Genomic DNA, 55,517 nt, shown 5'->3' on the forward strand with positions numbered 1-55,517 from the left:
TGCGATCCGACGGCGAATGTGCACGACTGGTACGTGGGCGTGCGCGGCGGCAAGGTGGAGGTCGTCTGGCCTGTGTCGGCGCGCGGCAAGGCGTATTGATCGGGCGGGCGCGCCCAGTCAGGGAGGCGCCGCGCCCGGCTTTCCCGCCGGAGCCTCCGGCGGGGATATTTGAGGACTTTGGAAGGGGTTGGATCGCACTCGTGTCCCACGCGGGCGGTCCGGGCCCTTGACGTGAAGGGAATGGAATATGTGGATTGTACCTGAAGCCGCGATCGGCGACCTGGTCAGCAAGGAGGCGTCCTTCGACGCGGTGGAAGCGGTGTTCGGCGCGATGGCGCGCGGCGATGCCTACAATTTCCCGGTGATCCGTGAGGCGATCGGCCATGCGGATGCGCTTTACGGGTTCAAGTCGGGTTTCGATCGGGCCGCGCTGAACCTCGGGCTGAAGTCCGGCGGGTACTGGCCGGGGAACGAGGCGAAGGGGCTGACCAACCATCAATCCACGGTGTTCCTCTTCGATGCCGACACCGGCAAGGCGGAGGCGGTGATCGGGGGCAACCTGCTGACCGCGCTGCGCACGGCCGCGGCCTCGGCCGTGTCGATCAAGCACCTGGCGCGCGCCGATGCAAAGGTCTTGGGCATGGTCGGGGCGGGGCACCAGTCCGCCTTCCAGATGCGCGCGGCGGTGGCGCAGCGCGACTTCGACAAGGTGATCGGCTGGAACTTCCACCCCGAGATGCTGTCCCGCCTGGCCGATACCGCCGCGGAGCTGGGCTTGCCGTTCGAGGCGGTGGAGCTGGACCGGCTGGGGGCTGAGGCGGACGTGATCATCACCATCACGTCGAGTTTCGATCCGATCCTGATGTCCGGGCAGGTCAAGGACGGCACCCATATCGCCTGCATGGGCACCGACACCGTCGGCAAGCAGGAGGTGGACGCCGCGCTGGTGGCGCGCGCACGCGTCTTCACCGACGAGGTGGCGCAATCCGTGACCTTGGGCGAGGCGCAGCACGCGGTGGCCGCCGGCCTGATCGGCGCGGGCGACATCGCGCAGATCGGCGCGGTGATCAACGGCGATCATCCCGGGCGCGGCAGCGCCGAGGAGGTGACGCTTTTCGATGGCACCGGTGTCGGCCTGCAGGACCTGGCCGTGGCCCGCGCGGTGCTGGAAACCGCCAAGGAGCGTGGTGTCGCGATCGAGGTTGATTTCTGACCCTGAACGCGCAGGATACGCCAACAGAATTCAGCCGCCGGCGGGCATGCTCCCGCCGGCGGTTTTCCAAGAAAGGTCAGAGACATGGAACGCCCCGTGCGTATCGCGATCAACGGGTTCGGGCGGATCGGACGCTCGGTGCTGCGCATCCTTCACGGCGCGCGCGGGGGCACCTTCGAGGTGGTGTGCCTGAACGATATCGAGGCGCTGGAGACCTGCGCCTACCTGTTCCGCTACGACAGCGTCTTCGGCCCCTATCCGGGCACGGTCGAGGTGGCCGAGCAGGCGCTGGTCGTGGATGGGGTGCCGATCCGCTTTCACGGCGTGGCGGACATCTCGCAGCTTGATCTGAGCGACGTGGATGTCGTGCTGGAGTGCACCGGCCTTGGCGCGGATACCATCGTGGCCCGGCGCGGGTTGGAGGCCGGGGCGCGGCGGGTGCTGATCTCAGGCCCCGCGGACGAGGCCGAGGTCACCGTGGTGATCGGGGCGAACGACGCGGAGTTGCGCGACCAGACCATCGTGTCCAACGCCTCCTGCACCACCAACGCGCTGGCGCCGCTGCTCAGGGTGCTCGACGACGCGTTCGGGGTGGAAACCGGGCATATGACCACGGTGCATTGCTATACCGGCAGCCAGCCGACCGTGGACAAGCCACGTGGCGATCCGGCGCGCAGCCGGGCGGCGGCGTTGTCGATGGTGCCGACCTCCACCTCTGCCGCGCGGCTGATCGACCGGGTGCTGCCCGCCCTTGCGGGACGGATCGAGGCGCGCGCGGTCAGGGTGCCGACGGCTAGCGTCTCGCTGGTGGATCTGACGGTGCAGCCGGGCCGGGCGGTGGACGTGGCCGAGGTGAACCGCGCCCTGGCCGCCGCCAGCGCCGCCGCGCCGCGTGTGATCGGCTATACCGAGGAACCGCTGGTGTCGATGGACCTGCGCGGGCGGCCCGAGTCGGTGATCATGACGGGGTTGGAAACCCAGGTCACCGGCGGCGGACTGGTGCGCGTGCTGGGCTGGTATGACAACGAGTGGGGCTTTTCCAACCGCCTGCTGGACGTGGCGGAGCGGATGGCCCGGCGTTAAAGGTCGATCGCGATTTCCCCGCCGGGTTTTGCGGCGCGGGACTGGCACAGGATGATCCGGCTTTCGCGCTGGGCGGCGGACAGCACGAAGTCGCGATGCTCGACCTCGCCCGCCAGCAGGCCGCAGGCGCAGACACCGCAGATCCCGTCCTCGCATTTCACGTCGACGTGGATGCCGTTGGCGAGCAGCACCTCGCTGGCCGTGGCGTCGGCGGCGACGGGCAGGCTGCGCCCGTCCTTCAGGCGGAGGGTGAAGGGGTGGTTTTCGTGATCCGGCACCTCGGGCAGCGAGAAGTATTCCAGGTGCCGCGCCGCGTCGGGGTAGCCCCGCGCCGTGGCCGCCTCGATCACCGCGTTCATGTAGCGATCCGGCCCACAGGTGTAGAGGTGATCGCCGGGCGCATGGGCGGGGATCAGCGCGGAAAGCTCGGCGCGCGTGCCTTCGTCCGAGAGATGCAGGCGCACGGCGTCGGCCCAGGGCACCGACGATAGCAGGTCGAGGAAGCCCGCGGCGGCGCGACTGTGGGCGGAGTAGTGCATCTCGAACGTTGCGCCGAGCCTGTGAAGGCGGTGCGCGAAGGCGATCATCGGGGTGATGCCGATGCCGCCGCCCATCAGGAAGCTGCGCCGCGCGGTTTCCACCAGTTCGAAATGGTTGATCGGGCGGGAGGTGAAGATGCGCCGCCCCTCGGTGAAGATCCGGTGCATCAGGGCCGAGCCGCCGCGCCCGTCGCGCTCGTTCAGCACGCCGATCTGGTAGCTGCGGCGATCGCCCGGGTCGCCGCACATCGAGTACTGGCGCAGGAACTCCGGCGCGACCAGCACGTCCAGATGCGCGCCCGCGGTCCATTCCGGCAGATCGCGCCCCTCGGGGTCGGTCAGCGTGTAGAGGGTGATATCCTCTGTCATCCGCTCGACCCCGGTGACGATCATCGGCAGGACGGGCGCGTCGCCCGGGGGGCGGGGGACGTGCAGGTGCGCGCGCTCGCCCGCCGCGCTGCGGCGGCGGTGTTCCTCCGCCGGGATTAGCGCCTGGTAGGCCTTGATCCCCGCCTCGCGATCCATCGGGAAGGGGTAGGGGTAGGGCGGCGGCGCAAGGGGGGCGGGATACACGGCAAGCGTCTGATCCTCGTAAGCGAGGTCCAGGTCCTTTTGCAGGCCGCGCCGGTTCACGGGCGCGGCGGCGGGAGCGAAACTGCCCGAGCGCAATTCGATGTCCCACCACCATTTCTTGACCGGGTTCAGCCCGCCGCGCCCGGCGGCGTCGTCAAGCCGGGCCAGCAGCATTGCTGCGGCGGGCACATGCATCGCTGCCCAGCGGAAGGGGGCCTCGGCGAAGATCCCTTCCAGGTTCCAGGGGCAGGTCTTCATGCAGCGCCCGCACATCGCGCCGCCTTCGGTGGTGATGCGGTATGTGGCGCATTTCTGGCTGTCGGACTTCCAGATCTCGTAGCCGTTGAACATCAGCTTCGGCCCGGCAGTGATCGCCCCCGAGGGGCATTCGCGCGCGCATTTGTTGCAACTCTCGCAGAAGCGTTGCAGCCCGAAGTCGATCGGCCGGTCATGGGCCAGCGGCATGTCCGTCGTCACCGCGCCGGATTTCAGGCGCGGGCCGAGGAAGGGGTTCAGGATCACCTCTCCGATGCGGGATACCTCGCCAAGGCCGGACAGCAGCAGCAGCGGGGGTTGCAGCACCTCTCCGTCGATCACGGTATGGGCCTTGGCCTTGTAGCCGCAGTTGCGGATCTGCTGCGCGATCACCCCGCCCAGAAGCGAGAAGCGCAGGTAGGCGCGCATCGATTGCGCGACGCTGATCCAGTCGTCGCCCGAGGCGCCCTCCATCGTCTCATACCCCTGGTCCAGAATCATGGAGATCGCCTGGTCATGGGGCGGCTCGATCGCATCGCCGCGCGCGTCGTGCGAGTACCACGCCCAGTCCGGGCAGCGCGACAGGCCGACCGCGTCCACCCCCAGGAAGTAGCTCGCCGCCTTGATGCTGGCGGCGTTTTCCTTGGGCGTCGCGGTGGTGCGCCGGGGGCCGGGCACCCCGTCCTGCAACAGAACCAGCGCGCCGAGCATCTTGCGCTGGGCTGACGACGGGGCGGATTTCAGAACGTAGTGCCCGCCCGTGGTGTGTCTTTGCAGCCGCTTGCCCATGTCGCCGAACTGCGCGCGGGCGAACATGTCGGTGCGTTTGGGAACCCGCGCGACATTGGCCTCGTCGATATAGGTGGTGGGCGTGTCCTGCCGCTTCAGCGTCTCGAACGGGTGGGCGCCGATGGCATAGTCGCGCCGCGCGAAAGGGTCCTGCGTGCGCGCGCTTTTCGCGAAGCCCTTGCCCAGCCACCACGCCGGGCCGAAGGCACGAAAGCGCGGCTGGTCGGCCATCGCCGCCAGCGGGGCGTCATGCTCCAACGCCATGTCCGTGGTGATCGCGGCCAGCCCGAAGCGGGTGCCGAGGTAGGGCGCGACCAGCGCGTCGCCCTCCAGCGTGACCAGCCCGGCGGCAAGGGCAAGCTGGCCAAGGTCGACGTCCGCGCATGTGCCGCTGTGCGCGCGGGCGCTGTGGCCCAGCAGGCGCAGGTAGTTGGCGATCACGGTCGCCGTCTCGGCGCTGCGCAGGCAAGCGCGGTGGGCCTGCGCGTCGGCGATCCAGGCGGCGCCCGGCTCATCCGGGCGGGGATCGCGGTGATACTCGGTCACGAAGACGATGGCATGCGCATGCCCGGGCAGGGGCCCCGGCGGGTGCGCGGCGGCGTCGCGCAGATCCGCCATGATCACGTCGATCCCCGAGGCGAGCGTTTTCGTCTGCCGCGTGCGCAGCGCATCGGACAGCGCCGCGACGCCGGGGTTAACGATTGGTGCCTTCAGTCGAGCGGACTGCGGTACCGGGCCGATGCCGACCATCGATGCGTCGTTGAAATAGCCGAAGGCCTTCAGGTGGCGCGCCCGCGCGCCGGGGTCTTCGGGGATCTCGGAGCGTTTCGGGTTGACCGGCCCGTCGCGGATCACGTCCATCATCGCCTGGAACTCCGCCATGGCGTTGACGATGCTCTCGGGCCGCTCGGGGCGGTGAAAGGACAGGGGCCGCATCGCGGGCACGCCCGAGGTGTCCAGACCGCCCCCGACCCGCGCGAGGCGCTCCAGGGGATAGGGGCCAAGATGCACCGGGCGGCGCCGGTCAGAGAAGATCTTCATGGCGACAGTTCTGACACAGGTTCAACGCCCCCGCCATACGGGGGCGGGGGGCGTCGGATGGCGGTGCGCCGCTTCAGCCGAGAACGGAAAAGCTCGACTCCTCGTTGATCGGGCGTTTGCGGGAATAGAAACCGACATCGATCGTTGTGTCGATATAGGGCAGCGTGAACTGCAGCGGATTGGTGTCATGATCGTTGCCGCCCTCGCAATACTCCACCAGCGCGGCCATCATCTTTCCGGCGATGGGCGCGTTCTTGTACTGGTTCCCCGAGGTGCCGCAGGCCATGTAGAACCCGGGCAGCGACGCGCGGTCATAGATCGGGATCCAGTCGGTCGAGGCATCGTAGAGGTCCACCACCCCGCGCATTTTCGACGGGATGCCAAGGGTCGGCACGCGTTGGCCATAGCGCATCGCCTGCGTGGTCCACTGGTCGGTGAAGTCGCGGTTGTAGTCGGTGTCGTCCTCCACCCAGACGTGGGGATCGCAGGGCGGGTCCTCGCTGCCGACGAGGATGTGGTTGCCATGCTCTGGGCGGCAGTAGAGCGCGATATCGCTGTCCGAGACGATGGTGCCCTGCGCCTCGAAGTCGAACCCGGCGGGCGCGGGGACGTGCACCACCTCCTGGCGCAGGGCGCGGGTGGTGATCGTCATGTCGTCCAGCACCCCGGCCATCGCGTTGATCTTCGACGAGGCGGGCCCGGCGACATTGATCACGACGGGGGCGTGGATCTCCTCTCCGCCGGTCAGGCGCACGCCGCTGACGCGCCCGCCCGATTGCAGGATCTCTGCGACTTCCGCGCCAAGGCGCAGGCGCGCGCCGTGGCGTTTCGCAGCCGCCATCAGGTTCTGCGCCGACAGTGCGGGGTCGGTGACGTAGCCCGCGTGGGGCCAGTAGACGCCGCCCGTCAGCCGCCCGCCGTTGGGCGTGCCGAACGCCGGGTCGTCGATCCGGCGGGCCGGGGCGAAACTGTCGAGCTGGTAGATGGGCAGTTTCGCCGTCACCTGCTCGGCGGACCATTCCTCGAACGGGCAGGACAGCGCGGCGGAATTCTTCATGTGCTGCGCCAGCATGCCGTTCTGCGCCGTCTTCATGACAAGGCAGCCGGATTCGATGAACCGCGCCAGCGCATCGGCGTCTGGCGCTTCGAGGTAGTCCGCCCAGTCGCGCCAGTAGTGATAGCCTTCCCAGGCGAAGGCGGTGCCGTCGAAGGTGGAGTAATGCATCCGGATGATCGCGCAGCTTCCCGCGGTGGAGCCGTGCCCCGCCTGCGCGTTGCGCTCCAGCGTCAGCGTCCGCTTGCCCTGCTTTGCCAGTTCATAGGCCACGGCGGCGCCGATTACGCCGGCCCCGATGATGATCACGTCGGCTGTATCGCTCATGCGGTCTTGTCCTCCTGCTTGGCCCGGATAAGGGTAAAGAAATCGTCCGGCTTGTGCCGGCCCGGGCGCGTTCCGGTGAAGTGTTCGACATAAACGGCCGCAACCGCAAGCCTTCGCGCGACCGGGGTCTGCAACTTCAGCGCGTAGCGGCCGGGCTGTGTGCCTTGGATCATCGCGGGGTCATGGGCGCATCGCCCGGCCCGTGGGGTCATGGGGCGAGGGTGCGATCACCCGCGCGGCGCGTTCCTGCCCGACCACATGCACCGAAAGCGCGCTGCCCTCGGCGGCGCTGTCCCGCGCCACCAGCGCCATGGCCAGCGATTTGCCGAGCGTATGGCCGTAGCCGCCCGAGGTCACGAAGCCCACGCGCGTGCCGTTCGCCCAGACCGGCTCGTACCCGCTGGCGTCCGCGTCGGTCGCGTCGACCTCCAGCGTGACCAGCCGTTGCGCGGGGCCGTTGCCGTCACGCTCGGCCAGCGCCGCCGCGCGGCCGGTGAAGTCTGGCTTCGACCAGTCGATCCAGCGGTCGAGACCGGTCATGGCTGGGGTGTAACCTTGGGTGAACTCGGCGGACCAGATGCCGAAGCTCTTCTCTATCCGCAGCGACAGCAGCGCGTTGAAGCCGAATTCGGCGATGCCCTCGTCCGCGCCCGCCTCCAGCAGCAGGCGGCGCAGGGTGATGTGATCGCCCATGCGGCAGTGGATCTCGTAGCCCAGCTCCCCCGTCACGGACAGCCGCCCGACGTGGCAGCGCAGCAGACCGATATCGAAACGCCCGCAGCCCATGAAGGGCAGGGCGGCGGCCCCTTCGGAGAGTTTCGCGATCACCGCCTTCGACTTCGGCCCCGAGAGCGAGAAACCGGCGGTTTCCTCGCCCAGATCGCGGACGCGCACCCCGTCCTGCATGTGCTCGGCGAACCAGCGCGCGTGCCAGGCGCGCAGGTAGTAGCTGCCCATGATCCACCAGGTGCCGTCGCCCCAGTTGAAGACGGTCAGATCGCCCTTCAGCCTGCCGTCCCCGCCCAGCATCGGGGCAAGGCGGGCGTGGCCCGGCGCGGGCAGCCTGCTGGCCATGATCCGGTCGAGCCAGGCCTCGGCGTTCGGGCCCGTCACCTCGAACCGGGAAAAGCCGGTGATGTCTAGAAGTCCCACGCCCTCGCGCACCATGCGGCATTCCGCGCCGACGATGTCATGGGCGTTGGAGCGTTTGAGCGAGGGCGTTTCCGTGAACCCCTCGGGCGCGAAGTAAAGCGGCACCTCCAGGTCCCAGCTCTGGCCCCAGCGGCAGCCGGCGGCGTCCATGTCCAAGAAGGCAGGGGCGCGTTTGAGCGGGCGGCCCGCGGGCAGTTGCTCGTTCGGGTAGGTCATCACGAAGCGGCGGGAATAGAACTGGCCCGTGGTTTCCTTGATGTACTGCTTGTTCTCGGCCCAGATGCCAAAGCGGGCCACGTCCATGCCGTAGACATCCGCCTCCGGCTCACCATGGATCATCCATTCGGCAAGGGATTTGCCCACGCCTCCGCCTTGCAGGAAGCCCGCCATCACCGCACAGGCGCACCAGTAGCCGCGCTTGCCCTGCACCGGGCCCACCAGCGGGTTGCCGTCCGGCGCGAAGGTGAAGGCGCCGTTGACCCAGGTCTTCACGCCGACCTCCTGCAGGCAGGGGTAGCGCTCGAACCCCATGGTCAGCTCGTCCTCGATCCGGTCGGTCTGTTCCTGGAACAACTCCATGCCGTAATCCCAGGGGGCGCCGTCCATGGCCCAGTGTTCATGCTCGACCTCGTAGATGCCGAGAAGGATCCCCTTCTGGTCCTGGCGCAGGTAGGTGAAGCCTTCCAGGTCCACGGTCATGGGCACCTCGAAATCCAGGTCCACGAGGGCAGGGATCGTGTCCGAGATCAGGTAGTGGTGCTTCAGCGGCGACAGCGGCAGCTCCAGACCCGCCATGCGCCCCACCTGCTTCGCCCAGAGGCCCCCGGCATTGACCACGTGTTCGCAATGAATGGTGCCCTTGTCCGTCACCACCTGCCAGCCCTCGAGCGTCTGGTTCAGCTCAAGCACGCGGATGTGTTCATGGACCTCCGCACCATGTTTCTTCGCCGCGCCCGCGTATGCGTGCACCGTGCCGGTGGTGTCGACATAGCCCTCGCGATCAGCCCACATGCCGCCGAGCAGCCCCTCTCCGGACATGATGGGGTTCAGCGCGACAGCCTCTTCCACGCTGACAAGGCGGCAATCCTCGATCCCGATGGACTGGAACACGCGATACGCCGATTGCAGCCATTCCCAGCGGTCCGGCGTTCCGGCCATTGTCAGCCCGCCGGTCATGTGCAGCCCGATGTCCTGGCCGGATTCCTTCTCGATCTCGCTTAGCAGGTCGATGGTATAGGCTTGCAGCGCGGCGATGTTGGGGTCAGCGTTCAGCGCGTGGATGCCCCCCGCCGCGTGCCAGGACGAGCCCGCCGTCAGGACGGAGCGTTCGACGAGGCACACGTCGCGCCACCCCATCCTGGCCAGGTGATACAGGACCGAGGCGCCGACAACGCCGCCCCCGATGACGACCACGCGGTAGTGTGAGTTCATGGCTTGCCTCCCTTCCTGTGCGTTCTTTCAAAATCCCTGGATCAGAATGCAGTGCCCCGGTCAGATCCCGTGTTTCCCGTTGGCTGCCCCCTCAGTCCGAGACGTTGCGGAGCGAGGTTTCCAGCATGTGCAGGAACGACCCCGCCGAGCTGCTGGCCGACAACAGGCGCATGGCGTCCGGCCCGGTGTTGAGGATGACGACCGACAGATGCTCCATCACCGTGCGCGCGAAACGCCCCGGCGGGAAGCTGTCGGGATGCAGGGCCAGCGGGCAGACCCGCTCCAGCGCGGGCAGGGTCAGCGGCCCGGCCAGGTCCAGCGCGACCCAGGCCCCGGTCTGGGTGGTGACGTAGCCGGTGCCGTCCAGCGCCGCCGCGACGCCGCGCGCCGGGTCCGGGTCAGTGTCCTGCCACATCAGCATCAGTTGGTCCGGGCTCAGGCGGATCAGCCGTCGGCCCTTGGCGCTGGTCGCGGTTCGCGCATCCGGCAGGGGCAGCGCGAAGGCGCGCTCAAGCTGCGAGGTCAGCGCGTCCTCCCCGCCGAGCGGGATGGCGATGGACACGAGGGCGAGGTCCGTCACCTCGGTCAGTCGTGTCTCGCCGAAACGGGCGTCATGACCGCCGAGCGGCGCGGTGGGGGTGATGTCAGCCACGCTGGCGCGTTCCTTCCGGGTCAACCATGTGGGGCGAGGTCACCTCCACCTTCTGTGAGCGCCCGCGCAGGGGATCATGGGCGAGGATCACCTCGCCATGCCGCGCGGCGCCGTTCTTCAGAAAGCCGAGCGCGATCGCGTGGCTCAAAGTCGGGGACCAGGCGACGGAGCTGATCCACCCCTGGTCATGGGCCATGTCCTGCGGATCGCCCGGATTAAGCAGGTGCGCCCCGGCGCTCAGCTTCTCGGAGCGTTCGAGCGGGCGCAGCCCCACAAGGCGCAGGCCGTCGTCGCGCGTCATCTCTTCGCGCTGCGACAGCACGGTGCCGATGGCGTCCTTCTTTTGCGACACCATTCCCCCAAGCCCCAGCATCTGCGCCGTGGTCTGGCCGTTCAGCTCATTCCCTGCCGCGTGGCCCTTTTCGATCCGCATGACGCCAAGCGCCTCGAGCCCGTAGGGCACCACGTCGAGGTCTTTTCCCACCTGCATCAGCGCCCGGATCATAGCGTCTCCATACCGGCTGGGCACCGCGATCTCATACGCCAGTTCGCCCGAGAAGGAGATACGGAACAACCGCGCGGGCGTGCCCCCGAAAACGGTGACCTCGGCGCAGGCCATGAAGGGAAAGGCGTCGTTGGACAGGTCCATGTCGTCCACCACGCGCGACAGCAGCGCGCGGCTGTTCGGCCCGGCCACGGCGAATTGCGCCCAGGCATCGGTGGTGGAGATCAGGTGCACGTCTAGGTCCGGCCACAGGCATTGGCGCGCGAACTCCAGCCGGCGGAACACCGGCACGGCGTTCGCGGTGGTGGTGGTCATCACGTAATGCGTCTCGGACAGGCGCGCGGTGGTGCCGTCGTCATCGGCGAAGCCGTCCTCGCGCAGCATCAGCCCGTAGCGCACCTTGCCCACGGGCAGCTTCAGGAAGGGGTTGGCGTAGATGCGGTTCAGGAACGCCGCCGCGTCGCGCCCCTGGATGTCGATCTTGCCCAGCGTGGTGACGTCGCAGACGCCCACGCCCGCGCGGGTCATGCGCACCTCCCGGTCGACGCTGTCGCGCCAGCCCTGCTCGCCCGGGCGGGCGAACCACTCGGCGCGCATCCAGGGCCCGCTTTCGGTGAAACTCGCACCATTTTCTAGTGCCCAGGCGTGGGACGGGGTCAGGCGGGTGGGGCGGAAATCGCGCCCGCGCGCGCGCCCTGCATATGCGCCGATGGCGACCGGGGTATAGGGCGGGCGGAAGATGGTGGTGCCGGTCTCGGGGATCGTGCGGCCCGACACCTCCGCCAGGATGGCAAGGCCGAGCACGTTCGACGTCTTGCCCTGGTCCGTCGCCATGCCAAGGGTGGTGTAGCGCTTCAGATGCTCGACCGCGCCGAACCCCTCGCGGTGGGATTGGGCGATGTCCTTGGTGGTCACGTCGTTTTGCAGGTCCACGAAGGCGCGGGCCGTGCTGGCGGTGACGTGCCAGAAGGGGGTGATCTGGAACGGTTCATCCTCGGCGCGGGGCAGGGGCGTGCGGTCCGGGGCGTGGCCCAGGTCCTCGGCGATCCGGTTGGCGGTGGCCTGCCCCTCACCCAGCGCGGCGGCCAAGGTCAGCGTGCCGTTCGCGGCCCCCGCGGCGCTGAGGCCCCATGGCAGCTCACCGCCCGTAACGAAACCGGCGGTATCCTCGCGCCAGCGCGGCCGCCCGCGCATGTGGGAGGAAATATGCACGTTCGGCGACCAGCCGCCCGAGACGGCCAGACAATCCGCCTCCACCCGGATGCCGCCGTCCATTGTGATCGACTTCAGGTCCTTGCGCCCCGAGGTGTCCAAGATCTGGCGACCATGATCGACACGCACGCCGTCAAGGTCCCGCGTGCCGCCCTTGCGGGTGTCGATCACCGCCGTGACGCGCACGCCCTTTGCGAGAAGGTCCGTTGCCGTGCGCCAGCCGTCGTCATTGTTGGTGAACACAGCCACCTTGCGCCCCGGCGCGACGCCGAAGCGATTGACGTAGGCGCGCACCGCCCCGGCCAGCATGATGCCGGGCCGGTCGTTGTTGCCAAAGGCGATGGAGCGTTCCGTCGCCCCCGCGCAGAGCAGCGCGCGGCGCGCATAAATCCGCCAGAGCACCTGGCGCGGCTTGCCGCTGCTGTCGGCCAGGTGGTCCGTACACCGCTCCAACGCGCTGTAGATGCCGTGATCGTATGCGCCCTGCACCGTTGTGCGGGTCATCAGGCGCACAAGGGCCATGGCAGACAGTTCCGCGCAGGCGGTAGCGGCCCAGTCCGCGCCGGAGCGATCCCCGATGCTGTAGCTCTCCTCGTTCAGCCGCCCGCCCATGCGGAAATCCTCGTCTGCCAGGATCACCCGCAGCCCCGCGCGCCCCGCCGCCAGGGCTGCGGCCAGCCCCGCTGGCCCCGCGCCGATGATCAGCAGGTCGCAATGCAGGAAGCCGTGATCGTAGCTGTCCGGGTCCTCTTGCCCCGACAGCCGCCCTAGCCCGGCCGCATTGCGGATCAGCGGTTCATAGAGCTTTTCCCAGAACTTCGCGGGCCACATGAAGGTCTTGTAGTAGAACCCGGCGGAAAAGAAGGGCGCCATCAGGTCGTTGACCGCCAGCAGGTCGTGGTTCAGTGAGCCGCGGTGGTTCTGGCTGCTCGCGTGCAGCCCGTCGAACAACTCGGCCACGGTGGCGCGTGTGTTCGGCTCCTGCGCCGCGCCGCGGCGCAGCTGGACGAGGGCGTTCGGCTCCTCCGACCCGGCGGAGAAGATGCCGCGCGGGCGGTGATACTTGAAGGATCGGGCCACCAGCCGCTGCCCGTTCGCCAGCAGGGCAGAGGCCAGCGTATCGCCGGGATGCCCCGACATCTGCCGCCCATTCCAGGTGAACTTCAGCGTCTCGCCCGTATCCACCAACGCGCCGGGCAGGCGGGGGGCGCTCATCGTGATCGCCCCTCGGCGCGGGCCACGTCGCGGGCGAGGGCGACCTCCGTGATCTCATGGGTCAGCGTGTTGCGTGTGACCACGAGCCAGGAGCGGTCGCCCTGTTCGTGGTACCACAGTTCACGGTGCAGACCGGCGGGGTTGTCGCGCAGGTAGACATAGTCGTGGAACGCGGCTTCAGCGCCCTCAGCCATGCCGTCGGGGCGGTGGATCAGCGCCGCATCGCCGAGAACGGTGAACTCTGCGGCGTCGCGTGGCCCAAGAAGCGGGTGGTCGATGATCATTCCGGTGCCCTCAATGCAGGTTCGGCTGGGCGCCAGCGCCCTTTTCGTCGATCGGCGCGCCGCGCCGGAACCGGTCCAGCCGATAGGCGGCCGCCGTGTCATGGGGGCCGCCCGTCGCCAGCAGGTGGGCGTAGCAGAACCCCGAGGCGGGCGTTGCCTTGAAGCCGCCGTAACACCAGCCGCCGTTGAAATAGAGCCCCTCGATCCCGGTGCGGTCGATGAAGGGCGAGCCGTCCATCGACATGTCCATCACGCCGCCCCACATCCTGAGCAGGCGCGCGCGCCCGATCATTGGCATCACGGCCATGCCGCCCTCGCACACATCCTCAACCACGGGCAGGTTGCCGCGCTGGGCGTAGGTGTTGTAGCCGTCGATATCCCCGCCGAAGACCAGCCCGCCCTTGTCCGACTGGCTGATGTAGAAGTGCCCCGCGCCGAAGGTGATGACGCCGGGGATCACCGGTTTCAGCCCCTCGGAGACGAAGGCCTGCAAGACGTGGCTTTCAATCGGCAGGCGCATCCCGGCCAGCCCCATGACCCGGCTGGACGAGCCCGCGACGCAGACTGCGACCTGTTTCGCGCGGATCGCCCCGCGCGAGGTTTCCACGCCGAGGCACGCGCCGCCCTGCATCGTGAAGCCCGTCACCTCGCAGTTCTGAATGATGTCCACGCCCCGGCTGTCCGCCCCGCGCGCAAAGCCCCAGGCGACGGCATCATGGCGCACGGTGCCACCGCGTGGCTGCCACAACCCGCCCTGGATGGGAAAGCGCCCATTCTCGAAATCCAGGAACGGGGCCAGCTTGCGCACGCCTGCGCGATCCAGCAGCACCGCATCCGCGCCCGACAGGATCATCGCGTTGCCGCGCCGCGCATAGGCATCGCGCTGGGCGTCGGAATGGGCAAGGTTCAGCACCCCGCGCTGGCTGACCATGGCGTTGTAGTTGAAGTCCTGCTCCAACCCCTCCCACAGCTTCAGCGAGAGTTCGTAGAACGGCTGGTTACCCTCCAGCAGGTAGTTCGAGCGGATGATCGTCGTGTTGCGCCCGATGTTGCCCGAGCCGAGCCAGCCCTTTTCCAGCACCGCCACGTTGGTGATGCCGAACTCCTTCGCCAGGTAATAGGCGGTCGCCAGCCCGTGGCCGCCACCGCCGACGATGACGACGTCGTACTCCGCCTTCGGCTCGGGCGTGCGCCAAACCGGTTTCCAGCCCCGGTTGCCGGTCAGGCCCTCAGCCAGGATCTTCAGGGCGGAATAGCGCAAGGTGCCCTCCGGTTTTGGCGTTGATCCCCGGACGATCCCACGAGGTTTGGGCGATAGACTTTTCCAAAGTGGACGGTTATTTATCTGGAATGGACAAAGGCCCACAGGCAGCGCCCCCGTTTCGCGTCGGCTTCTACGCGGTGCCGGGCTATGCGCTCTTGTCTTTCGCCTGCTGTGTCGAGCCGCTGCGCGCGGCCAACCTGCTGGCGGGCGAAACCCTTTACGAGATGGTGCACTTAGGCCCGGGCGGGGGCAGCCGCAGCTCACAAGGGGCGCTGATGGAGGCGGACGCGGCGATCGGCGCGCTGCCGCCGCTGGACCTGCTGCTGGTCTGCGCGGGGGGCGAGCCGATGCTGCATGACGACCCGCAGGCCTTTCGCTGGCTGGGCCAGATGGCGCGCCGGGGGGTGCGCCTTGGGGGGATCTCCGGCGGGCCGGTGATCCTGGCGCGCGCGGGGCTGATGGCGGGGCGGCGGATGACCGTCCACTGGGAGCATGCCCCCGCCCTGGCCGAGGCTTACCCCGACCTGCTGTTGGAGCGGCGTCTGTACGTTCTGGACCGGGACCGCGTGACCTGCGGCGGCGGCACCGCGCCGCTGGACCTGATGCACGCGCTGATCCTGTCCCACCACGGCACCGCCTTTGCGCAGCAGGTCAGCGACTGGTTCCTGCACACGGATATCCGCACCGCCTCCGCCCCGCAGCGCGCGGGGCTGGTGGAGCGCCTGGGAACCCATGCGCGGCCCGTCCTCGAAGCGGTGGCGGCGATGGAGGATCACCAGGCCGATCCCCTGACGCTGGGCCAGCTTGCGGACCGCACGGGCATTTCGCGGCGTCAGCTGAACCGGGTGTTCCGCGCCGAAACCGGGCAGAGCACGATGGCCTATTACCGCGGGCTAAGGCTGGGGACGGCGCGGCGGATGCTGCGCGCCACCGCGTTGCCCCTGACGGATATCGCGCTGGCCACGGGCTTTGCCGGCTCGGCGCATTTTTCCGCCGCGTACCGCGCGGCTTTCGGTGAGCCGCCCTCCGCGCAGCGCCGCCCGCTTGGGGTGCGGCGCTGATCCCAACGGGTGGCGGCGCTTGAAATGTTGTGCCGGTATTGTATACAAAACCGAGGTGAACCGTTTGCGCGGCCCCATCCGGGCTGCCCACCTGGCACCCCCTGGCTGACACTCCAGATTGTAAAAAAAGTTCGGGCAAGGTCCGTGATGAACAAGAACGCCGACGACCCACCCGGACAGCGCAAGGCCCCCGCCACCGCCGAGACCATCTCGCAATACCTGTCGCTGGCCATTCACGAGCATCGCCTCGCCCCCGGCACCAAGCTGGGCGAGGACGATATCGGCGAGATCTTCCACGTCTCGCGCACGGTGGTGCGCGCGGCGCTGCAATCGCTGGCCCATGGCAAGCTGGTCGATATCCACCGCAATCGCGGCGCTTTCGTCGCGCAGCCGACCCTACGCGAAGCGCAGGAGGTGTTCGAGGCGCGAGAGTTGCTGGAGCCTCGCACCGCGCGCTCTGCCGCGGCGCGCGCCACGCCTGAGGATATCGACCTGCTCCAGCGTCACATCGCCGAGGAACACGCCGCGCTGGCCGCGGGCGACCAGGGCCGCGCGCTCAGGCTGTCGGGACAGTTCCACATCGACATCTCGCGCATTGCAGATCAGTCCACGATCGCGGGATTCGTCGAGACGCTGATCGCACGCTCCTCGCTGATCATCGCCCTGTACTGGCGGCGGGAAAGTGCTTTGTGCGAGAGTTTTGCCCACCACGCCCTGGTCGATGCGATGGCGCAGCAGGACGGCGAGCAGGCAGAGGGGCTGATGCGCAGCCACATCGTCGACCTGCACTCCGCGCTGGATCTGCGCGAGAAGGCCGCGCCGCCACGCTCGCTCAGGGATGCGCTGCAACCATGGGGCTGACGGGCAGCGTCGCCCCCACCGGGTCCCGTCCGGCAGGCGCAGGCGCGCCGCCGGCACACCATGGGGGGGCCGCTTGACCACGGCACCCCCCGACGGCGCGGGCGCGGCGGAACGCGGGCCCTTCGTGCTGAGGCACGCCTTCGCGCAATTGCTGTTCTGGTCGGGGTTCTACTACCTCTTTCCGGCGTTGATGCCGCGGATTGCGCAATCGACGGACTGGTCCGCGATGGAACTCGCGGGGGGCTGACCTTCGGCTTCCTGCTCTGGGCGGCGCTGTCGCCCTTCGCCGGGGCGATCATCGATCGCGGCCACGGGGCGCGGGCTATGGGGGCGGACCATCCGGCGCCCGGTTCTGGTGACCGCCAGCACCCAAAGCTCGGCGGTCGGGCCGGTTGTGGCCAGCTTTGCCGCCAGTCTCGGCGGGTTCGACGCGGCGCTGGCGTTGATGCTTTGCGCCGTCGCCGCGGGAGCTGATCGTTGCTGTGCTGCGCAGGGCCCAAGCGTATGCCCCAAGGGGCTCGTCCGCCTATCGTTCCACGCGTTCCAATTCGCGAAGGTGGCGTTCCATGCTTGCCTCCAGCCGGGCGAGGGCGGATCGCGCCCCGCGCTCCTCTTCGTCCTGTCGGCGGAAATCTGAGTCGAGCTGGCGGCGAAGATCCTCCAGCCGATCGCCAGCGATCGCGCCGCGCACGGCGACGGTCACGTCGCCCCCGAATTTCATCAACGCGCCGGAGTTCACCGCGACATGGTGGATCGCCTCGCCCCGCGCGCCGTCCGCCGCCGCGTAGCTCAGGATGCCGGGCACGAGTTGGGTCACGAAATCGCCATGCCGGGGCAGCAGCCCGAACTCTCCGTCGGGCGCCTCGGCGCGTAGAACCGCGACCTTCCTGTCAATGCAAGTCCGTGCCGGTGTGATTACCCTGAGTCGCATCCTTCCCCCTGTGCCTGAGTCCCTTTTGGGATGATCGCCGATCACGCCGACAAGCTCTTGACCTGTGTCAACGGACAGGGCTGGAAGGCGATCCGGCCGCCGTGACATCCGCACCTGCGCGTTAGGGGATCCGTAAGCAGTTCCCACGTAATCAGGCGGCGAAACCTCAGCCGGGCTGCTCGGCCCGTCGCGAGCGAAGGTGACACATATTGGCAGTTCTGTGCTTGAAGCTTTGGGCCCTGATCCTGATTTCCCCGGTTGTATATATGCGACGGCCCGCTCCGGCACAGGCGCACGACCCCATGGCGGCGGCCCCGGCTTTCTCGGGCCCGTTTGACAAATGACAATGCGGTTGCGGCATTTTCATCGGATATTTTCCCCCTGTGTGACCAGTGCACGGGGGATCGCGGTCCTGGGCGATGCCGGTGATCGCGCGCCTCGGCGGCCGCTGTTGCGCCCCGTGGCCCGAACATCGGATTCCCCACCCTTCAAGGAGATGTCAGGATGAGCGACAAGAGCACGTACCAGGTGCAACTGGAGGCCAGGCTCGACCGATTGCGGGCCGAGATCAGGGGGCTTGAAGCAAAGGCCCGGTCCGCAGGGGGCGAAACACGGGAGCGATGCGAACAGGACCTGAAGGTCCTGCGCGCCCGGCAGACGGGCGCGCGGGTGAAACTGGCCGACCTCTGCAAGGAGCAGGGCCGCACCTGGCAGGAGCTGCGGGCCAGTATCGCGGCCGCGCCGGGGGGACTTGGATCGGCCCTGTGACACGGACCGGGACCGCGCCGCCGGGGCGCGTTCCGCCCGTGATCCCCGCCGCCCAAATGGCGGAGGGGACGGCGACGTGAACACCGCCCCGCGCCGTTGCCGCGCCTGTTCCCTTGCGGGCAATCCCGTGGCAGGACTGTCGGGCGCAGGCTCGAAACCGGGCCCGCGCGCGGACAACGAACAGGAGTGAACGTGCCGGGCCAGCTTCCTGACAAGGCCTTCGCCATGCCGGTCGCCGAGGTCGCCGAAATCCTGGACAGCCCCCCCGCGACGGGCCTGAGCCCGGAGGAGGTGGGAAAGCGGCTGGCCGAATTCGGCCCCAACCGCCTGCGGCGTCAGGCCCGCAAGAGCGTGCTGGCGATCCTTGCCCACCAGTTCCGCAGCATCATCGTCTGGCTGCTCGGTGGGGCGGCGGCGCTGTCCTTTGCCTTCGGCGACCTGCCCGAGGGGTTCGCGATCATCGTCGTGCTCGCCCTCAACGGGGCGATCGGCTTCTTCACCGAACTGAAGGCGTCCCGCTCGATGGAGGCGTTGATCCGCATCGCCGAGGTACGCACCCGGGTGCGCCGGGCCGGGCAGGTGCACCAGATCGACGCCCATGAACTGGTGCCCGGCGACGTGGTGATCCTGGAGGCGGGCGATGTCGTCACCGCCGATCTTCGCCTGATCGCGGCGTCGAACCTCAACGCCGACGAGTCGGTCCTGACCGGGGAGTCCGCGCCAGTAACGAAAACCGGCGAGGAAACCGCCGGTGACGCCGCCCTCGGGGACCGCTCCAGCATGGTCTTCAAGGGCACCGCGATCACCCTTGGATCGGGCGAGGGGATGGTGGTCGCCACCGGCATGGCGACGGAGCTTGGCCGGATCAGCGACCTCGCCCAAGGAGCCGAGGCGGAGATCGCACCGCTCGAGCGGCGTCTGGACACGCTCGGCCATCGGCTGGTCTGGCTGACACTGGCACTCGCCGCGTTGACCATTGGGGCGGGAATCCTGCGCGGCCACGACATCGCCGCGATGATCCAGACCGGCGTCGCCCTTGCCGTGGCGGCGGTGCCCGAGGGGCTGCCCGTGGTGGCGACGCTCTGCCTGGCCCGCGGCATGTGGCGCATGAGCCGGCGCAACGCCCTGATAACGCAGCTTTCCTCGGTCGAGACGCTGGGCGCGACCACGGTGATCCTGACGGACAAGACCGGAACCCTGACCGAAAACAGGATGACGGTGGTCGGCTACATGCTGCAGGACCTCGATGTCGCGCTGGAACGTCATGGCGGCGATCTGCGGATCGGGTCGGGGCAGGACCTGCCCGACCCCGGGGCGGACGACCGCCTTCTGGCCGCGCTTCGGATCGGGGCCCTGTGCACCAACGCCGAGCTTGCCGCCGTATCGGGGGGCAGCCACACGGGCGACCCGATGGAGGTGGCGCTGCTCAGCGCCGCCCAACAGGCCGGCATGGCGCGATCCGACCTGGCCGAAGCCTATCCCGAGCGGCAGGAACACGCCTTCGATCCCGCGCTGAAGATGATGGCGACGGTGCACGACAGCGGGGACGGCTACCTTTACGCGATCAAGGGCGCCCCCGAGGCGGTGATCGACGCCTGTGACCAGGTGCTGGGCGCGGATGGTCCCGAGCCGATGGACGACCAGGCCCGCGCGGCCTGGCACGAACAGGGCGCACGGGCCGCGCAGGAAGGGTTGCGGGTCCTTGGCCTCGCCATGAAGCAGGCGCGCACGGCGGAAGATGCGCCGTATTGTGACCTGACCCTGATCGGGCTGGTCCGCCTGCGCGACCCGGTGCGCGCCGATGTGCCGGAGGCGATCGCCCAAAGCCGCGCGGCCGGTGTGCGGGTGATCATGCTGACCGGGGACCACGCCCGCACGGCGGAAACCATCGCGCGCGAGGCAGGGCTAGGGGATGGCGCGCTCAGCGTGCTGGAGGAGCGGGACCTCGCCGCGCTCGGCAGCGGGGCCTTGTCGCGTGCGGATCGCGACAGGATTCTGTCCGCCGATGTGTTCGCAAGGGTCGCACCGGAAACGAAGCTGGAGCTGGTGTCGCTGTTCCAGGACGCCGGCCATGTCGTCGCGATGACCGGCGACGGGGTGAACGACGCCCCGGCGCTGAAGAAGGCCGATATCGGCATCGCGATGGGGCAGAGGGGCACGCAGGTCGCGCAGGAGGCCGCCGACATGGTGCTGCGCGACGACGCTTTCGCGACCATCATCGCGGCGATGCGCCAGGGGCGGGTGATCTTCGACAACATCCGCAAGTTCGTCGTCTACCTGATGTCGTGCAACGTCAGCGAGGTGCTTGTCGTCGGGCTGGCGGTCGGCGCGGGGCTGCCCTCGCCACTGCTGCCGTTGCAGATCCTCTTTCTGAACCTGGTCACGGACGTCTTTCCCGCCTTCGCGCTGGGGCTTGGACAGGGGGATGACGGGGTCATGCGCAAGCCGCCGCGCGATCCCGCGCAGGCGATCGTGAACCGCCCACGCTGGGCGCTTATCGGCCTGCTTGGCGGGGCGATCACCTTGGCCACGCTGGGTGCCTTCGCGCTGGCGCTGTTCTGGCTGCGCCTTGAGCCGGAGGCGGCGGTCACGGTGGCGTTCCTGACGCTGGCGCTGGCGCAGTTGTGGAATGTCTTCAACCTGCGCGACCCGGCGGCGGGGCTGTTCGTGAACGAGGTGACGCGCAACCTCTATGTCTGGCTTGCGATCCTGCTATGCCTCGGCCTGCTGGCGCTCGCCCTGTGGCTGCCGCCGCTGTCCGCGTTGCTCGGCCTGCCGAGCCCCAGAGGGGCGGGGCTGGTGCTGGGCATGGCGGCCAGCCTGCTGCCGCTGATCCTGGGGCAGGTGTGGCTTTCCTGGATTGCCGCGGACTGGCTGGACCCGCCGCAAGACGCGGCGATGCCCGCAGGCCGGGGCGATCCGGCGGCGGACCCGCGCGCCTGAGCGGCGCGCGCTGGCGTTTGAGCGCTCAGGCCACCCGTGCGCCGCTGCTCCAGACGCCGCGCAGCACGGGCGTCTCACCGCTGAGCGCCACCCGGATGACATCCCCGCGCAAGCCGGGGTGCAGGCGGCCGCGATCGCTCAGCCCGCTGACCCGCGCCGGGGTCTGCGTCACGCAGGCCACCGCGCGGGGCAGGTCGCCCCACAGCGCCGCCAGCCGGAAGACGGACAACAGCAGCGCCGAGGGCACGTAGTCGGAGGACACGATATCCAGCAGCCCGGCCTCGGCCAGGTCCTGCGCCGCGACATTGCCCGAATGCGACCCGCCTCGGATCAGGTTCGGCGCGCCCATCATGACCGCGACGCCGTGCTCGCGGCAGGCCCGTGCCGCTTCCAGCGTCGTTGGGAACTCGGCGAAACCGACGCCGTTCGCCCGGGACGTGGCCACCTGTTCCGGCGTGGTGTCGTCATGGCTGGCCAGGACCGCGCCGAAGCGGCTCGCCTCGGCCACCGCGCCGGCCTCGTGCCGGGCGCCGTAGATGCGCCGCAGCTCCTTCAGGTTTGCCACGTGGTCGATGAACTCCGCTTCGTTCATGCCGCGCTTCTTCGCGACATAGACCTTCAGGGCCGTCAGGTCGCGGAACTGGCGCTGTCCGGGGGTGTGGTCCATCAGGCTGACGATGCCGACGCGGTCCTCGGGGCCGAACTGGGCCATTTCCTCAAGCAGCGTCTCGGAGCAGATTTCGGCGCGCAGGTGCAGGAAGTGGCTGATCTTGAACAGCCCCGCCGCGCGGGCCTGCAACAGCTCGTCCGCCAGCATGCGCGCATAGGCGTCGTAGCGCGCCTTGCAATCGTGGATCGAGCCGACGCGCAGCGCATCGAACACCGTGGTGATCCCGGTGGAGGCCAGTTCCGCGTCATGGGCGATCAGCGCGGGCAGGTGCGGCCAGTCGACCGAGGGGCGCGGCTCGATATGGCGTTCCAGGTTGTCGGTGTGCAACTCGACGAGGCCGGGCATGACGATATCGCCCTTGCAGTCGATGGCGCCGGGGGGAATTGCGTCGCCCTCTGCGATCTCGGTGATCTTGCCGCCGGCGATGGTGATCCGCCCGGACAGGACGCGATCGGCCAGGACCAGGCGGGCATTGGCAAGCTGAAGGCGATCTGACATGGAACCGTCATGCTTCTCTGCCAAAGGGGTCGGAACGAAGGGGGAGTTCATGTCATACACTCGTTTTGCGATCTACTACCTGCCGCCGGAAGGGCCCCTCGGGGCCTTCGGCGCGGCCTGGCTTGGGTGGGATGTGGCGCGGGGACGCCCCGCGGATCAGCTCGATGTGCCAGACATCGGTGACGTCACGATGACACCGCGCAAATATGGTTTTCACGCCACGCTGAAGCCGCCGTTCAAACTGGCCGCGGGCCAGGACGAAGGCGCGCTGGCGGCGGCGGTCGCGGCCATGGCCGCCGACTGCCCGCCGGTGCGCTGCGACGGTTTGCAGCTGAGCAATATCGGCCGTTTCCTGGCGCTGACCCCGTCGGGGGATTGCGCCGCGCTGACCCGCCTGGCGGAGGCCTGCGTGCGCGAGCTTGACGCTTTCCGCGCCCCGCCCGCCCCGCAGGAGTTGCAGCGTCGACGCGACGCCGGGCTGAACGCGCGGCAGGAAGAGCTGCTGACGCGCTGGGGCTACCCCTACGTGATGGAGGAGTTCCGCTTCCACATGACCCTGACCGGCAGCCTGGAGCAGGGCGACCTGACCCGCTGGCGTGACACGCTGGCCGCCCGCCTGCCGGCTTTGCCCGAGCCCTTCTATCTGGACGCGGTCGCGCTGGTCGGGGAACGTTCGGACGGGATGTTCGAACTTATCCAACGCTACGTCCTTTCGGGCTGAAGCGCGTCCAGCGCGTCGCTGACCGCCGCGTCGAGCGCGCCGTCGTTCGTGATGGTGATGACGTCTAGCCCGGCGGGCAGGGGTTTTGCCGCCTGCGCCAGCCGTCTGGCGATGTCCTCATCGCTTTCGCGGCCCCGGGCCGCCAGGCGCTCGGCCAGCACCCCGGGCGAGGCGGTGATGTTCAGCACCACGAGGCGGGGAAAGGCCTGCGCCGCGCGGGGCAAGGCGCTGCGCGACAGGTTGGCCATGCTGTCCGCCCCGCCCCGGACCTGTTCAAGAACCTCCGCCGGGATGCCGTAGTGAAGGCCATGCGCGCCCCAGTGCAGGCAGAAGGCGCCATTTTCAGCGTTCTGCCGGAACGCCTCTGGCGTGACGGCGCGGTGGTCCTCTCCGCCCGGTTCAGGGGGGCGGGTGATGACCCGGCGTACCCGTGTGATCCAAGGTGCGCGCGCGGCAATCCCGGCCATGACGCTGTCCTTGCCCACGCCGGAGGGGCCGACGACGGCGATCAACCGCCCGCCGCTCATGCCGCGCGCCCCGGGGTAAAATCCCCGACATTGATCATCCGGTCGCAGACCCGTTCGCGGGCGGCCTCGTCATGGAAAATGCCGATGATCGCCGCGCCGCGCGCCTTCGCCTGCTCGATCAGGGTGAGGACGACGTCGCGGTTGGTTGCATCCAGGCTTGCCGTCGGTTCATCGAGCAGCATGGCGGGATAGGCGTGCGCGAAACCGCGCGCGATGTTCACCCGCTGCTGCTCGCCCCCCGAAAAGGTGGTGGGCGAAAGGGACCAGAGCGGTTCCGGGATGTTCAGTTGCGCCAGAAGTTCGCGGGCGCGCGCCTCGGCCTCGTCGCGTGCGACGCCAATGGCGCGCAGCGGTTCGGCCACCACCTCCAACGTGGGCACGCGGGGAACGACGCGCAGGAACTGGCTGACGTAGCCCATTACGTCGCGGCGGATGCGGATCACCTCGCGCGGTTCGGCTTGCACAAGGTCGATGCCACCCACCCGGATCGCGCCGCCCTGCGCCCTGTAGTTGCCGTAGATCATGCGCATCAGCGATGACTTGCCGGACCCCGACGCGCCGGTCAGCGCCACGCACTCGCCTGGGGCGACGCGCAGGGAAACATCGTTCAGCACCTCGATCACCGCGCCGCCCTGGTTGTGCAGCGTGAAGGTCTTGGAGACGTTGTTGAGTTCGATCATGGCCGGACCCTCAGACTTGCAGCACGGAGCTGACGAGAAGTTGCGTATAGGCGTGTTGCGGATCGTCGAGCACCTGGTCGGTCAGCCCCGCTTCCACCACATGCCCCGATTTCATGACCATCAGCCGGTCCGCCAAAAGGCGCACGACCGCAAGGTCATGGGTGACGATGATGGCGCTCAGCCCCATGTCCCGTACCAGCCCGCGCAGCAGGTCCAGCAGGCGCGCCTGCACGCTGACGTCAAGGCCCCCGGTTGGCTCGTCCATGAAGACAAGGCGCGGGCCGGTCACCAGGTTGCGCGCGATTTGCAGGCGCTGCTGCATCCCGCCGGAAAAGGTGGTGGGCCGGTCGTCGACGCGCCCGGCGTCGATTTCGACCCGGTCCAGCCAGTCCAGCGCCTTGTGGCGGATGTCGCCGTAGTGGCGCGCGCCGACGGCCATCAGCCGTTCGCCCACGTTGCCGCCCGCGCTGACACCCATGCGCAGCCCGTCACGGGCGTGCTGGTGGACAAAGGCCCAGTCCGTCCGCCCGAGCATCCGGCGTTCCGGCTCGGACATGGTGAGCGTGTCGCGCGGCCCCTCGGCGCGGGTGTCGAAGATCACCCGCCCCGCGTCCGGGCTCAGGTGCCCGGCCATGCAGTTCAGCAGCGTGGACTTGCCAGAGCCGGACTCGCCCACGATGCCCATCACCTCGCCGGGGTATAGGTCGAAGGAGACATCCGTGCAGCCGATCTGCGCGCCGTAGCGTTTGGCAACGCCCTGTACAGAAAGCAGCGGTGTCATGCGGCATCCTTTCCACGATGGCTCTGGCGCTGCCGGGACTCGCAATAATCGGTGTCGGAGCAGACGAACATCCGCCCCCCGGCGTCATCGACGATAACTTCGTCAAGGTAGCTGTCGCCCGCCCCGCACAGCCCGCAGGGGTGGTCGGCTTTCGTCGCCTCGAAGGGGTGATCCTCGAAGTCGAGACTCGTCACGCGGGTATAGGGCGGCAGGGCATAGATGCGCTGCTCACGCCCCGCGCCGAACAGCTGGATCGCGGGGCAATCGTTCAGCTTGGGGTTGTCGAACTTCGGAATGGGCGAGGGGTCCATGACATAGCGCGCCTCCACCTTCACCGGGTAGGCGTAGGAGGTGGCGATATGCCCGTGGCGCGAGATATCCTCGTAGAGCTTCACATGCATCAGGCCGTATTCCTCCAGGCTATGCATCTTGCGCGTCTCGCTTTCGCGCGGCTCAAGAAAGCGCAACGGCTCGGGGATCGGCACCTGGTAGACCAGGATCTGCCCCTCGCCCAGGGGCGCTTCGGGGATCCGGTGGCGGGTCTGGATGACCGTCGCTTCCTCGGTCGCGGTGGTGGTTTCCACGCCCGCGGTGCGCTGAAAGAAGCTGCGGATCGACACGGCGTTCGTCGTGTCGTCGGCCCCCTGGTCGATCACCTTGAAGCGGTCTTCGGGCGTCAGGACCGCGGCGGAAACCTGCACCCCGCCGGTGCCCCAGCCGTAGGGCATGGGCATTTCGCGGCTGGCAAACGGCACCTGGTAGCCGGGCACCGCCAGCCCCTTCAGGATGGCGCGGCGGATCATCCGCTTGGTCTGCTCGTCGAGATAGGCGAAGTTGTAGCTGTCCCCGGTCATGAGGTGCCTCCGGCATGGCTTTGGTCCGCGCCCGCTTCCCGGCGGAGCTTGCGCACGAGTTCGAGTTCGGACTGGAAATCGACGTAATGGGGCAGCTTGATATGTTCGAGGAAGCCCGTCGCCTGGATATTGTCGCAGTGATAAAGCACGAATTCCGCGTCCTGCGCAGGCGCACCGGCGTCGTCCTCGCCCAGTTCCTTCCAGCGCAGCGCCCGGTCCACCAGTGCCATGGAGATGGCCTTGCGCTCGGTCTGGCCGAACACCAGCCCGTAGCCACGGGTGAACTGTGGCGGCTCGGACTTCGAGCCGGTGAACTGGTTGACGGTTTCGCATTCGGTCAGGCTGATCTCTCCGATCTCGATCGCAAAGCCGAGTTCGGGGATCTCCATCTCGACCGGGACGGTGCCGATGCGAAGCTCGCCCACGAAGGCGTGGTTGCGCCCGTAGCCCCGCTGCGTGGAATAGGCAAGCGACAGGGTGAACCCCTCGTCCGCGCGGGTCAGCGCCTGAAGGCGCAGGGGGCGCTCGGCGGGCATTTCCAGCGGCTCACGGGTCAGATCGGGGGGCGGCGTGTCGTCCTGCGGGGCTTCCTCGATCAGGCCCTCTCGGTTCAGGAAGCCGGTCACATGGGGCACGGGGGCGGTCGTAGCCTCGCGCTCCGGCGCGGGCGGAACCTCGCCATCGGCGGCCAGTTTGAAGTCCAGCAGGCGGTGCGTGTAGTCGAAGGTCGGCCCCAGCACCTGCCCGCCGGGCACATCCTTGAACGTGGCTGAGATGCGCCGGTCACAGGCCATCGCGCCCGTGTCCACTGCTTCGGAACAACCGAAACGGGGCAGGGTGGTGCGATAGGCGCGGATCAGGAAGATCGCCTCGATCAGGTCGCCGCGCGCCTGCTTGATCGCCAGCGCCGCCAGGTCCTGGTCATAGAGCGAGCCTTCGGCCATGACGCGGTTGACGGACAGGCTCAGCTGTTCGCGGATCTGCGCGATGTCCAGTTCGGCGACGCCGGTGTCGCCACGGCGTTCCTCGGCCAGCCAGGCGTGGGCGTTCTCGATGGCGCGTTCGCCACCCTTTACGGCAACATACATCTCAGAGCACCTCGGTGGAGCGGGGCAGCGCGGCGATGCGCGCGCCACTGGTGAAGATGAAATCAAGGCCCAGCGGGAACAGCGCGGCATTGGCCTGGAACGCGGCGGTTTCGGGCAGGGACAGGGCGGCGCTGTCCTTGATGCCGGGGCCCTTCAGGGTGACTCCCTCGGCCGCAAGCTCCGGGGTTTCCACGATCAGGGTCGCGGATCTGTCGGGGTATTCGGACGTGCCGACGGGATAGGCGTCAAGCGGTGCCAGCGCGTCCCAGTTGCCAAGCGCGAACATGCACGACTGCGGCCCTGTCAGCGGCGCGCCGGTGTGAAAGCTGACCCAGGCGCGCACGGCCTCGCAATCCAGCGCACCCGCGAGGTAGAGCGGCGTGTCAGTGTCACAAAGTGTCAGCAGCACAGCCCCGGCGGCGCGGGACAGGGGGGCGGGCGGTTCCGCGCCCGCGATGTCGTGGATCGTGCCGGGGCGCGCCATGGCTTCCATCACGCTGCGAAAGGCGTGGGCGGCCTGTTCTGCTGGGGCGGTGAAGCCCCCTTCAAGCGTTTGCGTCTGCATCAGTCCTCCCCCCGCACCATGGTAAAGAAATCGACCTTGGTCGCCGCGGCCTTGGCGGCGCGCGCCTGTTTGGCCGCTGCTTGCTCTGCTGCCAGTGGCTCAAGCACGCTGGCGCGCAGATCCGCGCCCGCATGCGTCTGCATCAGCGCATCGATCAGCGCCGCGGCTTCGGCACAGGCCTTGCGGCGGCCCTGGATATAGGCATGGCCCACCGCGCCGCCCGATAGCTTCAGCGCGCAGCGCGTCACCGTCATTTCCCCGAGGTTGAACGGCGCGCCGGTCCCCCCGGCACGCCCGCGCACCATCACGCTGCCGATTTCCGGCGCGCGCAGCCAGGTGAAGCCCGGGCGCGTCAGCGCGGCGTCCAGCAGGGCGGCGGCGCGCCCCTCGGGCGCCTTGGCCAGCAGCCCCATCCAGCACTTGCGCTCTGCGTTCGTGTCGATTGTGTCTTCCATCTAGACAACTCAACCCTTTCCTATACAACTATACAGATATTAGCGCTGCGGCGCCGATTCCCCCAGCACAGACTTGTGAAAGTTGCATGACATGAGCCCGTCCCGACAAAGCCGAACGCCGGTCTGGCTGGCGATTGCAGGCACGCTTCGTGCGGATATCTCGGAAGGGCGCTACCTGCCGGGCGACAGGCTGCCGACGGAGGCGGCCTTGGCCGAGCGGTTCGGCGTCAACCGGCACACCGTGCGCCACGCGATTTCAAAGCTCGTGGACGAGGGGTTGGTCCGCAGCCGGCGCGGGGCGGGCTCCTTCGTGGCAGCGACCACCACCGATTACCCGATCGGGGAGCGCGTGCGCTTTCACGAGAACCTGCTCGCCGCCGGCCGCCGCCCCGAACGCCGCGTGCTGCTGATCGAGCGGCGCGCCTCCACCGGCGGAGAGGCGCGCGCGCTCGACATCGCCAGCGGCGCGCCGGTGTGCAGCTATCACGGCCTGTCCCTGGCGGACGGTCAGCCGATCGCGGTGTTCGAGAGCCTGTTTCCGCTCGACCGGCTCGCCGGGATCGAGGCGGCCCTGCTTGAGAACAACGGCGTGACCGCCGCGCTGGCTGCAGTGGGTGTGGCAGATTACACCCGTGCGTCCACAAGGCTGACGGCGGTGTCCGCGAATGCGACCCAGGCGTTGCACCTGCACATTCGCGAAGGGGATCCGCTGCTGAAATCCACGGGCCTCAACGTTGACGGGACCGAGCGGCCCGTCGAATACGGGCGCACCTTTTTCGCGGGCGACCGGGTGACTCTGACGCTGGGGCGGTAGCCTTCCGCCTCAGCCGTCCTTCCTGCCGATCAGCCGCCCGCGCAGCCAGCCCGAGAACCAGTCCATCGCCATCACCATGCCCACGATGAGGATGATGTAGTAGGCGACCTCTTCCCAGTCCTTCTGGGTCTGGATCGCCTGCGTCAGCATCAGCCCGATGCCGCCGCCGGTGATCGCCCCGATGATGGTGGCAGAGCGGGTGTTGGATTCCAGGAAGTAGAGGATCTGCGCCAGCAGCACCGGCACCACCTGCGGGATCACCCCGAAGCGATAGCGTTGCAGTGGTTTCGCTCCGGTGGAACTGACGCCCTCGATCTGCTTTCCGTCTACGTTCTCAAGCGCTTCGGAAAAGATCTTGCCAAAGGTGCCGGTGTCGGTGATCAGGATCGCAAGCGCCCCGGTCAGCGGGCCAGGGCCGAAGGCGCGCGCCAGGACGACCGTCCAGATCAGCGCATCCACGCCGCGCAGGAAGTCGAACAGACGCCGGGTCGCCCCGCGCAGCAGCGCAAAGGGGGCAAAGCGTTTCGCTGCCATGAAGGCCATCGGCAGCGCGATGATCGCCGCGCCCATGGTCCCGAGGAACGCCATCAGGATCGTTTCCCCGATCGCCCAGACCACGTCCTTGTGGCGCCACATCGGGTTGTTCCACCAGTCCTGCACGGCCCCGGAGATATTGGCGCGGGTGGGGTCGATGCGCGCGCCGAACAGAATCTCGGTCAGCGAGTGGCCGTGGTAGGGGCTTTCGAAGGTAAACCAGAACAGCTCCCAGCCGGGGAAGTAATTGAACACCTCTGTCTTGGAGCCGGTGATGGTGACGCGCCCCTCGGGGGAGGTGATCGCCACCCGCCGGTCCGAGGCGGAGATCCAGTCAGGCACATTCGCGCCGAGGTTGGTCGTCACCTGCCGCCCCACGGCCTGCGCCTCGATCAGGCCGAAGCCGGGCACCTGCACCTCGGTGCGGTTGTCAGGCAACAACCGCACGAGGGTGTCCGAGCCGAGGTCCACGGTCAGGATATCCTCGCCCGTCACCCAGCCGGGGCGCTGGCCCTCGGGGTAGGCGCCCTTGCGCTCACCCTCGACGGCGTAGTCCATGGCCCCGGTGCGGTTCGAGCGGGTAACATGCACCTTGTAGGACCAGCTGTCCGAGGCCAGCGTCACCGCGTTGTCCCAGTTCGCCCGTTGCGCCAGGCCCGCAATGTTGAACGCCACGAAGATATAGGCGAAATACCCAAGGATCAGCGCGGGCACGGCAACGGCGGCAAGGCGCTTGCGCCGGAACAGCTGGTCTGCGTGCGCCTTGGTCAGGCTTAGGTCTGCGGCGGTCATTGGCCGTATCCTTCGGTCAGGCGGTTGCGGTAGCGGCTGGACAGCTGGTCAAAGGCAACGATGGTGCCAAACAGCAGGATGAAGATCGCCGCCGCCTCGCCAAAGCGCCCCGGTCCCCAAGCCATGGCGTTGCGCAGCTCGTAGCCAAGGCCGCCCGCGCCCACGAAGCCAAGGATGGCAGAGGCGCGGATATTGATCTCGAACCGCAGCAGGGCATAGCTGATGTAGTTCGGCGCGACCTGCGGCACCACGCCAAGCCACATGCGCTGCGCCCATGTCGCCCCGGTGGACGCAAGCCCCTCGACCGGCTTCAGGTCCGCGTTCTCGGCCACCTCGGAAAACATCTTGCCTAGCGCACCGGCGGTGTGGATCGCGATGGCGATCATCGCGGGCACCGGCCCGCCGCCAAGGACGAAGATCAGCATCAGCGCTATCACGATCTCGGGGATCGCGCGCATCAGGTCCATGACCCGGCGAAACACCGGGATCAGGCGCGGCCAGCGCGCCAGCCCGCGCGTCGCCAGCAGCGACAGCACCAGACCGGCGGTGGCCCCGATCAGCGTGGAAACCGCGGCGATGTTTACCGTCTCGATCAGCGCGGGAAAGAACTTCACCATCAGGCCGGGCAGGGCGGCGCGCTTTTCCCAGGCTTCCGACAGAACGTCGGCGGGGTAGTCCCCGATGTTCCCAAGGCCGTCCCAGAAGCCGCCCGCGTTGCGCCCATCGGCGATGTTGAACCCCGAGACCATCAGCAGAACGAAGATCAGCAACGTCAGCCCGCCGTACAACCGGCGGCGGCGCACCTGCGCCATGTAGCTTGTTTGGATGCTGTCCACAGTCTTGGGCATCTCACCTGCCCCGAGCGTCGCGTGCGTCACGTCCTGACCCCTGAAATGGCTCCGGCAGCCCCGTTGTTGGGGCTGCCGGACAAGCGTTGCAGTGAGTTAGCCGCCGATCTTGGCCCGGCGCGCCTCGATCACCGAGGTGTAGGTGTCGTGGGTCACCGGCTGGAAGCCCAGCGTTTCGCCAGCGGCCACGCCGTAGGCGCAGTCCGCGTCACGCTCGTGCAGGCCGTCGACCAGCTCGGTCATCGTCGCCTTCACGTCCTCGGGCAGGGCCGTGCGCAGCACGATCGGGCCTTCGGGGATGACCTTGGATTTCCAGATCTCGACCAGCTCGTTCATGTCGATCAGACCCGCGTCCACCGCCTTGCGCAGCGCACCGGAGTTGTAGCCGTCTTCCCAGTTGCCCTGGCCGTCGGCCCAGGTCACGCCGGCGTCGATGTCGCCGTTGAACACCGCGATGATGGTCTGTTCGTGGCCGCCGGTGAACTTCACCTCACCAAAGTAGTCGCCCGTCTCCATGCTCGCGCCGGTGGCCTGGGGGATCTCGATCGAAGGGATCAGGTAGCCCGAGGTGGAGTTCGGATCGCCAAAGCCGAAGACCTTGTCCTGCATGTCCTCAAGCGACGCGATGCCGCTATCGGTGCGCGCGAAGCCGATGGAGTGATAGCCGATGGAGCCGTCGATGTTGACCTTGACCAGCACCGGCTCGACCACTTCGGGGTCTTGCAGGTAGGTGGCGGCGTAGGCGGAGGCGCCCAGCCAGGCCATGTCGATGGTGCCGCCCAGCAGGCCCTGGATCACGCCGTTGTAGTCGGCGGGCGCGAACAGCTTCACCTCGACGCCAAGGGCGTCCTCGGCGTATTCCTGAAGGCAGCTGTAGCTGTTCATGCGGTCCTGGGCGTTTTCGCCGCCAAGGATACCGATGCGGAATTCGCTGATGTCCTGGGCGAATGCGGCCGGGCTGAGCGCGGTCGTCGCGGCCAGCGCAAGGGCGAGGGTCGTCTTCATGGAAGGATCTCCGTCTCTGAAGTTGTGGGAAGGTCAGGCGGGCATGCGAACGGGGGCGTTCGCGCGGTCGAGCGTCTCGATCTCGGTGGAGGTGGCGGCCTCGGAAAAATCGTCTCCCGCGCCGTAGATGTCGCGCGCGGCCCCGGTGGTCAGCTGTTCGGGGGTGCCGTCAAAGACGATCCGCCCGTCGCGCATGCCGATCACCCGGTCGCAATAGCGCCGCGCGGTGTCCAGCGTGTGCAGGTTCGCGATCACCATGCGCCCGTCTTCCTCGTGAATGCGGCGCAGCGCCTCCATCACGATCTGGGCGTTCATCGGGTCGAGCGAGGCGATGGGCTCGTCCGCCAGGATCACCGCCGGGTCCTGCATCAGCGCCCGCGCGATGGCCACGCGTTGCTGTTGTCCGCCCGACAGTGCCTCGGCCCGTTTCGGGGCCTGTTCGGCGATACCGAGGCGGTCCAGGATCTCGATCGCGCGGTGAATGTCATCCTGCGGGTAGAGGTTGAACATCGTGGACAGGGTCGAGCGGCGGTTCAAAAGCCCGTGCAGCACGTTGGACACCACGTCCATTCGCGGCACCAGGTTGAACTGCTGGAAGATCATCGCGCAGCGGGATTGCCATTGGCGGCGGGCAGCGCCCCTGAGGGTCGTGATTTCCGTCCCCTCGAACCGGATGGAGCCTTCGGAGGCGTCGCTGAGGCGGTTCAGCATCCGCAGCAGCGTGGATTTCCCCGCGCCCGAGCGTCCGATGATGCCGATCATCATCGGGCGTTCCACCGTGAAGCTTGCCGCGTCTACTGCCGTCTTGTCGCCAAATCGCTTGGTGACCGCGTTGAGTTCGAGCATCGTCATCCCCTCGTTTCGGGGGATCACCTACGGGGGCACTGCCAAGCTTTTGCTATGGTTTTGAATCGGATCGCTGAAGGTTTTGAGACGGAACCGTGACGCGGCCCATGGTCGGGCGCTGGCCTAGAAACCGCCCCAGCCGCCATCGACCGCCAGAACCGTGCCGTGAATGGCCGAGGCCGCGTCGCTGGCAAGGAACACGACCGGCGCGGCGATTTCCTCGGGGCGCAGCCAGCGCCCGAGGGGGACGCGGGCCATCAATTGCGCCTCGCGCTCGGGGTCCGCTTGCAGGGCGGCGGTGTTGTCCGTGGCGACATAGCCGGGCGCGATGGCGTTCACGTTGACGCCGTGGGCGGCCCATTCGTTGGCGAAACTGCGCGTCAGGTTGGCGATGGCCGCCTTTGACGCCGCATAGCCGGGCACGAAGCGCCCGCCCTGAAAGCTGAGCACCGAGGCAACGTTGATGATCTTGCCGCTGCCGCGCGCGACCATCTCTGCGCCGAATGCGCGGCTCAGCAGGAACGGCGCGTCAAGGTTCACGGCCATCACCGCGTCCCAATCCTCGGTCGAATGTTCGGCCACGGGGGCGCGGCGGATGATCCCGGCATTGTTCACGAGGATGTCGATGCGCCTGTCCTTGAGGTCCGCGATCAACGCCGCGATCCGGTCCCTATCCGACAGGTCGCAGTTCAGTGGGGTGATGCCGGGCGGGGGCGCGTCCTCGATCCTGGTGCCAAGGCCGATCACCTCGGCCCCCGCACGGGACAGTGCGGTGGCGATGGCCGCCCCGATGCCCCGGCTGGCCCCGGTGACAAGGGCGGTCTGTCCGCTCAGATCGGTCATGCGGTCCTCCTCAGATCAGCATGTTGCGAGGTTCGCCGATCAGTGAGGTATAGCGTGCCATGAAGCGCGCCGCATCCGCGCCGTTGATCACGCGGTGATCATAGGACAGGTCCAGTGGCACCATGGGCACGGGGCGGGGGGTATCGCCGTCCCAGAGCGTGACCGTTTCGGTGCGCGTGATGCCCAGGATCGCCACCTCCGGCGGGTTGACGATGGGCGTGAAGGCGCTGCCCCCGATCCCGCCGAGGTTGGTGATCGTCATCGACGCGCCGCCCATCTCGTCCGGGCCGATCTTGCGCGCCTGCGCACGGGCGGCGAGGTCAGCGATTTCCCCGGCGATCTGCCAAAGGCCCTTCCGGTCGGCGTTTCGGATCACCGGCACCATCAGGCCATGGGCGGTATCCACCGCGATGCCGACATGCACGTAGTCCTTCAGGATCAGCGTTTCGCCGCTTTCCGACAGCGAGGCGTTGAAGCGTGGAAAGTCCCGCAGGCAGCGGGCAAGGGCGGCGACGTGAACCGCCAACGCTGTCAGCTTGATGCCGCGCGCCTGCGCCTCCGGGCTCAGGGATTTGCGGAACGCCTCGATCGCGGTGACATCGGCGCGGTCATGATGCGTCACGGCGGGGATCAGAGATTGCGCGGCGGCCAGGTTACGGGCCGCGACCTGCGCGAAGCGGCTCATCGGTTCCTCGCTGACGGGGCCGTACTGGCTGTGATCCACCTGCCAGAAGGACGTGTCCCCGGAAGCGGCGGGTGCGGTGGTGGCGCTGCCCTCCAGATCCTCGGGGCCGATGGTCTGGCGGCCGAGGCGCTGGGCGAGGGTTTCGATCTCGATCCCCTTTTCGCGGGCCATGCGGCGGGTGGCGGGGCTGGCGATGATGTCGGACATGATCCCCCCTTACCAGCTGGCCGAGATGTACTGGGTTTCCATGAACTCCAGCATCCCCTCATGCCCGCCTTCGCGGCCAAGCCCGGATTGCTTGGTGCCGCCGAAGGGCGCGGCGGGGTCGCTGACAAGGCCACGGTTCAGCCCGACCATGCCGTAGTCCAGCCGCTCGCAAACCTGGAGGGCGCGCTTGAAATCCCCGGAAAAGACATAGGCGACAAGCCCGTATTCGGTGTCGTTGGCACGCCGGATCACCTCCTCCGTGTCCGCGAAGGTCTGGATCGCGGCGACGGGGCCGAAGATCTCGTCATGGACGCAATCCGCAGTCTCGGGCACGTTCGACAGCACTGTGGGTGGATAGTAGAAGCCGGTGCCACTGGGCGTTTCGCCGCCGCACTCGATCTTTGCCCCCTTGGCCACGGCGTCGGCCACGAACTCCGCCACCTTGTCGCGGGTTTGGGCATTCACCAGCGGGCCGACGTCCACCGACGGGTCGGTGCCATCGCCCATCTTCAGCGCAGCCATGGCCGTTGTCAGGCGCTGGGTGAACTCATCGGCGATGTCCTGGTGCACGTAGATGCGGTTCGCGGCGGTGCAGGCCTCGCCCAGGTTGCGCATCTTGGCCAGCATGGTGCCCTCGACCGCCAGGTCGATATCGGAATCCTCCAGCACGACGACGGGGGCGTTGCCGCCCAGCTCCATCGCCGGTTTCAGCACCTGGTCGGCGGCGGATTTCAGCAGCTTGCGCCCGACCCCGGTGGAGCCGGTGAAGCTGACGACACGCACCCGCGGATCATGCAGCATGTGATCCACCAGCGCGCCCGTCTTCTTCGAGGGCAGGACGTTGACCAGCCCCTTCGGCACTCCGGCTTCCTCCAGCAGGGGCATCAGCGCGAGCATGGTCAGCGGCGTTTCCGAGGCAGGCTTGATGATCACTCCACACCCGGCAGCCAGCGCCGGGGCGATCTTTCTTGTGCCCATGGCAGCGGGGTAGTTCCAGGGCGTCACCAGCACCGCCAGCCCGGCGGGCTTATGCTGCACCACGATCCGCGCGCCCGAGGCAGGGGCGTGGGTGATCAGCCCGTCTGCGCGCACCGCTTCCTCGGCAAACCAGCGGAAGAACTCGGCGGCGTAGGCGGCCTCGCCCCGCGCATCCGTCCCGGCCTTGCCGTTTTCCAGCGTGATCAGGTGGGCGAAGTCGTCCAGGCGTGCGGTCATCAGCTCCCACGCGCGGCGCAGCACTTCCGAGCGGTGGCGCGGGGTCTGTGCGGCCCAGTCCGCCATGGCCCGTTCGGCTGCGTCGAGCGCGGCATCCGCATCCGAAATATCGGCCGAGGCGACAGAGGCGAGCACCGCTTCCGTGGCGGGGTTGATGACGTCAAAGCGCTCGGCCGTCTTGTGCCACGCGCCGTCGATGTAAAGGTCGGTAAAGTCCATGTCGGTCCCCCGGTATGTCAAAGCAGGTGGCGGAGCGGCTGCTCCATCCGGCCTGCGAAATTCGAAAGAAGCGCCAGCGCGTCGCTGGCGGGCAGCTGGTCGGCGGCGCATTCAAGGGTGATAGTCAGCCCCGCGCCGCGCCGCTTCAGGGTGAGGACGGGTGTGTCCTCCGGCCCCATTTGCACGGTGTTCACGGGGGAATGACGCAGATCGCGCAGGCGCAGTGCCGGTTCGGCATCGGTTTTTTCGGTGTCCCCCAAGCGGGCGCGGGCGGCAAAGCTGCGGCTGGCGCCGAAGCTTTCCACCGCGACCACGTGATCGCCGCCCATGCTGGCCGCCGCCAGCCCGGCCAGCAGCGCGGCCGGGTCGGTCAGACCGGCGGTCTGCGCGGCCCAATCGGCAAATTCGTCAAAGCCATCGGCGGCGGTTTCCGCCGTCAGGTGCCGCGCGGGCAGGGCGGCGGTGGCCGCGCCGCCGGTGGCCGCCGCGGGAAGGGCTTTCAGCGTTTCAAGGTCCCTCACGTGGAAGGGCTGCGGATGGCCCGCCTGCACAAGCCGGTTCAGGTCCAGCCCCTGTTCCATCGCCAATCGCCGCGCCTTGGGCGAAGCAAGGATGCGCCCGCCCGCCGCGACCGGAGCAGGTGAAGGGGCCTTCGCCGGTGCCGGGGCGGTGTCTTTCCCGGCGGGTGCAGCGGCCGCTGGGGCCGCAGCGGGCCTGGCCTTGGCCGAGCGTGCCACCGGGCTTTCCGGCTTTTCGGCGCTGATGATCGCCACGGCGTCGCCCACGGGCACCTCTTCGCCCGCCTCGGCCAGCGTTGCCGCCAAGTAGCCGTCCGCGCCTGCGGGCACCTCCATCGTGCTCTTGTCCGTCTCCACCTCGAACAGCACGTCGTCGGCGGCAATCGCGTCGCCGGGCTGTTTCTGCCAGCCGACGATCAACCCGCTGTCCTGCGCCATGCCAAGCTGGGGCATGGTGATGGTCTTGCCTTTGGGCAGATCGTCGGATGTGTCCGACATCGCAGTCGCTTCGGTGGTTTCGGGCGCAGCGGGCGCTGGCGCATCGTCCTCGGCGCTGTCCGAGATCCGCGCGATCACCGCGCCGACCGGCACGTCGTCGCCCTCTGCCGCGCTGATGGCCGTCAGGAACCCGTCGGTCTGGGCCTCCACCTCCATCGTCGCCTTGTCGGTTTCCACCTCGAACAGGGCATCGCCCTTGCGTACCGGATCGCCCTGCGCCTTCAGCCAGGACACGATGCGCCCCGCGTCCTGTGCCATGCCAAGCTGGGGCATCGTCACGTCATGCGGCATGGATCATCTCCCCCGCGCACAGCTTGCGGGCGGTTTCGGCCACGCGCTCGGGAGTGGGCACGGTGATATCCTCAAGCGCGGGCGAGAAGGGCACGGGCACATCCAACGCCCCCATGCGCACCACTGGCGCATCCAGGTGATAGAAGGCCCCCTCGTTCAGCCGCGACGCGATTTCCGAGGTGACGCCGTAGCTCTGGTGCCCCTCGTCGATGACAATCGCGCGGGAGGTCTTCTTCACGCTCTTCAGCAGCGTTTCCTCGTCCAGCGGCACGATGGTGCGCGGGTCGATGACCTCGGCGCTGATGCCCTCGGCCGCAAGCGTTTCGGCAGCCTTTTCAGCCACCTGCACCATCGAGGAGGTGGCGATCAGCGTGATGTCGGACCCCTCGCGCTTGATGTTCGCCACGCCGAAGGGGATCAGGTACTCCTCTTCCGGCACGGGGGCCTTGTCCTGGTACATCAGCTTGTCTTCGAAGATGACGACAGGGTTGTTGTCGCGGATCGCGGTCTTCATCAGGCCCTTCGCCTCGTAGGCGGAGGAGGGCATCGCCACCTTCAGCCCCGGAATATGGGCCACAAGCGCCTGAAGCGACTGGGAATGCTGCGCGGCCGAGCGGCGCGTCGCGCCCATGTTTGTGCGCAACACCATTGGCACGTTCAGCTTACCGCCGGACATGTAGTGGATCTTGGCCGCCTGGTTGCAGAGCTGGTCCATGACCAGGAAGATGAAATCGCCGAACATCAGGTCCACGATGGGCCGCGCGCCGGTCATCGCGGCGCCCACGGCGATGCCGGTGAAGCCCGGCTCGGCGATGGGCGTGTCGATGACGCGCTCGGTACCGAACTCCTCGACCAGGCCGGACAGCACCTTGAAGGGGGTGCCCGCCTCGGCCACGTCCTCGCCCAGGATGAAGGTGGTGGGATCGCGGCGCATTTCCTCTGCCAGGGCTTCGTTGACGGCCTGGGATAGGGTGATCTCTCGCATCGTGCTCTCCTCAGTCCGCGTAAACGTGCATGTCCACTTCGGACACATCGGGGTAGGGGGCGGCTTCCGCATAGGCGACGGCCTCGGCGGCGGCTTTCTCGATCTCGGCGTTCATCGCCTCGATCTCCTCCTCCGAAGCGATGCCTTCCTCCACCAGGAAAGCGCGGAAGCGGATGATCGGGTCACGGTTCTGCTTCCAGTCCTTTTCCTCGTCCTTGGAGCGGTAGTATTCGCGGTTGATGTCGCCGACGTGGTGGCCGTGATAGCGATAGGTCATCAACTCGATAAAGAACGGGCCCTCGCCCTTGCGGGCCCGCGCGACCAGCTTCTGGGTCAGCGCGTTCACGGCCAGCACGTCCTGCCCGTCGACCTGGTGCGCCTCGATCCCGAAGGCTTCGGCGCGCGCGGTGATGGAGCCTGCGGCGATTTCTTCGGTCTTCGTGTACTCGGAATATCCGTTGTTCTCGCAGGCGTAGATGACCGGCAGCTTCCAGAGGGCGGCCATGTTCATCACCTCGTACATCAGACCCTGCGCGGTTGCGCCGTCGCCAAAGAAGCAGACGGTCACATCGTCATGCCCCAGAAGCTTTGCGCGCAGGGCAGAGCCGGTGGCGATCCCCATGGAGCCGCCAACGATGGCGTTCGCGCCAAGGTTCCCGTGCCCCTGGTCGGCGATATGCATCGAGCCGCCCTTGCCGCGGCAATAGCCCTCTTCCTTGCCCAGAAGCTCACAGAACATCGCCTTGAACTCGGCCCCCTTGGCGACGCAATGGCCATGGCCGCGGTGGGTCGAGGTGATGCGGTCGTCATCGGTCAGCGCCTCGCAAATGCCGACGGCGACGGCTTCCTCGCCCGAATACATGTGCGTCAGCCCCGGCATCTTGGCCGACAGGTAGAGCTGGTTCGCGTTGTCCTCGAAGGTGCGGATGCGCACCATCTGGCGGTACATCCGCAGGTAGTCGTCGGTGTTGGTCTTTGCTGGCATGATGTCCTCGTCGGGTTGCAGCCAACCCGCCCCGCGACAGGGAGAGGCGCCGCAGGGCAGGGGCGCGAAACCGCTCAGTAGCGGTTCGCGATGGGCAGTTCCTCGGCCGGGAACAGGCTGATCACTTCGCAGCCGGTATCGGTCACGACGACCTCTTCCTCGATCCGCGCGGCGGAATAGCCGTCCGCGGCCGGGCAATAGGTTTCCAGCGCGAAAACCATGCCGGTCTGGATCTCCATCGGGTGATCCAGGCTGACGGCGCGGCTGATGATCGGGCGTTCGTGCAGCGCCAGCCCCAGCCCGTGGCCGAACTGCAGGCCGAAGGCGGAATCCTCGTCGGGGAAGCCGAACTCCTCGGCCTTGGGCCAGGCTTGCGCCACCACGTCGGTGCTGACGCCGGGGCGGATCAGGTCGATGGAAGCATCGATCCACTCGCGCGCCTTCACGTAGGCGTCGTTCTGCGCCGACGTCGCGCGCCCGATGTTGAACGTCCGGTAATAGCAGGTGCGATAGCCCTGGTAGGACTGCAGAATATCGAAGAACGCCTGGTCGCCGGGGCGGAAATACCGGTCCGTGAAGTTGTGCGGATGCGGGTTGCACCGCTCGCCCGAGATGGCGTTGATCGCCTCCACGTCGTCCGAGCCCATTTCATAGAGCATCTTGTTGGACAGGGCGACGATGTCGTTTTCCCGCACGCCCGGTTTCAGCTCCTCGTAGATCATGTGATAGACGCCATCCACCATGCTTGCGGCCTGTGTCAGAAGCTGGATCTCGTCCCAGTTCTTGATCTCGCGCGCGGCGAGCATGATCTGCTGACCGTCGACGACGTTCAGCCCTTCCTCCTGAAGCGCGTGGAACATCGCCGTTTCCGCATAGTCGAGGCCGACGGGCATGTCGCCCATGCCCGCGTCACGGATCAGCCCCGCGATTTCCTTGGCGTATTTGCGCATCAGGCCGAATTCCGGCGGGATCGTGCCGCGCATGCCCACCACGCCGGCGCGGCAATGCTCGGGCTCCAACCAGTCGGAGAATTTCTTGTGGTGCATCGCGGCAGAGCCGAAGTCCCAGACGTAGGGGCTGTCATCGCCCGTCAGCAGGCAGAAGCGGCACATCTTGTCCCGCTCCCACTCGCCGATCTTGGTGGCAGAGACGTAGCGGATGTTGTTCACGTCGAACAGAAGCAGCGTGCCTGCGTTCGAGTTCTTCAACGCCTGCCGGGTCCGCGCCAGGCGGTAGCGGCGCAGGCGGTCATGATCGATGCGGCGCTCGAAATCGACCGAGGTGTGGCCCCAGGCAGGCAGGCGGCCTTCCCATCTCCAGTCCGGTTCAAGATCCTGCGGCGTCAGCAGGTTGGGCATGAGTGCGCGTGACATGATGTGCTCCTCCGGGCGCGGTGCGGCGCCGATCATTGTTTGATTTCAGGGTTTTGGACGTTACTGGATGCACCAGCCGCCATCGATGTGTATCATCTGGCCGGTCATGTAATCGCTGTCGTCGCTGGCCAGGAAAGACGCGGTGCCGGTGATGTCCTCGGGGTAGGACACCCGCTTGATCTGAAGCGCGTCGCGCACGATGTCCTCGTAGGCCTGGCCTTCCTTCTGCTTGAAGCCGATGTCGACCAGGTCCTTGTCCAGCTGCTCCCACAGCGGGGTCACGACCACGCCGGGCGCATAGCCGTTGACGGTGATGTTGTGCTCGGACAGGGCCAGCGCGCCGCAATGGGTCAGCGCCAGGCAGCCGTATTTCGAGGTACAGTAGACGGTCACATCCACCAGCGGCTTGCGCGACGCGATGGAGCCGACGTTGATCAGCTTGTAGGGGTGATCCTCCATCGGGCCCTGCTTGATCATCTGGCGGGCGGTTTCCTGCATGCCCAGCCACATCGCCTTGGTGTTGACGTTCATGATCATGTCCCAGTTGTCCTCATCGATATCCATGAAGAACCGGGGTTTGTTCAGGCCCGCGTTGAACAGGCCGACGTTGATCGAGCCGAAAGCATCCACCGTGGCCGCCACTGCGGCGGCGTTGTCCTCGCGCTTGGTCACGTCCATGCGGACCGCAATCGCCTTGCCATTGCCGTCACCGTTGATCTTGTCGGCCATCGCCTGCGCCGCGTCGCCGTCCAGGTCGCCGATGCAGACATTGGCCCCCTGCGCGGCAAAGCTTTCGGCATTGGCGGCACCCATGCCGCGGGCGGCCCCGGTGATCAGGATGTTCTTACCTTCAAGGCGTTTGGGGTCCATGTTTTCCTCCCTAATTAATCGGTTGTCGCATGATGTCTTCGGCGCGGGCCTGCACCCGGGCCAGGGCCTCACGCGGGGTGACGATCCCGCGCAGCATGTCGTGTAGTTCGTGCCCGCAGGCGCGGATGATGTCCGAGATCTGCGGAATCGGCGGGCGCGGCCAGAATTGCAGCTCGTCGCGCCAGGACATCTGGTCCACCACCTCGTAGATCGGCGACAGGCGGCGCACCTCGGGATCGGCACCGACGGAATAGCGCGGCGCGGTGCGGCTGCCATTCTGCGCGTAAAGCTTCTGCGCCCCGGGCGAGGTGAAGGCGACCAGCGCCTCGATCGTGTCCTCGACCCGCTCTTCCGCCAGGTTGGCGGGCACGCAAAAGACATAGCCCCCGACCGGGGCGATGGGTACGCCGGCGGGACCGTGAGGATGGGGCAGGTAGCCGGTGTTGCCATGGGCGGGGCAACTCTCGTCCAGCTCGAAATACGGGGCCAGCAGCGTGTAGCCATAGGCCATCGCCACCTGCCCGGCGGCAAAGGGGCGGACCCGCTCGTACCAGGACATCGACAGGATGTCGGGGGGCGAGAATTCCAGCAGCTGCATCAGGTAGTCCGCCGCCGCAAGGGCGCGGTCGGTGTCGAGCGTGGGGCGGAAATCCCGGTGCGCCAGGTGATCGGCGTCATAGCCGCCCGCGATCTGCGGGATATCGATGATCGGCTGCCCGAAGGCGGCGCAGGTCATGATGAACGTATGCCCCAGCGCCGTGCCGCGCGCCGCGTTCCAGGCCACCCCGTAGCGGCCGTGGCGGGGCTCGTGAAAGTGGCGGGACGCCGCGATCACCTGGTCCGTGGTGACGGGCGGTTCCAGCCCTTCATCGGCGAACCAGTCTTTGCGATAGAACATCAGCTCGGGCGTGGTCTGGCTGGGAACGCCGTAGGGCGTACCGTCCCAATGGGCCGCGCGCCAGCCAGCGGTGTGAAAGTCGGAGGGATCGAGCCGCTCGACATCCATCACCTCGGTCAGGGGGCGGATCACGCCACGTTCGACGAATTCGCCCAGCCAGGGCAGGTCGATGGCGATCAGGTCATAGCGGCTCTTGCTACGCTCGGCGTTGCGCAGGGCCTCTTCCCGCAGGCGATCGATGGAAAAGGCGCGCTGGTGGATATCGGTGCCGACAAGCTGTTCGAATTGCCGCTTGAGGGTGTCCATCACCATGAAGGTCGGATCCCCATGTACCAGGATGCGCAAGCCCCCCGGCGATTTCAGTGGCTGGGGCAGGGCGCTGGGCGGCGGGATGGTGGCGCGGCCCGCCTGGTAGGAACCGCCGTAGTAGTAGTTCGCGGCCTCATCGGTCTCGCGCACATCGTCAAAGGCGGTGCGCGCGATCCTGTCGAGCCGGTCGGACAGCTGGTTGAAGGTCTCCAGCAGGCGCGGGCTTGGATGCAGCGAGAAACTCTTGCCGCTCTTGGTGCGCGGGCGCTGCTCCACGAGGCCGGCCTCCCGGATCTCGGCCAGTTTGCGGGTCGCGGTCGCGTAGGGCACGCCCGAGGCCGACACCATGGAGGAGGGCGACACCACGCGCCCCTCGAAGTGGCTTCGCAGAAGGTGCAGGATCATGTTCAGATGCGGGTTCGGGGTTGTCGGCTCGATGGAGTTGTCCAGCTCGACGGCCAGATTCTGCAGGAACCGCACCACACGCTCCAACTCCGGGCTGGCTGCCACGGCATGCGTCGGCTCATTCGTGCCGTTGCTGGCCGAATGTCCGAAATAGATATTTTTCGCTGCGGTGGTTTGCATCTTACCGATTCTGGATGTGGTGGCGGGGCGTTTGCGCGAGTCGCTCATGGCGCTCCTTCCAAGAATTGTCGAAATGGATGTCCTGACAGTATGGCGGAAAAATTCATTTTGGATAATAATAAATCCAGAATGGACAAGTTCGGGGCCTTTGCTATGTCCCGAAATCGCGCTGGATAAAGCGGAGATTGCACCGGGATTCGACCGGGCTGGGAGGACAGCGGCAATCTGCGGAACAAACGACCCCAAGGGAGGACCGAAAAAATGAAGAAGACACTCGCCGCAACGCTCGTTGCAACAACCGCACTCTCCGGCGCCGCGCTGGCGGATGCGCACAGCGGGAAGTTCACGATCGGCATCACGCAGAACAACGTCGGCGTCGACAGCTACCAGACCACCTATGAAAAGGCGTTCATCGAGGCGGCGGCGGCCAACGACATGGTGGAAACCGTCGTGCTGGATGCGGGCGGCGACGTGGCCCGACAGATCGCCCAGATGGAGGACCTGATTCAGCAGGAAGTCGATGCCATCATCATCTGGCCGACCAACGGCGAGGCGGTGATCCCCGCCGTGCGCAAGGCGCACAGCGCCGATATTCCGGTGATCGTGACCAACTCGAACATCGCCGAAGCGGGCTTCGACTTCGTCGCCAGCTTCTCGGGGCCGGACAACATCACGCAGGGGTCCCGCTCTGCCGAGATCATGTGCGACAAGTTCAAGGACATGGGGATCGAGAACGAAGCCCGCGTCGTGCAAATCTCCGGTCAGCCCGGCTACACCACCGCGATCGAACGCGCCAAGGGCTTCGAGGATCGCCTGCCCGAGGTGTGCCCCAACGTGACCCTGGTCGAAACCCAGCCCGGTGACTGGAACCGCGAGAAGTCACAGCAGGTGATGGAAGCCTTCCTCGTCAAGTATGACGACATTGACGGTGTCTACGCCGGCGATGACAACATGGGCGTCGGCGCGCTGAACGCCGCAAAGGCCGCGGGCCGCGCGGGGGACATCATCTTCGTGGGCGCGACCAACTTCTCGGTCGGCTACGAGGCGATGGCCGCCGGCGACTACTGGGGCTCGATCTACCAGTCCCCGGTCGATGACGCCGAGGCGGCGCTGCAAACCGCCATCGACGTGTTGAGCGGCAAGGACGTGCCGTTCCTCAACTACTTCGACACGCCGAAGATCACCCAGGACAACATGGGCGAGTTCTCCAAGCCCGTCTTCTGATCTTCTCCCCGGAGCGCGCGGGTCGGGTGCTGCCTGCCCCGCGCGTTTTTCGCAGTCACGACGAAACCAAGAACGGATGGACGCGATGCCCGATGTCTCGGGGAGGTCCTGTATCGTCACCGGCGCCGCGCAGGGCATAGGCCGCGCGATCGCCGAGGCGCTTCTGGACGAGGGCGCCAATGTGTGCCTGGCCGATATCAACGCCGCCAAGGTGGCCGAGGCGGCCGACGCCAACAAGGCGCGCGCGGCGGATCACGGCGGCAAGGTCACCCATGCGGCGGTGGACGTGACGGACCGCGACCAGGTCCGCGCCATGATCGCCCACGCGGTGGATGTGTTCGGCAGGCTCGACGTCAAGTTCAACAACGCCGGCATCAACAAGCCGATGAACTTCCTCGACGTGACCGAGGATAACTGGAACAGGATCATGGGCGTGAACGGCCTCGGCTGCCTGATCGGCATGCAGGAAGCCGCGCGCCAGATGATCGCCCAGGGGGGCGGCGGCAAGATCATCAACACCGCCAGCATCGCCAGCCGGCAGGGCTTTGACAATGTCGCCCCCTATTGCGCCAGCAAATGGGCGGTCGTGTCGCTGACGCAGTCCGGCGCGCGCGACCTGGCAAAGCATGATATCACGGTCACCGGCTTCGCGCCCGGCGTGGTCGCCACGGAAATGTGGGACCAGGTGGACCGTGACTTGATGGACATCGGGGCCGCCGAGCGCCCCGGTCAGGCAATGGAAGAATTCTCGTCCGAGATCCTGAAGGGACGCGTGGCGAGGCCAGAGGATATTACCGGGACCACGACGTTCCTGGCGTCCCGCGCCAGCGACTACATGACCGGGCAAATCGTAATGATCGACGGGGGAATGACGCTGGTCTGACAGCGCTGGCCCGCACATGGGGAGGGGAAGATGGCGGAACTGACAAGAGGTGGCGTCGGGGGCTTTCTGGCCCGGCAGGGAATACTGGTGGCGTTCGCGGTGTTCATGGTCGGCTTCGCGCTGGCCAACCAGCGCTTCATCGCGGTGGACAACATTTCTGGCGTGATACGCTCGTCGGCCATCCTCGGGGTCATGGCGCTCGGCGTCACCTTCGTGGTGATCGGGGGCAACCTGGATCTTTCCGTCGGCTCGATGATGTCCTTTTCGACGATTGTCGTTCTGGACTTGCATGACAAGCTGGGCCCGGCGCTGGCGATCCCGGCGATGTTCGCGCTGACGCTCGCGCTCGGGGCGTTCATCGGCTTTCTTGTCGGTTACCTGAAGCTGAATTCGCTGATCGTCACGTTGGGTATGTTATCGGCGATCCACGGGCTGACGCTGACCTGGTCGGGCGGCAAGAACATGGACATCGCCGACAAGGAAGGCACCTGGTTCGCGATCTTCGGTCAAGGTGAGGTGATCGGCATCCCGGTGCCGATCCTGATTTTCGCCCTGCTGGCCGTGGTGCTGAGCCTGATCCTTGGGAAAACCCCCTTCGGGCGCAAGATCTATGCCGTGGGGGGCAACGGGCAGGCGGCGACGTTCTCTGGCATTCCCCGCGCCCGCGTCGTGTTCCTGACCTACGTCATGTCGGCCTTCTGCGTGGCCACGGCCGGGTTGTTGCAGGCCAGCCGCAGCCTTGGCAGTCAGAACACCGTCGGCCAGGGGATGGAGCTTGAGGTGCTGGCCGCCGTCATCCTGGGCGGCGCGTCGCTTCTGGGGGGCTCGGGCACCATCTTCAAGACGGTGATCGGGGTGCTGATCCTCGGCTTCATCCAGAACGGCCTGCTGTTGGTCGGGCTGGAATTCTACGTCCAGTACGTCGTGACCTGGGTGATCATCATCCTGGCGGTCTGGCTGGATATCGCGGCGAAACGCGGCCGCCTGCTTTCACCGATAGCCTGAGGGGGGACACGACATGACCAAGGAAACCATCCTCAAGCAAGGCGGGATCTGGGCCTTCATCGTGGTCGAGCTGATCTTCTTTTCGGTCGCGGGGGAATACCTGTCGGTGTCCGACAAGGCGTTCATGGACTTCGACAACATGCTGCTCCTGCTCAAGCAGTCCGCGCCGATCGGCATCATTGCGCTGGGCATGACGATCATCATGATCAACGGCAACATCGACCTGTCGGTTGGCGCGACCTTCGCGCTGTCGGCGGTGGTGCTGCTGGACAGCATGACCTGGCCCTTCATGGCCGCCATGGGCGACTGGTCCATCCCGCTGGCCTGGGGTTTTGCCCTGCTGACGGGCGTGATCTTGGGCGCGGTGAACGGGCTCTTGGTCTGGAAGACCGGGGTGGACGCCTTCATCGTCACCCTCGGCTCCATGCTCGGCTATCGCGGGCTGGTCTTCATGTACAACGGCGAGCAGCCCACCAGCCACCTGAACTGGACGCTGGTGGACTTCGCCGAGGCGCAGTTCCTGGGCCTGCACACGGCGACATGGTTCCTTCTGGTGGCGGCGTTCGTGCTGTGGTTCCTGATGACCCGGACGGTGCACGGGCGCAACGCCTATGCCATCGGCAACAACCGCGAGGCGGCGGTGAACGCGGGTATCCGCGTCGGCCCGCACATCATGTGGAACTTCGTCCTGATCGGCTTCCTCGCCTCGCTCTCGGCGGTGGTGTTCTACTCCGAAAGCGGCTCGGTGAACCCCAATGACGGGATGCTCTACGAGCTTTGGGCGATCACAGCCGTCGTGCTTGGCGGGACCAAGCTGACGGGGGGCTACGGCTCCATCATCTCGACGCTGGGCGGGGTCATCGCGATCCAGCTTCTGCGCAAGGGCCTGGGCCACATCGGCGCGGATACGGAAACCGTTAACCTGGTGATCGGGCTGATCCTGATCGCGGTGCTGTTCCTTGACCGGCAGCTGAACCGCAAGGGCAAGGAGGAGTTGAAGATATGACCGACCCAATCCCCGTTCTGCGCCTGGAGGATATCGTCAAGACCTTCCCCGGCGTGCGCGCGCTCGACGGAGTCTCGCTCAGTGTCCTGCCCGGAGAGGTGCATGCGCTGATGGGCGAGAACGGTGCTGGCAAGTCGACGCTGATGAAAGTGCTCGGCGGCATCCTTCAGCCCAACGAGGGGCAGATCTTCATCGAGGAGGAGCCCACCGTCATGACCTCGCCCATGCACGCGAAAGCCAAGGGCGTGGTCTTCATCCACCAGGAACTCAGCCTCGCGGATGAATTGAGCGTGGCCGAGAACATCTTCCTCGGCGAATTGCCCCTGAAGTCCATGGGGCGGGTGGACTGGAAGAAGCTGTACGCGGACACGGACGCGATCCTGAAGACCCTGAACGTCGGTTTTGACGCCAGGACGCGGGTGGGGGACCTGTCCATCGCCAACCAGCAGATGGTGGAAATCGCCCGCGCGCTGACCGTCGATCCGCGCGCGGTGATCTTCGACGAGCCGACCGCCTCGCTGACGGATGCGGAAAAGGTCGTGCTGTTCGACGTGATCTCGGAACTGCAAGCCAAGTGCGTGGGGATCATCTACATCTCTCATCGCATGGAAGAGATCTTCAAGATGACCGACCGGATCAGCGTTCTGCGCGACGGCCAGTATCGCGGCACGCTGATCACCGCCGACACGAACGAGGACGAGGTGACGCAGCTGATGATCGGGCGCAGCCTGGACCTGTCGCGCAGCGCGTCCGAGCATGAATTGGGCGATGTCGCGCTCGAGGTGCGCGACCTCAGCTGCGGGGATCTGTTCCGGAACGTCAGCTTTTCCGTGCGCCGGGGCGAGGTGCTGGGCTTTTACGGCCTCGTCGGCGCGGGCCGCACCGAGATTGCCGAGACGATCTTCGGTCTGCGCGCGCCGACCGGGGGCAAGATCCTGCTGAACCGGGAAGAGGTGCGCATCACATCGCCCATCGACGCGATCCGGCACGGCATCTCGCTGGTGCCGGAGGATCGCAAGGCGCAGGGGCTGGTGCTGGGCATGAACTGCCGGGACAACATGACCTTGCCCCAGGTCGACGACCTGACCGCCGGCCCCTTCGTCAGCGACGGGGCCGAGGTGGCGATCTTCGATCAGTACCGCGACAAGCTGGACATCCGCACGCCCGGCTGGCGGCAGACCGTGGGTAACCTGTCGGGCGGCAACCAGCAGAAGATCGTGATCGGCAAATGGCTGTCGATGCGCCCCGAGGTGCTGATCGTGGACGAACCCACGCGCGGTATCGACGTCGGCTCGAAGTCGGAAATCCACAACCTGATCCGCGCGCTCGCCGCGCAGGGCTACGCGGTGATCGTCATCAGCTCGGAAATGCCGGAGGTCCTGCATGTCTCGGACCGGATCGTGGCCATGTTCTCGGGCGAGGTGGTGCGCGAGTTCACCGCCGAGGAAGTGACCGAAGACAGCCTGATCCAGGCGATCTCGGGCATACGGGGCGACAAGGTGGCCTGAGGCCCCGGGAAGTCATCCCCTTGCAGGAAAGGCGCGCCACCGGCGATCCGGTGGCGCGCTTGCTTTGAAGCGGTGTTAAGCCGCGTCGCGGAAGGCGGCGTCGTAACGTGCGTCCCTTACAACCGGGCGCAGCTGTGCCGGGGCTTCCGGGGCCAGGTTCAGGTCGCGCCGGGTCAGCTCGTCCGCCCGGCGGGGAATGTCGGCGCGCTCGATGCCGATATCCTGCAGCAGGCGGTCGTCCATGGCCGACAGAACGGCGACCAGGCGGCCCCGCTGCCAGCGCTGAAACGCCCGGCTCAGCCAGGAACCGGTCTTGCGGCGGGTGGTTGCGGTTACGGTTTCGAGGTTCCGTTTCTTGACGTAGTCACGGTGGGACAGGACAGGGTGCATTTTTACTCTCCGATTCAGAAGGCGCTGAAGAAATGACGAACAGCGCCGCGCCCGATGGCGCAGACGCTTCCGTCGCAATGTATTCGGTAGTCGGTCAGACAATCCCCGGACGACGGGACAGCCCCACGAGAGGGGCGGCCGCGTCCGGGATTACCGGCGGTTCAGCAGCTTTTCCGCAACTTGCGGAAACCTCGTATGAAGCCTGAAGGTTGTCATGGGCTGTAGATGCGCCTGACGGCCGTGGAATTCAATACCGGGATCGATGCCTTTATTGCATAACCGGAATGTAGGCGGCGCAGGGCTGTTTCGACGCGGGCGTCGCCCGGCGTGAAATCGGCGGCGTCACCGGGGCCGCACGGGGGGCCGCACGGGGCGATTGACTTACAATGGGCGAGCGCCTAGCTCTTGGGGATGTTGGCTCATGCAGATCATTTCCGGTTTCTTCTGCTGAACCGCCCGTTCCCCCGGGTGGTCTAGGCGCGGCTGCGCCCGCCATGCCCCCCGGGGTCTTCTGACAACTTCCTTTTTACACGGGTGACGCTCCGTCGTCTGAGGCGTGGCCATGTCTGCCACTCATCCGCCCCAGACCGGGTCCAGACCCAGGCGCCGGCCCTGGCCGGTTCGTCCGCATATCCATGATGTGCTGACCGGTTCGCAACCGGCAGCCTGACGCCGAAGCCAGATACCAATCTCTCACGCTCCTGAAAGGGGATCGTCCGATGACCACTGAAACCAAGACTCCCGTCCGCAGGCGCAGCACGCGCAAGCCCAAGATCGTCATCAACGCCAAGGACCTCGTCCATATCGAGGCCCTTGCCGAGGGGGCGATGCAGCGTAACCCCGAGTTGGCCGACCGCCTGCTCGACGAGATCGGGCGTGCCCGGGTCGTTGCCGACGCGAAGATGCCGAAAACCGTTGTCGGGATCGGCAGCACCCTGACCTATGTCGACGAGACGAGCGGCCAGGAGCGGCGCGTGACCCTGGTCTATCCCGAGGATGCCGACATCGCGCGCCAGCGGGTATCCGTGATGACGCCCATCGGCGTAGCCCTGCTGGGCCTGTCCGAGGGCGCGTCCTTCCACTGGGAAACCCGTGACGGGCAGCGCCGCATGCTGACGGTCACCCGCGTCGAGCAGCCTGATCCGGTGGAGGGTGCAAAGGCGTGATGCCGCCCCGGCCGGACACGGCCGACCCCGAACCCGACCACCCGCCCCGAAGCGCGGCCCCCTGACATGATCGTCGCCGGGGCAGGGCGGCGGGGCGGGTGGCGCTTTCCGGCGGCATCCTCCGCCGGTTTTCCCGCCCGTGATGCGGGGGCTCAGCCCTCGCCGCGCATGGCCGCCTCGATCACCGCGAGGTGCCGCGCCATCGCCGCGAAGGCGGCGTCGGGGTCCGCGGCGGCGATCGCGTCGACGATGTCGCCATGCTGGTCGCTGTGCCCGGTGCGGAACTCGTCCGCGCCGAGGCGCCGGTAGGTGCGATACCAGCCGCGTTGCCATGCGGCGCGGCGGCGCGTTCCCGAAAGATAGTCCAGTAGGCCGATCAGCACCGGGTTGCCAGCGGTCTGCGCCAGCGCCCTGTGGAAGGCGTCATCCGCCTGTTCGCAAGCCGCGCTGTCGGGCGCGGCGTGCCCGTCCGCCACCTTTCGGCGCAGGTAGGCCACGTCCGGCGGGTCTGCCCGGCGCGCGGCCTCGGCCGCGACCTGCGGTTCGACCAGCATGCGCGCGCGCATCAGGTCGGGCGGCGTCACGCCTTCCAGCAAGACGGTTTCGCGCAGGGGCAGGTGGCGTGGGCGGGGGCCGCGGAAAGTGCCCTGTCCGACGTGGCGCCAGAGCTCTCCGTCGCGCTCCAACGCGGCGAGCGCGTTGCGCAGGGTCTGACGGCTGCAGTCCAGCCGCTGTGACAGGTCACGCTCGGCCGGCAGCCTGTCCCCGGCGCAGGGGGCCAGTTGGTCCAGCGTGTCGCGAAGCTGTGCGCTGATCGTCGCCGTGTTATGTCTGACCATGGGTCCGCCTTTCGATGCGTACCAATTTGCAGACCAATCATCCTTCATGCAAGCAGGGCGACACCGACCTTCGAAAGGAATCCCGGAATGTTCGAGTTCGTCCTTCTCTGCGTTGCGGGGTTCGCCGCGGGTGTGCTCAACGCCGTTGCGGGCGGGGGCACCTTCCTGAGCCTGCCGGCGCTGATCTATGTCGGCGTGCCCCCGGTCAGCGCCAATGCGACGGCGACCCTGATCGCGCTGCCCGGCTATCTGAGCAGCGCCTGGGGCTTTCGCGACGACATGCAGGCCGAGGGCAGCCTTGGCCTGCGCGAGATCCTTCTGGTGGCGGCGCTCGGCAGCATCATCGGCGCACTTCTGCTGATCGTCACCCCGGGCGAGACGTTCCTCTGGGTCGTGCCCTGGCTGCTGCTTCTGGCGACAATCCTGTTCGCGAGCGGCCCGTACCTGCTGGCCGCCGTGCGCCGGCGCGGTCTGGGGGACGCGGGGCCGGTGCTGTCGGCGGGCGCGATCCTGGCGGTGTCGATCTACGGGGGCTACTTCAACGGCGGTCTCGGGATCATGCTGCTCGCCACCTTCGGGCTGATCGGCTATCGCAACCTGCACGGGATGAACGGGCTGAAGAACGTTCTCGCGGTCGTGCTGTCGCTGATCTCGGCGCTTGCCTTCATCGCCGCCGGGTTGATCGTCTGGGACCTGGCGCTGGGCATGGCGGTGAGCGCGGCGCTGGGCGGCTACGTCGGCGCGCGGATGAGCCGGCGGATCGTCAGGACAGACCTGTTGCGCCACTTCGTGACCGGGGTCGGGGCCACGATGGCGCTGGCCTTCTTCCTGACCTGATCGCGCGCCGCGCCTGCAAGGGCTACCGGTGGTCGCAGCCGATCTGGAACCCGCTGTCGCAATGCGCGATCAGGCGCGCGGTGTCCGCGTCGCTCCAGTTGCGCGGCTCTGTGACGGCGACCCAGGGCCCGACGTAGTCCGCGCCGTAGTAGGAATGCCCGTGACCCGCAGGCGCTGCCGTCGACAGGGCCATGTCCACCGCCAGCTGGAACTGCGTCACCACCGGCATGAAACGCATGTCGGGCGAGACGTCCGGGGCGGGCGCTTCGTTCATCCAGGACGGCGCGCGGAACAGGGATGCGGGCTCGTAGAACACGATCGGATCGCTGGCGTATTGCAGGTAGACGAGGCGCATGTTGCCCCATCCCTCCGGTCCGCCAGCGCTTTGGGTATGCGACGCGAAGCGTACCAGCCGCCCGTCGCCCAGCACCGGGGCGACGAAGGGGCTGTCGGGGTTGCGCGATTCCACTACCCCCTGCCAGGTGGCCGAGGGGAACGGCGGCCCCGCCCAGAGCGCGCCGTTGATCGGATCGTCCAGCAGCGCGAACAGGTCCGTCCCGTGCATCGAGGACCAAGCCCCAAGGCTGAGCCCGTGGATGTAGAGCCGCGGCCTTGTGTCCTTCGGCAGGTCGCGCCAGTAGCGATGGACCGCGCCGATCAGCGCCTCCGCCTGGTCGAGGCCGGCGCGCGTCTCAAGGATCAGGGCAAGGGGCGATTGCAGGTAGGAATACTGCACGGCGACCGTCGCGATATCGCCGCCGTGCATGTACTCGACCGGATCGACCGCACCGGGGTCGAGCCAGCCGGTGCCCGTGGGCAGGGCCACGATCAGCACCTCGCGCTCGAAGCCGCCCTGGCGCTTCAGCTCCTCCAGGGCGACCTTGGCGCGCTCTTCCGGGGTGTCCGCCTGGGCAAGGCCGACGTAGATGCGGATCGGGCGCTTCGCGTCGCGCCCGGTGAAGGCGGCGATATCGGCGGCGTCCGGTCCCGATGTCACGTAGTTCCGCCCCGGCTGGCCGAGCGCGCCCCAGTCCACAAGTGAGCCCGGCCCGCCGGTCACGCCCGCCAGCTCGGGGGCGGGGGGCGCGGTGTCGAACAGCTCCTGCGCTTTGGTGAACGAGGTGTCGAGCGCGGTAATCACCCGATCCAGCACCCCGTCGCGGGTGGCGACCAGCAGGAAAAGCGCCGTCAGGACGAACCCCGCGACATTGGCCGCCCGCGCGGGCATGTAGCGATACAGCCGGACGCGGACGCGATCGAACAGCCATTGCAGCGCGATCCCGACGAGGACCAGCAGCACGAAGACAACGGCTGCCAGCAGGACGGTCTTGAGCGTGTGCGCATTCTCGAGCAGGGGCATGCCCATCCGCTCGCGGATGCCGTTCTGCCAGTCGTTGGTTCTGAACAGGTTCACGCCCAGGATCAGCGCTACGGGCACGCCGACCACCAGCCGCAGCGCGGTGGCGGTGCGCCCGGACGGCTCGCGCAGCTCCATCAGCCGCCAGATGGAGATCATGCCCCGCCCGATCATGTAGCCAAGCGCCGTGACCAGCCCACCGAGCCCCCCCTGCACGACCCAGTCGCGCGGGATCAGCGTCGGCGTCAGCGAGGCGGCGAAGAACAGCAGCCCCAGCGCCAGCGGCAGGACGTATACGTGACGGCGGATCTTTTTCATGAAGTCTCCGTGAGGGGCGCGCCGCGCCAGTTCGTCAGCCCGTCGAGCAGCGCCACGGCGAAAGCGGCCGAGAATGCTCCGGCCAGGGTCAGAACGATGCGCGTGAAGGTGGCATAGCCCGGGTCCTGGGTGCTGAGCGCCCCGGCGACGATCGCCAGCGCAACCGAGAAGGCGTATTGGTAGACCATGCTCTGGTGCCGCCCGAACAGCATCTTCTGGCCCAGCCACAGCCCGCCGAGGAAGATCAGGACCAGCAGCACCGGCAGATGCGGGCTCAGCAGGAACAGCCCGAGCACCGCCATCGCCACCGCGCCGCCGTAAAACGTCGCGCGGACGCGCTGCAACGCCTCGGAAAACACCGCGCGGCGGGTGGGGAAGACCAGCACCATCGCCGCGACCACGGCCATCATCAGGTCAGAGGGCTGCATCACCGCGTAAAGCCAGAAGCTGAGGGCCAGCAGCACCGTCGCGCGGATCGCCGCGCCGACGGTCGCGTTGCCGCGCCCGGGCGTCGGATCGTCCACGTGTTTCGCCTGGGTTCTTGCCGGCACCAGCCAGTAGACCAGCAGCCCCACCACCAGCGTGACCAGCGCGGCCTGGGTGAACCCGTCGCGCAGGGCCTCGACCGTCGCGTTGCCATGCATCCCCATGACAGAGATCAGCACCGTGATGATGACGATCAGCATCCCGGCCTGCGTGCCCGAGCGCAGGATCAACAGGAAACCGGCGAAATAAAGCGCCCACATCGCGGTGACATAGACCAGTGGCATCGGGCGCAGCCATTCGACGAACCAGGTCATGATCCAGGGCATGACGATCATCGCGAGGACGCCGCCGATCAGCTTGGCCGGATCGAACGCCTTGCGCTGCGCCCCGATCAGCCCCACGGGCAGCGCCGCGACGATCGGGGGCAGCGCGGGGTTCAGCAGCGGGATCGCGGCGAAGGCCAGCGCGCCGGTCAGCCCGAGGCGCAGCCCGAAGTTCGGATCCTCACGCGCGTCGGGTCTGGGGGTGACATACATGGTCTGCTCAGTGCAGGTAGCTGGCCCAGGACCGCAGCCGCTGGATGCCCCGCGCAAGATAGGCGATCGGCCCGCTGGTGTCGCCATCGGCGAAGACGACCGCATGCACCTTGCCGCCGACGCGGACCGCGCGCGGCCAGGCCTCCATCCCGCCGTCAAGCTCTATGCGCACGGGAATCCGCCGCGCCGGCTCGAACCAGCGGTTCGCGGGCTGGTTGACGACAAGCCCGCCCTGTTCGTTGCGCCCCGGAGCGATCCCCCAGGCGATGCTCTGCACGCGCCCCTCGAAGATGCGCCCCGGGACGGCGTCGAACAGCAGGCGCGCCGGATCGCCGGGATCGATGCCCTGCAACTGGTTCTCGCGCAGATCGACGGTGATCCAGGCCGCTTCGGCATCGATGAAAGTCAGCGCCGGGTTGCCCGCCCCGACGAACTGCCCCTCGGACAGGGTGACATTGGTGACCACCCCGAGGTGCGGCGCGGTGACCGTCGTCGAGGCGAGGTCGTACTGCGCTTGTTCCAGCTGCGCCTCGGCGGCGGTGATGGCGGGGTTGTCCGCCCCGCCCGAGCCGAGCTGCGCGCGCGCGCTGTCCAGGTTGGCCTGCGCGCTTTCCAGACCCGCCTCGGCCTGTGCGACGCTGGCGCGCGCC

Annotated in this window: 51 protein-coding genes (1 of these 51 running past the window's edge); 16 read left to right on the forward strand and 35 right to left on the reverse strand. The window is 67.5% G+C overall.

The window, feature by feature from the left end:
- Positions 1-247: 247 nt before the first annotated feature.
- Positions 248-1,213: an iminosuccinate reductase BhcD gene (gene bhcD / locus DJ029_RS13350; RefSeq protein ID WP_112322990.1), complete on the forward strand. Its 966-nt coding sequence runs from the start codon at positions 248-250 to the stop codon at positions 1,211-1,213.
- 84 nt (positions 1,214-1,297) lie between these two features.
- Positions 1,298-2,296 (forward strand): type I glyceraldehyde-3-phosphate dehydrogenase, encoded by a 999-nt coding sequence (locus tag DJ029_RS13355; RefSeq protein WP_112322991.1) that lies wholly within the window; start codon positions 1,298-1,300, stop codon positions 2,294-2,296.
- Here the strand turns inward: DJ029_RS13355 and DJ029_RS13360 are convergent.
- The 8 genes from DJ029_RS13360 to DJ029_RS13390 form a co-directional block, all read right to left on the reverse strand.
- Complete coding sequence (locus DJ029_RS13360) at positions 2,293-5,493, reverse strand: 2Fe-2S iron-sulfur cluster-binding protein (RefSeq protein WP_112322992.1); 3,201 nt, start codon at positions 5,491-5,493, stop codon at positions 2,293-2,295. The genes DJ029_RS13355 and DJ029_RS13360 overlap by 4 nt on opposite strands.
- Before the next feature lie 73 nt (positions 5,494-5,566).
- Positions 5,567-6,874 (reverse strand): NAD(P)/FAD-dependent oxidoreductase, encoded by a 1,308-nt coding sequence (locus tag DJ029_RS13365; RefSeq protein ID WP_112322993.1) that lies wholly within the window; start codon positions 6,872-6,874, stop codon positions 5,567-5,569.
- Entirely contained in the window at positions 6,871-7,047 is a 177-nt protein-coding gene (locus DJ029_RS21760; RefSeq protein ID WP_157966378.1) for a hypothetical protein, read from the reverse strand. Before DJ029_RS21760 ends, DJ029_RS13365 begins: the two co-directional genes overlap by 4 nt.
- Positions 7,048-7,054: 7 nt before the next feature.
- Positions 7,055-9,457 carry a GcvT family protein gene (locus tag DJ029_RS13370; RefSeq protein WP_112322994.1) on the reverse strand — a complete coding sequence of 801 codons (2,403 nt, stop codon included), beginning with the start codon at positions 9,455-9,457 and terminating at the stop codon, positions 7,055-7,057.
- Between the two features lie 91 nt (positions 9,458-9,548).
- Positions 9,549-10,109: a sarcosine oxidase subunit gamma gene (locus tag DJ029_RS13375; protein WP_112322995.1), complete on the reverse strand. Its 561-nt coding sequence runs from the start codon at positions 10,107-10,109 to the stop codon at positions 9,549-9,551.
- The gene (locus DJ029_RS13380) at positions 10,102-13,041 is read right to left on the reverse strand and encodes a sarcosine oxidase subunit alpha family protein (protein ID WP_112322996.1); all 2,940 of its coding nucleotides are present in this window, start codon (positions 13,039-13,041) and stop codon (positions 10,102-10,104) included. Before DJ029_RS13380 ends, DJ029_RS13375 begins: the two co-directional genes overlap by 8 nt.
- Positions 13,038-13,325 (reverse strand): sarcosine oxidase subunit delta, encoded by a 288-nt coding sequence (locus DJ029_RS13385; RefSeq protein ID WP_112322997.1) that lies wholly within the window; start codon positions 13,323-13,325, stop codon positions 13,038-13,040. The genes DJ029_RS13380 and DJ029_RS13385 overlap by 4 nt, the downstream gene beginning before the upstream one ends.
- A gap of 10 nt (positions 13,326-13,335) precedes the next feature.
- A complete protein-coding gene (locus tag DJ029_RS13390) occupies positions 13,336-14,586 on the reverse strand; it encodes a sarcosine oxidase subunit beta family protein (protein WP_112322998.1) in 1,251 nt (416 codons plus the stop codon).
- An 89-nt stretch (positions 14,587-14,675) separates the two neighbouring features.
- Between DJ029_RS13390 and DJ029_RS13395 the strand changes: the two genes are divergently transcribed.
- The 3 genes from DJ029_RS13395 (at position 14,676) to DJ029_RS21765 (ending at position 16,758) form a co-directional block, all read left to right on the forward strand.
- Entirely contained in the window at positions 14,676-15,650 is a 975-nt protein-coding gene (locus DJ029_RS13395; protein ID WP_232823080.1) for a GlxA family transcriptional regulator, read from the forward strand.
- Positions 15,651-15,797: 147 nt separating this feature from the next.
- Positions 15,798-16,511 carry a GntR family transcriptional regulator gene (locus DJ029_RS13400; protein WP_112322999.1) on the forward strand — a complete coding sequence of 238 codons (714 nt, stop codon included), beginning with the start codon at positions 15,798-15,800 and terminating at the stop codon, positions 16,509-16,511.
- Between the two features lie 73 nt (positions 16,512-16,584).
- Complete coding sequence (locus DJ029_RS21765; protein WP_157966379.1) at positions 16,585-16,758, forward strand: hypothetical protein; 174 nt, start codon at positions 16,585-16,587, stop codon at positions 16,756-16,758.
- A 279-nt stretch (positions 16,759-17,037) separates the two neighbouring features.
- Here DJ029_RS21765 and DJ029_RS13405 read toward each other — a convergent pair whose 3' ends face one another.
- Positions 17,038-17,442: a F0F1 ATP synthase subunit epsilon gene (locus DJ029_RS13405; RefSeq protein WP_157966380.1), complete on the reverse strand. Its 405-nt coding sequence runs from the start codon at positions 17,440-17,442 to the stop codon at positions 17,038-17,040.
- Between the two features lie 504 nt (positions 17,443-17,946).
- On the opposite strand from DJ029_RS13405, the gene DJ029_RS13410 reads away from it, so the two are divergent.
- Positions 17,947-18,210, forward strand: coding sequence for a sll1863 family stress response protein (locus DJ029_RS13410; RefSeq protein ID WP_112323001.1), 264 nt, complete (start codon positions 17,947-17,949; stop codon positions 18,208-18,210).
- 192 nt (positions 18,211-18,402) lie between these two features.
- Positions 18,403-21,153 carry a cation-translocating P-type ATPase gene (locus DJ029_RS13415; protein ID WP_308861023.1) on the forward strand — a complete coding sequence of 917 codons (2,751 nt, stop codon included), beginning with the start codon at positions 18,403-18,405 and terminating at the stop codon, positions 21,151-21,153.
- Positions 21,154-21,178: 25 nt separating this feature from the next.
- On the opposite strand, the gene DJ029_RS13420 is transcribed toward DJ029_RS13415, so the two are convergent.
- Positions 21,179-22,321, reverse strand: a complete 1,143-nt coding sequence (locus tag DJ029_RS13420; RefSeq protein ID WP_112323002.1) for an alpha-D-ribose 1-methylphosphonate 5-triphosphate diphosphatase — start codon at positions 22,319-22,321, stop codon at positions 21,179-21,181.
- Between the two features lie 49 nt (positions 22,322-22,370).
- Between DJ029_RS13420 and DJ029_RS13425 the strand changes: the two genes are divergently transcribed.
- Entirely contained in the window at positions 22,371-23,042 is a 672-nt protein-coding gene (locus tag DJ029_RS13425) for a DUF1045 domain-containing protein (protein WP_112323347.1), read from the forward strand.
- Here DJ029_RS13425 and phnN read toward each other — a convergent pair.
- From phnN to phnG, 7 genes are read right to left on the reverse strand one after another with little or no spacing between them, the layout of a single operon-like run.
- Entirely contained in the window at positions 23,024-23,569 is a 546-nt protein-coding gene (gene phnN / locus DJ029_RS13430; protein WP_112323003.1) for a phosphonate metabolism protein/1,5-bisphosphokinase (PRPP-forming) PhnN, read from the reverse strand. The genes DJ029_RS13425 and phnN overlap by 19 nt on opposite strands.
- A complete protein-coding gene (gene phnL / locus DJ029_RS13435) occupies positions 23,566-24,249 on the reverse strand; it encodes a phosphonate C-P lyase system protein PhnL (protein ID WP_112323004.1) in 684 nt (227 codons plus the stop codon). Before phnL ends, phnN begins: the two co-directional genes overlap by 4 nt.
- A gap of 10 nt (positions 24,250-24,259) precedes the next feature.
- Positions 24,260-25,030 carry a phosphonate C-P lyase system protein PhnK gene (gene phnK / locus DJ029_RS13440; protein WP_112323005.1) on the reverse strand — a complete coding sequence of 257 codons (771 nt, stop codon included), beginning with the start codon at positions 25,028-25,030 and terminating at the stop codon, positions 24,260-24,262.
- On the reverse strand, positions 25,027-25,884 hold the full coding sequence (locus DJ029_RS13445; RefSeq protein WP_112323006.1) for an alpha-D-ribose 1-methylphosphonate 5-phosphate C-P-lyase PhnJ: 858 nt from the start codon (positions 25,882-25,884) through the stop codon (positions 25,027-25,029). Before DJ029_RS13445 ends, phnK begins: the two co-directional genes overlap by 4 nt.
- Positions 25,881-26,972 carry a carbon-phosphorus lyase complex subunit gene (locus tag DJ029_RS13450; protein WP_112323007.1) on the reverse strand — a complete coding sequence of 364 codons (1,092 nt, stop codon included), beginning with the start codon at positions 26,970-26,972 and terminating at the stop codon, positions 25,881-25,883. Before DJ029_RS13450 ends, DJ029_RS13445 begins: the two co-directional genes overlap by 4 nt.
- Position 26,973: 1 nt before the next feature.
- Complete coding sequence (phnH, locus tag DJ029_RS13455; protein ID WP_112323008.1) at positions 26,974-27,537, reverse strand: phosphonate C-P lyase system protein PhnH; 564 nt, start codon at positions 27,535-27,537, stop codon at positions 26,974-26,976.
- Positions 27,537-27,992 carry a phosphonate C-P lyase system protein PhnG gene (gene phnG, locus DJ029_RS13460; RefSeq protein WP_112323009.1) on the reverse strand — a complete coding sequence of 152 codons (456 nt, stop codon included), beginning with the start codon at positions 27,990-27,992 and terminating at the stop codon, positions 27,537-27,539. The genes phnH and phnG overlap by 1 nt, the downstream gene beginning before the upstream one ends.
- A gap of 91 nt (positions 27,993-28,083) precedes the next feature.
- On the opposite strand from phnG, the gene phnF reads away from it, so the two are divergent.
- Positions 28,084-28,806, forward strand: a complete 723-nt coding sequence (phnF, locus tag DJ029_RS13465; protein WP_112323010.1) for a phosphonate metabolism transcriptional regulator PhnF — start codon at positions 28,084-28,086, stop codon at positions 28,804-28,806.
- Positions 28,807-28,815: 9 nt separating this feature from the next.
- Here the strand turns inward: phnF and phnE (DJ029_RS13470) are convergent, their stop codons facing one another.
- From phnE (DJ029_RS13470) to DJ029_RS13530, 13 genes are all read right to left on the reverse strand, one after another.
- Positions 28,816-30,132, reverse strand: coding sequence for a phosphonate ABC transporter, permease protein PhnE (gene phnE, locus DJ029_RS13470; protein WP_112323011.1), 1,317 nt, complete (start codon positions 30,130-30,132; stop codon positions 28,816-28,818).
- Complete coding sequence (gene phnE / locus DJ029_RS13475) at positions 30,129-30,980, reverse strand: phosphonate ABC transporter, permease protein PhnE (protein ID WP_112323012.1); 852 nt, start codon at positions 30,978-30,980, stop codon at positions 30,129-30,131. The genes phnE (DJ029_RS13470) and phnE (DJ029_RS13475) overlap by 4 nt, the downstream gene beginning before the upstream one ends.
- Positions 30,981-31,076: 96 nt before the next feature.
- Positions 31,077-31,985 (reverse strand): phosphonate ABC transporter substrate-binding protein, encoded by a 909-nt coding sequence (gene phnD, locus DJ029_RS13480; protein WP_112323013.1) that lies wholly within the window; start codon positions 31,983-31,985, stop codon positions 31,077-31,079.
- A 33-nt stretch (positions 31,986-32,018) separates the two neighbouring features.
- Entirely contained in the window at positions 32,019-32,831 is an 813-nt protein-coding gene (gene phnC / locus DJ029_RS13485) for a phosphonate ABC transporter ATP-binding protein (RefSeq protein ID WP_112323348.1), read from the reverse strand.
- 123 nt (positions 32,832-32,954) lie between these two features.
- A complete protein-coding gene (locus DJ029_RS13490; RefSeq protein WP_112323014.1) occupies positions 32,955-33,674 on the reverse strand; it encodes an SDR family oxidoreductase in 720 nt (239 codons plus the stop codon).
- A 10-nt stretch (positions 33,675-33,684) separates the two neighbouring features.
- The gene (locus DJ029_RS13495; protein WP_112323015.1) at positions 33,685-34,566 is read right to left on the reverse strand and encodes a 2-oxo acid dehydrogenase subunit E2; all 882 of its coding nucleotides are present in this window, start codon (positions 34,564-34,566) and stop codon (positions 33,685-33,687) included.
- Positions 34,567-34,575: 9 nt separating this feature from the next.
- The gene (locus tag DJ029_RS13500; RefSeq protein ID WP_112323016.1) at positions 34,576-36,000 is read right to left on the reverse strand and encodes an NAD-dependent succinate-semialdehyde dehydrogenase; all 1,425 of its coding nucleotides are present in this window, start codon (positions 35,998-36,000) and stop codon (positions 34,576-34,578) included.
- 17 nt (positions 36,001-36,017) lie between these two features.
- On the reverse strand, positions 36,018-37,307 hold the full coding sequence (locus DJ029_RS13505) for a biotin/lipoyl-containing protein (RefSeq protein WP_112323017.1): 1,290 nt from the start codon (positions 37,305-37,307) through the stop codon (positions 36,018-36,020).
- A complete protein-coding gene (locus tag DJ029_RS13510) occupies positions 37,297-38,292 on the reverse strand; it encodes an alpha-ketoacid dehydrogenase subunit beta (RefSeq protein ID WP_112323018.1) in 996 nt (331 codons plus the stop codon). Before DJ029_RS13510 ends, DJ029_RS13505 begins: the two co-directional genes overlap by 11 nt.
- 10 nt (positions 38,293-38,302) lie before the next feature.
- Positions 38,303-39,277 carry a thiamine pyrophosphate-dependent dehydrogenase E1 component subunit alpha gene (locus DJ029_RS13515; RefSeq protein WP_112323019.1) on the reverse strand — a complete coding sequence of 325 codons (975 nt, stop codon included), beginning with the start codon at positions 39,275-39,277 and terminating at the stop codon, positions 38,303-38,305.
- Between the two features lie 74 nt (positions 39,278-39,351).
- Complete coding sequence (locus DJ029_RS13520; RefSeq protein ID WP_112323349.1) at positions 39,352-40,650, reverse strand: M24 family metallopeptidase; 1,299 nt, start codon at positions 40,648-40,650, stop codon at positions 39,352-39,354.
- Positions 40,651-40,710: 60 nt separating this feature from the next.
- The gene (locus DJ029_RS13525) at positions 40,711-41,520 is read right to left on the reverse strand and encodes an SDR family NAD(P)-dependent oxidoreductase (protein ID WP_112323020.1); all 810 of its coding nucleotides are present in this window, start codon (positions 41,518-41,520) and stop codon (positions 40,711-40,713) included.
- A 10-nt stretch (positions 41,521-41,530) separates the two neighbouring features.
- Positions 41,531-43,360, reverse strand: coding sequence for an extracellular solute-binding protein (locus tag DJ029_RS13530; RefSeq protein ID WP_232823081.1), 1,830 nt, complete (start codon positions 43,358-43,360; stop codon positions 41,531-41,533).
- A gap of 213 nt (positions 43,361-43,573) precedes the next feature.
- On the opposite strand from DJ029_RS13530, the gene DJ029_RS13535 reads away from it, so the two are divergent.
- The 5 genes from DJ029_RS13535 to DJ029_RS13555 all read left to right on the forward strand — a co-directional run bounded on the left by DJ029_RS13535 (position 43,574) and on the right by DJ029_RS13555 (position 48,938).
- Positions 43,574-44,536: a sugar ABC transporter substrate-binding protein gene (locus DJ029_RS13535; RefSeq protein WP_112323021.1), complete on the forward strand. Its 963-nt coding sequence runs from the start codon at positions 43,574-43,576 to the stop codon at positions 44,534-44,536.
- An 85-nt stretch (positions 44,537-44,621) separates the two neighbouring features.
- A complete protein-coding gene (locus DJ029_RS13540) occupies positions 44,622-45,419 on the forward strand; it encodes an SDR family oxidoreductase (protein WP_112323351.1) in 798 nt (265 codons plus the stop codon).
- Positions 45,420-45,449: 30 nt separating this feature from the next.
- Positions 45,450-46,424 carry an ABC transporter permease gene (locus DJ029_RS13545; RefSeq protein ID WP_112323022.1) on the forward strand — a complete coding sequence of 325 codons (975 nt, stop codon included), beginning with the start codon at positions 45,450-45,452 and terminating at the stop codon, positions 46,422-46,424.
- A gap of 13 nt (positions 46,425-46,437) precedes the next feature.
- Positions 46,438-47,430 carry an ABC transporter permease gene (locus DJ029_RS13550; RefSeq protein WP_112323023.1) on the forward strand — a complete coding sequence of 331 codons (993 nt, stop codon included), beginning with the start codon at positions 46,438-46,440 and terminating at the stop codon, positions 47,428-47,430.
- Positions 47,427-48,938 carry a sugar ABC transporter ATP-binding protein gene (locus DJ029_RS13555; RefSeq protein ID WP_112323024.1) on the forward strand — a complete coding sequence of 504 codons (1,512 nt, stop codon included), beginning with the start codon at positions 47,427-47,429 and terminating at the stop codon, positions 48,936-48,938. The genes DJ029_RS13550 and DJ029_RS13555 overlap by 4 nt, the downstream gene beginning before the upstream one ends.
- 75 nt (positions 48,939-49,013) lie before the next feature.
- Here the strand turns inward: DJ029_RS13555 and DJ029_RS13560 are convergent, their stop codons facing one another.
- Positions 49,014-49,328, reverse strand: coding sequence for a DUF1127 domain-containing protein (locus DJ029_RS13560; protein WP_112323025.1), 315 nt, complete (start codon positions 49,326-49,328; stop codon positions 49,014-49,016).
- Positions 49,329-50,047: 719 nt separating this feature from the next.
- Between DJ029_RS13560 and rnk the strand changes: the two genes are divergently transcribed.
- Positions 50,048-50,494, forward strand: coding sequence for a nucleoside diphosphate kinase regulator (gene rnk / locus DJ029_RS13565; protein ID WP_112323026.1), 447 nt, complete (start codon positions 50,048-50,050; stop codon positions 50,492-50,494).
- A gap of 152 nt (positions 50,495-50,646) precedes the next feature.
- Here rnk and DJ029_RS13570 read toward each other — a convergent pair whose 3' ends face one another.
- The gene (locus DJ029_RS13570; RefSeq protein ID WP_112323027.1) at positions 50,647-51,333 is read right to left on the reverse strand and encodes a FadR/GntR family transcriptional regulator; all 687 of its coding nucleotides are present in this window, start codon (positions 51,331-51,333) and stop codon (positions 50,647-50,649) included.
- Between the two features lie 87 nt (positions 51,334-51,420).
- On the opposite strand from DJ029_RS13570, the gene DJ029_RS13575 reads away from it, so the two are divergent.
- On the forward strand, positions 51,421-52,170 hold the full coding sequence (locus tag DJ029_RS13575; RefSeq protein ID WP_112323028.1) for a sulfite exporter TauE/SafE family protein: 750 nt from the start codon (positions 51,421-51,423) through the stop codon (positions 52,168-52,170).
- 22 nt (positions 52,171-52,192) lie between these two features.
- On the opposite strand, the gene DJ029_RS13580 is transcribed toward DJ029_RS13575, so the two are convergent.
- The 3 genes in view from DJ029_RS13580 to DJ029_RS13590 are tightly spaced (at most 7 nt apart) and all read right to left on the reverse strand, a layout consistent with a single transcriptional unit that may run on beyond the window.
- The gene (locus DJ029_RS13580) at positions 52,193-53,845 is read right to left on the reverse strand and encodes an alpha/beta hydrolase (protein WP_112323029.1); all 1,653 of its coding nucleotides are present in this window, start codon (positions 53,843-53,845) and stop codon (positions 52,193-52,195) included.
- Positions 53,842-54,867: an FUSC family protein gene (locus tag DJ029_RS13585; protein ID WP_112323030.1), complete on the reverse strand. Its 1,026-nt coding sequence runs from the start codon at positions 54,865-54,867 to the stop codon at positions 53,842-53,844. Before DJ029_RS13585 ends, DJ029_RS13580 begins: the two co-directional genes overlap by 4 nt.
- 7 nt (positions 54,868-54,874) lie before the next feature.
- Positions 54,875-55,517, reverse strand: the 3' portion of a protein-coding gene (locus DJ029_RS13590; RefSeq protein ID WP_112323031.1) for an HlyD family secretion protein. The gene runs 458 nt beyond the window's last position; 643 of the gene's 1,101 nt are visible here — the last part of the coding sequence; its start codon lies off the right edge, out of view — the gene reads right to left on this strand; it ends in the stop codon at positions 54,875-54,877.

It is taken from the genome of Oceanibium sediminis, assembly GCF_003265325.1.
In the GTDB taxonomy this organism is placed as follows: Bacteria; Pseudomonadota; Alphaproteobacteria; order Rhodobacterales; family Rhodobacteraceae; genus Halovulum; species Halovulum sediminis.

What these genes read in the sequence shown, in the direction of transcription:
- bhcD (WP_112322990.1), top strand. Translation starts at nt 248, where the DNA reads ATGTGGATTGTACCTGAAGCCGCGATCGGCGACCTGGTCAGCAAGGAG.
- DJ029_RS13355 (WP_112322991.1), top strand. Translation starts at nt 1,298, where the DNA reads ATGGAACGCCCCGTGCGTATCGCGATCAACGGGTTCGGGCGGATCGGA.
- DJ029_RS13360 (WP_112322992.1), bottom strand. Translation starts at nt 5,493, where the DNA reads ATGAAGATCTTCTCTGACCGGCGCCGCCCGGTGCATCTTGGCCCCTAT.
- DJ029_RS13365 (WP_112322993.1), bottom strand. Translation starts at nt 6,874, where the DNA reads ATGAGCGATACAGCCGACGTGATCATCATCGGGGCCGGCGTAATCGGC.
- DJ029_RS21760 (WP_157966378.1), bottom strand. Translation starts at nt 7,047, where the DNA reads ATGATCCAAGGCACACAGCCCGGCCGCTACGCGCTGAAGTTGCAGACC.
- DJ029_RS13370 (WP_112322994.1), bottom strand. Translation starts at nt 9,457, where the DNA reads ATGAACTCACACTACCGCGTGGTCGTCATCGGGGGCGGCGTTGTCGGC.
- DJ029_RS13380 (WP_112322996.1), bottom strand. Translation starts at nt 13,041, where the DNA reads ATGAGCGCCCCCCGCCTGCCCGGCGCGTTGGTGGATACGGGCGAGACG.
- DJ029_RS13385 (WP_112322997.1), bottom strand. Translation starts at nt 13,325, where the DNA reads ATGATCATCGACCACCCGCTTCTTGGGCCACGCGACGCCGCAGAGTTC.
- DJ029_RS13395 (WP_232823080.1), top strand. Translation starts at nt 14,676, where the DNA reads ATGGACAAAGGCCCACAGGCAGCGCCCCCGTTTCGCGTCGGCTTCTAC.
- DJ029_RS13400 (WP_112322999.1), top strand. Translation starts at nt 15,798, where the DNA reads ATGAACAAGAACGCCGACGACCCACCCGGACAGCGCAAGGCCCCCGCC.
- DJ029_RS13405 (WP_157966380.1), bottom strand. Translation starts at nt 17,442, where the DNA reads ATGCGACTCAGGGTAATCACACCGGCACGGACTTGCATTGACAGGAAG.
- DJ029_RS13410 (WP_112323001.1), top strand. Translation starts at nt 17,947, where the DNA reads ATGAGCGACAAGAGCACGTACCAGGTGCAACTGGAGGCCAGGCTCGAC.
- DJ029_RS13420 (WP_112323002.1), bottom strand. Translation starts at nt 22,321, where the DNA reads ATGTCAGATCGCCTTCAGCTTGCCAATGCCCGCCTGGTCCTGGCCGAT.
- DJ029_RS13425 (WP_112323347.1), top strand. Translation starts at nt 22,371, where the DNA reads ATGTCATACACTCGTTTTGCGATCTACTACCTGCCGCCGGAAGGGCCC.
- phnN (WP_112323003.1), bottom strand. Translation starts at nt 23,569, where the DNA reads ATGAGCGGCGGGCGGTTGATCGCCGTCGTCGGCCCCTCCGGCGTGGGC.
- phnL (WP_112323004.1), bottom strand. Translation starts at nt 24,249, where the DNA reads ATGATCGAACTCAACAACGTCTCCAAGACCTTCACGCTGCACAACCAG.
- phnK (WP_112323005.1), bottom strand. Translation starts at nt 25,030, where the DNA reads ATGACACCGCTGCTTTCTGTACAGGGCGTTGCCAAACGCTACGGCGCG.
- DJ029_RS13445 (WP_112323006.1), bottom strand. Translation starts at nt 25,884, where the DNA reads ATGACCGGGGACAGCTACAACTTCGCCTATCTCGACGAGCAGACCAAG.
- DJ029_RS13450 (WP_112323007.1), bottom strand. Translation starts at nt 26,972, where the DNA reads ATGTATGTTGCCGTAAAGGGTGGCGAACGCGCCATCGAGAACGCCCAC.
- phnH (WP_112323008.1), bottom strand. Translation starts at nt 27,537, where the DNA reads ATGCAGACGCAAACGCTTGAAGGGGGCTTCACCGCCCCAGCAGAACAG.
- phnG (WP_112323009.1), bottom strand. Translation starts at nt 27,992, where the DNA reads ATGGAAGACACAATCGACACGAACGCAGAGCGCAAGTGCTGGATGGGG.
- phnF (WP_112323010.1), top strand. Translation starts at nt 28,084, where the DNA reads ATGAGCCCGTCCCGACAAAGCCGAACGCCGGTCTGGCTGGCGATTGCA.
- phnE (WP_112323011.1), bottom strand. Translation starts at nt 30,132, where the DNA reads ATGACCGCCGCAGACCTAAGCCTGACCAAGGCGCACGCAGACCAGCTG.
- phnE (WP_112323012.1), bottom strand. Translation starts at nt 30,980, where the DNA reads ATGCCCAAGACTGTGGACAGCATCCAAACAAGCTACATGGCGCAGGTG.
- phnD (WP_112323013.1), bottom strand. Translation starts at nt 31,985, where the DNA reads ATGAAGACGACCCTCGCCCTTGCGCTGGCCGCGACGACCGCGCTCAGC.
- phnC (WP_112323348.1), bottom strand. Translation starts at nt 32,831, where the DNA reads ATGCTCGAACTCAACGCGGTCACCAAGCGATTTGGCGACAAGACGGCA.
- DJ029_RS13490 (WP_112323014.1), bottom strand. Translation starts at nt 33,674, where the DNA reads ATGACCGATCTGAGCGGACAGACCGCCCTTGTCACCGGGGCCAGCCGG.
- DJ029_RS13495 (WP_112323015.1), bottom strand. Translation starts at nt 34,566, where the DNA reads ATGTCCGACATCATCGCCAGCCCCGCCACCCGCCGCATGGCCCGCGAA.
- DJ029_RS13500 (WP_112323016.1), bottom strand. Translation starts at nt 36,000, where the DNA reads ATGGACTTTACCGACCTTTACATCGACGGCGCGTGGCACAAGACGGCC.
- DJ029_RS13505 (WP_112323017.1), bottom strand. Translation starts at nt 37,307, where the DNA reads ATGCCGCATGACGTGACGATGCCCCAGCTTGGCATGGCACAGGACGCG.
- DJ029_RS13510 (WP_112323018.1), bottom strand. Translation starts at nt 38,292, where the DNA reads ATGCGAGAGATCACCCTATCCCAGGCCGTCAACGAAGCCCTGGCAGAG.
- DJ029_RS13515 (WP_112323019.1), bottom strand. Translation starts at nt 39,277, where the DNA reads ATGCCAGCAAAGACCAACACCGACGACTACCTGCGGATGTACCGCCAG.
- DJ029_RS13520 (WP_112323349.1), bottom strand. Translation starts at nt 40,650, where the DNA reads ATGTCACGCGCACTCATGCCCAACCTGCTGACGCCGCAGGATCTTGAA.
- DJ029_RS13525 (WP_112323020.1), bottom strand. Translation starts at nt 41,520, where the DNA reads ATGGACCCCAAACGCCTTGAAGGTAAGAACATCCTGATCACCGGGGCC.
- DJ029_RS13530 (WP_232823081.1), bottom strand. Translation starts at nt 43,360, where the DNA reads ATGAGCGACTCGCGCAAACGCCCCGCCACCACATCCAGAATCGGTAAG.
- DJ029_RS13535 (WP_112323021.1), top strand. Translation starts at nt 43,574, where the DNA reads ATGAAGAAGACACTCGCCGCAACGCTCGTTGCAACAACCGCACTCTCC.
- DJ029_RS13540 (WP_112323351.1), top strand. Translation starts at nt 44,622, where the DNA reads ATGCCCGATGTCTCGGGGAGGTCCTGTATCGTCACCGGCGCCGCGCAG.
- DJ029_RS13545 (WP_112323022.1), top strand. Translation starts at nt 45,450, where the DNA reads ATGGCGGAACTGACAAGAGGTGGCGTCGGGGGCTTTCTGGCCCGGCAG.
- DJ029_RS13550 (WP_112323023.1), top strand. Translation starts at nt 46,438, where the DNA reads ATGACCAAGGAAACCATCCTCAAGCAAGGCGGGATCTGGGCCTTCATC.
- DJ029_RS13555 (WP_112323024.1), top strand. Translation starts at nt 47,427, where the DNA reads ATGACCGACCCAATCCCCGTTCTGCGCCTGGAGGATATCGTCAAGACC.
- DJ029_RS13560 (WP_112323025.1), bottom strand. Translation starts at nt 49,328, where the DNA reads ATGCACCCTGTCCTGTCCCACCGTGACTACGTCAAGAAACGGAACCTC.
- rnk (WP_112323026.1), top strand. Translation starts at nt 50,048, where the DNA reads ATGACCACTGAAACCAAGACTCCCGTCCGCAGGCGCAGCACGCGCAAG.
- DJ029_RS13570 (WP_112323027.1), bottom strand. Translation starts at nt 51,333, where the DNA reads ATGGTCAGACATAACACGGCGACGATCAGCGCACAGCTTCGCGACACG.
- DJ029_RS13575 (WP_112323028.1), top strand. Translation starts at nt 51,421, where the DNA reads ATGTTCGAGTTCGTCCTTCTCTGCGTTGCGGGGTTCGCCGCGGGTGTG.
- DJ029_RS13580 (WP_112323029.1), bottom strand. Translation starts at nt 53,845, where the DNA reads ATGAAAAAGATCCGCCGTCACGTATACGTCCTGCCGCTGGCGCTGGGG.
- DJ029_RS13585 (WP_112323030.1), bottom strand. Translation starts at nt 54,867, where the DNA reads ATGTATGTCACCCCCAGACCCGACGCGCGTGAGGATCCGAACTTCGGG.